Annotated in this window: 46 protein-coding genes and 1 pseudogene; 27 read left to right on the top strand and 20 right to left on the bottom strand. The window is 46.1% G+C overall.

Annotated elements, in window-relative coordinates; translation table 11 throughout:
- Positions 1-258 precede the first annotated feature (258 nt).
- Positions 259-873: an HD domain-containing protein gene (locus ACWIP2_RS05915; protein WP_448518985.1), complete on the bottom strand. Its 615-nt coding sequence runs from the start codon at positions 871-873 to the stop codon at positions 259-261.
- Positions 866-1,531 (bottom strand): lysoplasmalogenase, encoded by a 666-nt coding sequence (locus ACWIP2_RS05910; RefSeq protein WP_448518984.1) that lies wholly within the window; start codon positions 1,529-1,531, stop codon positions 866-868. The genes ACWIP2_RS05915 and ACWIP2_RS05910 overlap by 8 nt, the downstream gene beginning before the upstream one ends.
- A gap of 195 nt (positions 1,532-1,726) precedes the next feature.
- On the opposite strand from ACWIP2_RS05910, the gene ACWIP2_RS05905 reads away from it, so the two are divergent.
- Positions 1,727-2,479 carry an acyl-[acyl-carrier-protein] thioesterase gene (locus tag ACWIP2_RS05905; protein WP_448518983.1) on the top strand — a complete coding sequence of 251 codons (753 nt, stop codon included), beginning with the start codon at positions 1,727-1,729 and terminating at the stop codon, positions 2,477-2,479.
- On the opposite strand, the gene ACWIP2_RS05900 is transcribed toward ACWIP2_RS05905, so the two are convergent.
- A complete protein-coding gene (locus tag ACWIP2_RS05900) occupies positions 2,480-3,169 on the bottom strand; it encodes an ABC transporter ATP-binding protein (protein WP_448518982.1) in 690 nt (229 codons plus the stop codon). It abuts the gene before it with no gap.
- Positions 3,170-3,228: 59 nt separating this feature from the next.
- On the opposite strand from ACWIP2_RS05900, the gene ctlX reads away from it, so the two are divergent.
- Positions 3,229-4,152 (top strand): citrulline utilization hydrolase CtlX, encoded by a 924-nt coding sequence (ctlX, locus tag ACWIP2_RS05895; RefSeq protein WP_448518981.1) that lies wholly within the window; start codon positions 3,229-3,231, stop codon positions 4,150-4,152.
- A gap of 42 nt (positions 4,153-4,194) precedes the next feature.
- On the top strand, positions 4,195-5,163 hold the full coding sequence (locus tag ACWIP2_RS05890) for an AAA family ATPase (protein ID WP_448518980.1): 969 nt from the start codon (positions 4,195-4,197) through the stop codon (positions 5,161-5,163).
- A gap of 324 nt (positions 5,164-5,487) precedes the next feature.
- On the opposite strand, the gene ACWIP2_RS05885 is transcribed toward ACWIP2_RS05890, so the two are convergent.
- Entirely contained in the window at positions 5,488-6,249 is a 762-nt protein-coding gene (locus ACWIP2_RS05885) for a bacteriorhodopsin-like (RefSeq protein WP_448518979.1), read from the bottom strand.
- A 218-nt stretch (positions 6,250-6,467) separates the two neighbouring features.
- On the opposite strand from ACWIP2_RS05885, the gene ACWIP2_RS05880 reads away from it, so the two are divergent.
- Positions 6,468-7,382: a glycerophosphodiester phosphodiesterase gene (locus ACWIP2_RS05880; protein ID WP_448518978.1), complete on the top strand. Its 915-nt coding sequence runs from the start codon at positions 6,468-6,470 to the stop codon at positions 7,380-7,382.
- A 3-nt stretch (positions 7,383-7,385) separates the two neighbouring features.
- Here ACWIP2_RS05880 and ACWIP2_RS05875 read toward each other — a convergent pair whose 3' ends face one another.
- Positions 7,386-8,831 carry a tetratricopeptide repeat protein gene (locus ACWIP2_RS05875; RefSeq protein ID WP_448518977.1) on the bottom strand — a complete coding sequence of 482 codons (1,446 nt, stop codon included), beginning with the start codon at positions 8,829-8,831 and terminating at the stop codon, positions 7,386-7,388.
- Between the two features lie 60 nt (positions 8,832-8,891).
- Between ACWIP2_RS05875 and ACWIP2_RS05870 the strand changes: the two genes are divergently transcribed.
- From ACWIP2_RS05870 to ACWIP2_RS05855, 4 genes are all read left to right on the top strand, one after another.
- Positions 8,892-9,245 carry a MerR family transcriptional regulator gene (locus ACWIP2_RS05870; protein WP_448518976.1) on the top strand — a complete coding sequence of 118 codons (354 nt, stop codon included), beginning with the start codon at positions 8,892-8,894 and terminating at the stop codon, positions 9,243-9,245.
- 29 nt (positions 9,246-9,274) lie between these two features.
- Positions 9,275-11,308 (top strand): methionine--tRNA ligase, encoded by a 2,034-nt coding sequence (gene metG / locus ACWIP2_RS05865; protein WP_448518975.1) that lies wholly within the window; start codon positions 9,275-9,277, stop codon positions 11,306-11,308.
- A 128-nt stretch (positions 11,309-11,436) separates the two neighbouring features.
- Positions 11,437-11,637 carry a hypothetical protein gene (locus tag ACWIP2_RS05860; RefSeq protein ID WP_448518974.1) on the top strand — a complete coding sequence of 67 codons (201 nt, stop codon included), beginning with the start codon at positions 11,437-11,439 and terminating at the stop codon, positions 11,635-11,637.
- Between the two features lie 271 nt (positions 11,638-11,908).
- Positions 11,909-13,636, top strand: a complete 1,728-nt coding sequence (locus tag ACWIP2_RS05855) for a DEAD/DEAH box helicase (RefSeq protein ID WP_448518973.1) — start codon at positions 11,909-11,911, stop codon at positions 13,634-13,636.
- Positions 13,637-13,868: 232 nt separating this feature from the next.
- Here the strand turns inward: ACWIP2_RS05855 and pdxH are convergent, their stop codons facing one another.
- Positions 13,869-14,504: a pyridoxamine 5'-phosphate oxidase gene (gene pdxH / locus ACWIP2_RS05850; protein WP_448518972.1), complete on the bottom strand. Its 636-nt coding sequence runs from the start codon at positions 14,502-14,504 to the stop codon at positions 13,869-13,871.
- Between the two features lie 47 nt (positions 14,505-14,551).
- Between pdxH and aroQ the strand changes: the two genes are divergently transcribed.
- Together aroQ and ACWIP2_RS05840 are read left to right on the top strand one after the other, a co-directional pair.
- Positions 14,552-14,974, top strand: a complete 423-nt coding sequence (aroQ, locus tag ACWIP2_RS05845) for a type II 3-dehydroquinate dehydratase (protein WP_448518971.1) — start codon at positions 14,552-14,554, stop codon at positions 14,972-14,974.
- 72 nt (positions 14,975-15,046) lie between these two features.
- Entirely contained in the window at positions 15,047-15,616 is a 570-nt protein-coding gene (locus tag ACWIP2_RS05840) for a hypothetical protein (protein WP_448518970.1), read from the top strand.
- Between the two features lie 7 nt (positions 15,617-15,623).
- Here ACWIP2_RS05840 and ACWIP2_RS05835 read toward each other — a convergent pair whose 3' ends face one another.
- The gene (locus tag ACWIP2_RS05835) at positions 15,624-15,920 is read right to left on the bottom strand and encodes a HesB/IscA family protein (protein WP_448518969.1); all 297 of its coding nucleotides are present in this window, start codon (positions 15,918-15,920) and stop codon (positions 15,624-15,626) included.
- A gap of 68 nt (positions 15,921-15,988) precedes the next feature.
- Between ACWIP2_RS05835 and ACWIP2_RS05830 the strand changes: the two genes are divergently transcribed.
- The 7 genes from ACWIP2_RS05830 to ACWIP2_RS05800 all read left to right on the top strand — a co-directional run bounded on the left by ACWIP2_RS05830 (position 15,989) and on the right by ACWIP2_RS05800 (position 23,701).
- Positions 15,989-16,510, top strand: a complete 522-nt coding sequence (locus ACWIP2_RS05830) for a DUF7935 family protein (RefSeq protein ID WP_448518968.1) — start codon at positions 15,989-15,991, stop codon at positions 16,508-16,510.
- Between the two features lie 16 nt (positions 16,511-16,526).
- Complete coding sequence (locus tag ACWIP2_RS05825; protein WP_448518967.1) at positions 16,527-19,139, top strand: DUF2339 domain-containing protein; 2,613 nt, start codon at positions 16,527-16,529, stop codon at positions 19,137-19,139.
- Between the two features lie 84 nt (positions 19,140-19,223).
- The gene (locus ACWIP2_RS05820) at positions 19,224-20,381 is read left to right on the top strand and encodes a homogentisate 1,2-dioxygenase (protein WP_448518966.1); all 1,158 of its coding nucleotides are present in this window, start codon (positions 19,224-19,226) and stop codon (positions 20,379-20,381) included.
- A gap of 151 nt (positions 20,382-20,532) precedes the next feature.
- Positions 20,533-20,886 carry an STAS domain-containing protein gene (locus tag ACWIP2_RS05815; protein WP_448518965.1) on the top strand — a complete coding sequence of 118 codons (354 nt, stop codon included), beginning with the start codon at positions 20,533-20,535 and terminating at the stop codon, positions 20,884-20,886.
- Positions 20,846-21,280, top strand: coding sequence for an ATP-binding protein (locus ACWIP2_RS05810; RefSeq protein WP_448518964.1), 435 nt, complete (start codon positions 20,846-20,848; stop codon positions 21,278-21,280). The genes ACWIP2_RS05815 and ACWIP2_RS05810 overlap by 41 nt, the downstream gene beginning before the upstream one ends.
- A 108-nt stretch (positions 21,281-21,388) precedes the next feature.
- Positions 21,389-23,197, top strand: a complete 1,809-nt coding sequence (gene htpG, locus ACWIP2_RS05805) for a molecular chaperone HtpG (RefSeq protein WP_448518963.1) — start codon at positions 21,389-21,391, stop codon at positions 23,195-23,197.
- Between the two features lie 102 nt (positions 23,198-23,299).
- Positions 23,300-23,701 carry a hypothetical protein gene (locus ACWIP2_RS05800; protein WP_448518962.1) on the top strand — a complete coding sequence of 134 codons (402 nt, stop codon included), beginning with the start codon at positions 23,300-23,302 and terminating at the stop codon, positions 23,699-23,701.
- Positions 23,702-23,703: 2 nt separating this feature from the next.
- Here the strand turns inward: ACWIP2_RS05800 and ACWIP2_RS05795 are convergent, their stop codons facing one another.
- On the bottom strand, positions 23,704-26,229 hold the full coding sequence (locus tag ACWIP2_RS05795) for an ABC transporter permease (protein ID WP_448518961.1): 2,526 nt from the start codon (positions 26,227-26,229) through the stop codon (positions 23,704-23,706).
- An 84-nt stretch (positions 26,230-26,313) separates the two neighbouring features.
- On the opposite strand from ACWIP2_RS05795, the gene ACWIP2_RS05790 reads away from it, so the two are divergent.
- Entirely contained in the window at positions 26,314-26,889 is a 576-nt protein-coding gene (locus ACWIP2_RS05790; RefSeq protein WP_448518960.1) for a hypothetical protein, read from the top strand.
- 291 nt (positions 26,890-27,180) lie between these two features.
- On the opposite strand, the gene ACWIP2_RS05785 is transcribed toward ACWIP2_RS05790, so the two are convergent.
- The 4 genes from ACWIP2_RS05785 to ACWIP2_RS05770 all read right to left on the bottom strand — a co-directional run bounded on the left by ACWIP2_RS05785 (position 27,181) and on the right by ACWIP2_RS05770 (position 37,675).
- Complete coding sequence (locus tag ACWIP2_RS05785; protein WP_448518959.1) at positions 27,181-28,629, bottom strand: DUF4625 domain-containing protein; 1,449 nt, start codon at positions 28,627-28,629, stop codon at positions 27,181-27,183.
- A gap of 302 nt (positions 28,630-28,931) precedes the next feature.
- Entirely contained in the window at positions 28,932-34,367 is a 5,436-nt protein-coding gene (locus ACWIP2_RS05780) for an alpha-2-macroglobulin family protein (RefSeq protein WP_448518958.1), read from the bottom strand.
- Between the two features lie 82 nt (positions 34,368-34,449).
- A complete protein-coding gene (locus tag ACWIP2_RS05775; RefSeq protein ID WP_448518957.1) occupies positions 34,450-36,588 on the bottom strand; it encodes a tetratricopeptide repeat-containing sensor histidine kinase in 2,139 nt (712 codons plus the stop codon).
- Between the two features lie 97 nt (positions 36,589-36,685).
- Positions 36,686-37,675 (bottom strand): phosphatase PAP2 family protein, encoded by a 990-nt coding sequence (locus tag ACWIP2_RS05770; protein ID WP_448518956.1) that lies wholly within the window; start codon positions 37,673-37,675, stop codon positions 36,686-36,688.
- A gap of 86 nt (positions 37,676-37,761) precedes the next feature.
- On the opposite strand from ACWIP2_RS05770, the gene ACWIP2_RS05765 reads away from it, so the two are divergent.
- The 6 genes from ACWIP2_RS05765 to ACWIP2_RS05740 all read left to right on the top strand — a co-directional run bounded on the left by ACWIP2_RS05765 (position 37,762) and on the right by ACWIP2_RS05740 (position 42,202).
- Complete coding sequence (locus tag ACWIP2_RS05765) at positions 37,762-38,301, top strand: DinB family protein (protein WP_448518955.1); 540 nt, start codon at positions 37,762-37,764, stop codon at positions 38,299-38,301.
- A gap of 57 nt (positions 38,302-38,358) precedes the next feature.
- Positions 38,359-38,571, top strand: coding sequence for a hypothetical protein (locus ACWIP2_RS05760; RefSeq protein ID WP_448518954.1), 213 nt, complete (start codon positions 38,359-38,361; stop codon positions 38,569-38,571).
- Positions 38,572-38,595: 24 nt separating this feature from the next.
- On the top strand, positions 38,596-40,011 hold the full coding sequence (locus tag ACWIP2_RS05755) for a pyridoxal phosphate-dependent decarboxylase family protein (RefSeq protein WP_448518953.1): 1,416 nt from the start codon (positions 38,596-38,598) through the stop codon (positions 40,009-40,011).
- Positions 40,012-40,107: 96 nt separating this feature from the next.
- On the top strand, positions 40,108-40,989 hold the full coding sequence (locus tag ACWIP2_RS05750; protein ID WP_448518952.1) for an SDR family oxidoreductase: 882 nt from the start codon (positions 40,108-40,110) through the stop codon (positions 40,987-40,989).
- 11 nt (positions 40,990-41,000) lie between these two features.
- Positions 41,001-41,471, top strand: coding sequence for a CYTH domain-containing protein (locus ACWIP2_RS05745; protein ID WP_448518951.1), 471 nt, complete (start codon positions 41,001-41,003; stop codon positions 41,469-41,471).
- 74 nt (positions 41,472-41,545) lie between these two features.
- Positions 41,546-42,202, top strand: a complete 657-nt coding sequence (locus tag ACWIP2_RS05740; RefSeq protein ID WP_448518950.1) for a DUF2911 domain-containing protein — start codon at positions 41,546-41,548, stop codon at positions 42,200-42,202.
- Between the two features lie 154 nt (positions 42,203-42,356).
- On the opposite strand, the gene ACWIP2_RS05735 is transcribed toward ACWIP2_RS05740, so the two are convergent.
- The 3 genes from ACWIP2_RS05735 to ACWIP2_RS05725 all read right to left on the bottom strand — a co-directional run bounded on the left by ACWIP2_RS05735 (position 42,357) and on the right by ACWIP2_RS05725 (position 44,828).
- Positions 42,357-42,758 (bottom strand): hypothetical protein, encoded by a 402-nt coding sequence (locus ACWIP2_RS05735; RefSeq protein ID WP_448518949.1) that lies wholly within the window; start codon positions 42,756-42,758, stop codon positions 42,357-42,359.
- Between the two features lie 72 nt (positions 42,759-42,830).
- On the bottom strand, positions 42,831-43,877 hold the full coding sequence (locus ACWIP2_RS05730; protein WP_448518948.1) for a proline iminopeptidase-family hydrolase: 1,047 nt from the start codon (positions 43,875-43,877) through the stop codon (positions 42,831-42,833).
- Between the two features lie 171 nt (positions 43,878-44,048).
- Positions 44,049-44,828 carry a hypothetical protein gene (locus tag ACWIP2_RS05725; RefSeq protein ID WP_448518947.1) on the bottom strand — a complete coding sequence of 260 codons (780 nt, stop codon included), beginning with the start codon at positions 44,826-44,828 and terminating at the stop codon, positions 44,049-44,051.
- Between the two features lie 307 nt (positions 44,829-45,135).
- Between ACWIP2_RS05725 and ACWIP2_RS05720 the strand changes: the two genes are divergently transcribed.
- The gene (locus tag ACWIP2_RS05720) at positions 45,136-46,536 is read left to right on the top strand and encodes an arginine decarboxylase (protein ID WP_448518946.1); all 1,401 of its coding nucleotides are present in this window, start codon (positions 45,136-45,138) and stop codon (positions 46,534-46,536) included.
- A gap of 20 nt (positions 46,537-46,556) precedes the next feature.
- Entirely contained in the window at positions 46,557-47,609 is a 1,053-nt protein-coding gene (gene aroB, locus ACWIP2_RS05715) for a 3-dehydroquinate synthase (RefSeq protein WP_448518945.1), read from the top strand.
- Positions 47,610-47,794: 185 nt separating this feature from the next.
- On the opposite strand, the gene ACWIP2_RS05710 is transcribed toward aroB, so the two are convergent.
- The 3 genes from ACWIP2_RS05710 to ACWIP2_RS05700 form a co-directional block, all read right to left on the bottom strand.
- Complete coding sequence (locus tag ACWIP2_RS05710; RefSeq protein WP_448518944.1) at positions 47,795-48,838, bottom strand: glycosyltransferase family protein; 1,044 nt, start codon at positions 48,836-48,838, stop codon at positions 47,795-47,797.
- Positions 48,835-49,674, bottom strand: coding sequence for a UDP-2,3-diacylglucosamine diphosphatase (locus ACWIP2_RS05705; protein WP_448518943.1), 840 nt, complete (start codon positions 49,672-49,674; stop codon positions 48,835-48,837). The genes ACWIP2_RS05710 and ACWIP2_RS05705 overlap by 4 nt, the downstream gene beginning before the upstream one ends.
- A 127-nt stretch (positions 49,675-49,801) precedes the next feature.
- A complete protein-coding gene (locus tag ACWIP2_RS05700) occupies positions 49,802-51,058 on the bottom strand; it encodes an aspartate aminotransferase family protein (RefSeq protein WP_448518986.1) in 1,257 nt (418 codons plus the stop codon).
- A 179-nt stretch (positions 51,059-51,237) separates the two neighbouring features.
- On the opposite strand from ACWIP2_RS05700, the gene ACWIP2_RS05695 reads away from it, so the two are divergent.
- On the top strand, positions 51,238-52,107 hold the full coding sequence (locus tag ACWIP2_RS05695) for an N-acetylglucosamine kinase (protein ID WP_448518942.1): 870 nt from the start codon (positions 51,238-51,240) through the stop codon (positions 52,105-52,107).
- Here ACWIP2_RS05695 and ACWIP2_RS05690 read toward each other — a convergent pair.
- Positions 52,100-52,471 carry a hypothetical protein gene (locus ACWIP2_RS05690; RefSeq protein ID WP_448518941.1) on the bottom strand — a complete coding sequence of 124 codons (372 nt, stop codon included), beginning with the start codon at positions 52,469-52,471 and terminating at the stop codon, positions 52,100-52,102. The two genes, ACWIP2_RS05695 and ACWIP2_RS05690, sit on opposite strands and share 8 nt — an antisense overlap.
- Positions 52,471-52,650 (bottom strand): annotated as a pseudogene (locus ACWIP2_RS05685) (glycosyltransferase family 2 protein); the annotation flags it as partial. The gene ACWIP2_RS05690 and the pseudogene ACWIP2_RS05685, both read right to left, overlap by 1 nt.

Genomic DNA, 52,650 nt, shown 5'->3' with positions numbered 1-52,650 from the left:
GCGTGGACGACCAGTTCCTGCATAAGGTTGCTCAAAGACAACCGATACGCGCTCCCACTGCATATCTGTTAAATCCATAGATAATCAAATAAAGCTCACTTCTATAACATATATACGCAAAATTGAGTTTTGAGATAGCTTATAGTGTTAAATCTAATGTATTTGTACAATAAAAGATTGTAATAAGCGTAAAACTTTAACATACAGGCTTGTAAATGTTACTGCTCCCCCCTATGATGTATTTCTTATCACAGCCAACTATAACCTACTTATCTCCAGCGTAATATTCAGCCGTGCCTGCTGTTCGGCGCGGTCGCCGAGTTTGCCATAGATAGCAGGGCGCTCCAAAAATACCGACATGGCTTTTTTCCTACTGGGATTGTACAAAAAGTCGGGATACATGCAGTATTCCTGCCTAATTTGCTGTGTATAGGCTTCATAGACTTCGGGTGGGCTGCTCAAAATAGCCAGATCAAAGTCCAAAAACCATTGCAAATCGCTATCGTCCGAAGGCTGATGCTTTTTGGTAGCCAATATATAGCTGCTTATTTTATCTAAATCTGATTGATTTATCTGCAAAGGCTGTAGTTGTTTTTTGGCAAGCGCAGCGCTTGCCTCCTCGTTGTCTTTGCGCAGGGGCTGATAAATGGCATCGTGAAACCAGATACTCAAAAAAATCAGGCTAAAATTCTGTAAATCAGCGCGATGCTGATTGGCAAGATCTAACAGTGCCGCAATATGGTGCAGGTTGTGATAGGCGCGGTGCGGCTCCTGATAGAAGCCGCACAAACGTTCAAAGATATTTGTGAGTATAGCTTCATCAGCCAGACCCCGCAATTCGGTTAGCCACTGTTGCCGGAGCGCATCAATCATGGAAATATGTACTAACACCTTTGGCAATGCACCACTGCGCTGCTATATAAGTTCCCATCACCACAACCCCCGAAAGCGGCAGTACTGTGTGAAACTTGTTGAAAGCCAGATAGCCGTCGGAAAGCATGAACAGCGCTGCACCAATAAAAACAAGTGCGCTAATGCGCTGCGTGAGCAAATAAGCCGATACAGCCATTACGACAATGACAGCAACATACACGCCAACAGGAGTTCGCATAGCACCCAGATAAGGCGTTAAGGTGATGTACATAAGGATACCGACCACAAATAAAATCAATACGACCGGTTTGATGATAATACTACTGAGCGGCAGGTGAAAATTTTGCAGGTAGGTAAATACAAAAATATAGCTGACGTGTGCCAGCAGAAAAGCACCCAGCCCAATGGTAAAATATCCTTCTATCATCAGTGCAACATCGCCAATAAAGGAGAGTACCAACGCGGCAATCATTCCGTAAACTGCTGTTTCAGATGCTTTTTTACCCTTCACACTGAAATAGAAAAAGGCTGCCAGCAGCGGCATCAGCAGGGGTTTGGAAAATTGCACCAGCATTGGCTGCTCCAGCAAGTGCCCCAGTAAATTAATTGCACCTACAGCAAAAAATGAAGTTTGAAAAATATTAATTTTTTGTTTCATTGGGTTGCTTTTGGGTAAGATTTTCTTTGAGAGGAAAAATTTGAGTGATTGTTACCGCAAAACCGGGCATTCCTGTTTTGCTGTATGGTATGGCAGATAATTCCATCCTGTCTTTTCTAAAGATACCTTTGCAATATAAAGCATTTTTGCTGCACATGCAGAATGTCGTAATTTGACAGGCTTTTTCAGATGCTTATGCCCAATCGCATTACACCGCCGCATATTGAAAGATTTATCATTCGCGCTAACGAGGTTGACATGCTCAATCGCCTGACCGTTCCGGCTTTGGTCAATTTTTTACAGGAAGCTGCTCATTGGAACGCGCATAATCTTGGATTTTCTTCACAGGTCTTGCAAGAACGAGGGCTTTCTTGGGTGCTGGCGCGGATGCGGATCGAGTGCTTTGGCTGGCCGCAACTACGCGACGAAGTACAGGTACTTACTTTTCCTTCCGGAATAGACAAGTATTACTGCTACCGCGACTACCGCGTGCTGGATACCAATGGACGGCTAATAGCACAGGTAACATCCTCTTGGCCGGTGATAGATCTGGAAAAGCGACAGATGATCTCTGTACCCGACTTTATTCGCGAGTTTCCTGTTGCCCAAGAAACACCGCTGCCTCGCGCTTCAGGCAAAATCGGCAGCGTAGATCAGGCTGATTACACGGCAAATTTTCAAGCCGGCTGGCATCAGATGGATAACAACCGCCACACCAATAACATGTACTACATCCAATGGCTGATAGAAACGCTACCCGGCGATTTTCTTACACAGTATCAGCTCAAATCGCTGGACATCATGTTCAGGATGGAAAGCAACCTCGGCCATACTATCGAAGGGCGAGCAGTACGGGAGACCGAAAGCGAAAACCCGCAGTTTCGCCACAGCCTGCTACTCGCAGACACAGGCAAAGAACTGATTCAGGCACGAACGATCTGGAGTTGATCAGCCAAAAAACCGGCGCCAGTCCTCGCGGTGGTCTTGCTCGAAGGTGTGCCGAAGCAAGTGCTGCAACCGGAAAAAAGCAGCGCGATCGTAACTACCGTCAATCGAGCCATTATTCAAATAGTGTATGTGATCGCAAATCTCGGTCAGGCTTTCGAAGATATGCGAAGTTATCAGCAAAGTCTTTCCCTGCTGTGCCAGTAAGCGAATAGCCTGCTGAAAAGCCATCACTCCTTCGATGTCTACGCTGTTGAACGGCTCATCTAATACAAAAACAGGGCGATCAAGCGCCATCAGCGCCATAAAAGCCAACTTTTTGCGCATTCCGGCAGAATATTCATCTACTAGGCGATGAAGCGGCAACCTGAAAATGCGGTTCAATGCCTCAAAATCGGTACGCAAGGACTGGACGCGAAAAAGCGAAAGGTACTCATCGCCTGTAATATAGCTATACAAATAATTGTGTGTCGGTAAAAATGCAATGTCCCGCTGGGCAATCGGCTGCCCACCTAAACTTATTTCGCCTTGTTGCAGCCGCAGCAAACCACTGATCAACTGCAAAAGCGTCGTTTTGCCTGCTCCGTTCATCCCGACTAAGCCATGAATTTCGCCTGCAGCCATATCAAAGCTAACCCCTCGGAGTGCCTCTAAACTCCCGTAGCTGTAAAAGATGTTTTGCAACCGAAGCATAGCTTTTGTCAAATTAGCATTTGAAGTACTAACTTAGTCGCATTAATTGACAATGTAAAATGCAGACTTCCGATACAGTAATGATGGTGCGTCCCGCACACTTCGGATTCAACCCACAAACAGCAGAGTCTAACGCATTTCAAGATCCTGAGGCTGCCAAAAAGGCTACCGAAAGCGTGCATTTGCTCGCACTCTGTGAGTTTGATGGCTTTGTAGATATACTCAAACAAAACGGTGTTCATGTGATAGTTGTTTACGATACCCCCGAACCCGTTAAACCTGATGCTATCTTTCCCAATAACTGGATTACTTTCCACGAAGACGGCACAGTTATATTTTATCCCATGCAGGCAGAAAACCGCCGCTGGGAGCGCCGTAGAAGCATTTTAGCCCTACTCAGAGACGATTTTGAGATCCGCGAAGAAATAGATCTGTCGCACTACGAAGCCGACAACAAGTTTCTGGAAGGCACAGGCAGCATGATTTTCGACTACGACAACAAAATCTGCTATGCCTGCTTTTCGCCGCGTACCGATGCAGAAGTATTAGCCGATTTTGCAAGCAAGACCGGATTTCGCGTAGTGGCATTCCATGCCCGCGATTCGGAAGGCAAAGACATCTACCATACCAACGTAATGATGTGCGTAGGTACGCAATACGTAATCATTTGTCTGGAATCTATTCCTGCCGAGGAGCGCGAAATGGTTGTCCGAGAAATCATTGATTCGGGGAAAGAAATCATCGAAATTAGTTTCTCGCAGATGAACCAGTTTGCAGGTAATATGCTCGAGGTACACAACGATAAAGGTGAAAAATTATTAATCATGTCCGATCAGGCTTATCGCTCGCTTAACCAGCACCAGTTGGAGCAAATTCACCGATATGCCCGTCCGGTCTTTGCACCACTTTACACGATTGAGGCCAATGGTGGCGGTAGCGCCCGCTGTATGCTGGCGGCAGTACATTTACCTAAAAAACGCTAACTTGCACCTTAATATGAGATGTTTCATCAAACAACGCCGCTAATGACAAACGCTGACATGCAGGCCAAGATCAGGCAGGTTTATAACGAGGTCAATAAAGTTGTCGTAGGACAGCGCTACATGATCAATCGCCTGCTGATCGGACTTTTTACCAACGGACATATTCTGCTGGAAGGTGTTCCCGGGCTTGCCAAAACACTCACTGTCAATACCTTAGCAGAAGTGCTGCACCTCGACTTCCAACGCATTCAGTTTACGCCCGATCTGCTGCCCTCCGATCTGGTCGGCACAATGATCTATAACCAGCGCACCGGCGAGTTTGAAGTAAAAAAAGGACCCATTTTCGCTAATATGATTCTGGCAGATGAGGTTAACCGCTCGCCCGCTAAGGTGCAAGCTGCTCTACTGGAGGCTATGCAGGAAAAACAAGTTACAATCGGTGAAACAACGTATGCCTTAGATAAGCCTTTCCTAGTAATGGCTACCCAAAACCCTGTCGAACAAGAGGGAACATACCCCCTACCCGAAGCGCAGTTAGATCGCTTTATGTTGAAGATATTCGTTAATTACTTAGACAAGGAAGATGAACTCGAAGTCATGCGCAGGATGAGCAATATGTCCTTCCAGCCAAGTGTAAACACCGTTTTGAGTAAACAGGAAATTTTTCAGATTCGCGATGCCATCAACCGCGTAACGATCTCAGAATCGTTAGAGAAATATATCATTGAACTGATTTTTGCTACACGCAAGCCCAAGGATTATAATTTGGGCGATATGGCAAACTACGTCCAGTATGGGGTATCACCGCGCGCAAGCATCAACCTGAATCGGGCTGCCAAAGCCATCGCATTTTTTGAAGAACGCGATTTCGTATTGCCCGAAGATATCAAAGAAGTGGCCTTCGACGTACTCAACCACCGCATTATCCTTAACTACGAAGCGGAGGCTGAAGGAATTACAAGTCGAGAGATTATTGATACAATCCTTAAAAAAGTGCCGATTAATATTTAAGCAGCCAGATAAATTTGAACGTATAGCTTCGTTCAGGCTATGCCTTTAACTACTGACTATCAATCAGTTAGAAATCCTGAAGGATGTGCGACAAAGATAATACCATTGTGAATTGCATAATGGATAAATCGAGGATGCCCAAAAAGGACGAATGTAGCGCAGACTTCAATCCGTAGCTATTTGATTATCAAGTGATTAACAAATCACGGACTAAAGTTGTGTTACTTTTTGGACAGCCTCAAAAACTGCAAAAAAATGAACAATCGCAAAACGATTGCTCATTTTAAAATGCCATCAAAACAACTTGTTTTTAATTATTACGCATTAGGCACGTACCATTGCTTTTTCTTCAGCAGTTGCACCTTTAGCAATTGTATAGATTACCAAACCGAAGCCGATCTTATTAACAGCATCCGCAATGTTGTAAGCCAAATCTACAGGTGATGCTTTCGTAGGATCGTAACCTTCAACAAAGCCATGCAATAAGTTACCGGGAAGCATCATGTAACCAATTGGATAGATTGCCCAACCAACCAGCGTAAACCAACGAAGCACGCCGTAACCTCTTTGCACAATTGCATTGTTGCTTGCTGCTGCCAACTTCGCAGCTTCGCCTGCATAGATTTCATAGATGATCAGCGCCCAACCTGCTGTAGAAATAATACCCCATAACACGTTTTGCTCAACTGCTACTGCTTCGCCTATGTAACCTGCTACCAACATGATGATAGAGCCTATCAAGAGACGAACCAACATACCAGTTTTGGCACCGGCAGGCTTCAGAATCAGATAATACTCGATACACATCAGTGGTACAGTCAGCGTCCAGTCAATATAACGGAACTGTGTAGGTGAGGTTTGCGTCTCAACCCAGACACCCTTCATATAGAAGTAGTGTACGGCCGCAATAAAAGTAATTAACGCAGAAACGAGTAGGGAAGTTTTCCACTTTTCGGAAACCGATCCGCGTTCTACGATAAAGAAAATAGATGCGGCTATCATAGACATGTAGCCTGTAAAGAATGTGAATCCGATGTAATCTCCAGCTTGGAGAGTGCCATCGAGTAGTACTGGTGAGTTAAACATAGCAATAAACAGTTAATGGTTGTTTTTTTGTACATGATATAAAGCGCTTTTGTCTAAAAATTGTTTAAAACAACCTCGATTTTCTTTAACATTTTTTTGGATATGTACTCAATTCCCTTCCTTGCTGAACAGCCTTAATATTAATTCCCTGCTAAATCTGTTGCAGAGAAGTTCTGGATAAATGCTAAGAGGGTATTTTTACCAAAAATTAAAAAGCCATGATACGCTATTTATCTTACATTGTTGTACTTCCACTCGTACTTTTCTTCACACAATGCCAATCGCAGGATATGCAAAAAAGCCGCGAACAATTCGATCTGCAGGGGCATCGAGGTGCCCGTGGGTTGCTTCCCGAAAATACGATTCCTTCTATGCTTAAGGCGCTGGACTATGGTGTCAACACGCTGGAACTGGACGTAGTAATCAGCAAAGACAAAAAAGTGGTAGTCTCGCACGAGCCTTTTCTCAACTATAAGATCTGCAAAAATCCTGTAGGCGAAACCATTGCAACAGAAAAAGAGGGTAAGCAGTATAATCTGTATCAAATGACTTATGACAGTATTGCCCGCTGCGACTGCGGCAGCATGGGCAATCCCGACTATCCGGAACAACAAAAAATGGCCGTTTTCAAACCACTCCTCGCCGATCTGATTGATGCAACTGAACAATATGCACGCGAAAAAGGGTTATCGCCCCCGCGCTATAATATAGAAACCAAAATAGAGCCTGCAACAGATAACATCTATCATCCCGAGCCGCAGGAGTTTATGGAGCTTGTTTACCGGATCATCAAAGAGAAAGGTATATTGGAGCGCACTTGCGTGCAGTCCTTCGATGTTCGCACACTGCAAGCCCTGAGAAAGATGGATGATCAAATTACGATCGCACTATTGGTAGCACAGAATCCATTCTACGAAAATGCCATTAAGGAGCTTGGCTTCAAGCCGGACGTTTACAGTCCTTATCACCTGCTTGTAACTTCGTCTATGATCGAATACGGACAAAAAGAAGGCATCAAGATAATCCCATGGACGGTTAACGATTTTGCAACGATGCAAAAACTTGCCAGAATGGGCGTTGACGGCTTAATCACCGACTACCCCGACCGTGCGCAGGGTCTGTTTAGCAAATAGCACTTAGTCTGCCAGCATCTTTAAGGCTGCTTTTGCCTTCCGATCAATACTTTTTTTGTAAGGATGCTGGCGGTATTCTATCGCACGGGTCAGGTAATAGCGGGCTTTTTTGTTATCCTTTGTGTAGTCGCGGCAAAGTAAACCTGCCTGTAGCGCCGCTTTGGGCAAAAAATACCAGACTGCTCCCCCTGCCAGTTGCATACATGCTTCGTAGTACACAAGCGCCTGCCGGTATTGCCCAAGTTGTTGTGCATTTCGCGCTTTGCGATAGTAAAACTCGCTGCGATCATTACTGTCAAGTATTTGAAAATCAATATTTTGAAGCACTTTTTCCGAATCTTCGACATAACCTCCGTCTGCCAGCAACCTCGCTTGCACCAGTCGCTTATCGGGCAGCGGTTGCTGTGCAGCAAAATAAGCTGCATTTCTGTCTGCCTCTGTTTGTGTGCGCCCTGTAGTAGCTATCTTGCGATAAGCTGCTCTTGCCTGCTCTTGCCTATTCAGCAGCCAGAGACACCAAAAGCGCTTCAGTTGTGCGTCTTTGCGCAGGTCAGCGCCACGATGCTGCTTGTCAAATAGATCTAACCAATGCAGCGCTGCTTCATAGTTGCCGCTGTTGAGCAGTGCTGTAGCTTTTTCCCAACAAATCAGCGAAGGTGCATGTGCGGGCAAATCTGCCAGCAGTTGCAGCGCCTTTGCACTATTGCCCGACCTTCGAAAAGCCGCTGCCGCCAGCCATTTACCATGACTAAGACTATTCAAACAGCAGATGCCCGCAAATTGATTATCTAATTGGCTGCTCAACAAAGTGAGCCATAAAGCTGCCTCAGGCGCATAGACAGATGCACCTGAAGCAACTTCTTGCAAGATCGTCAATCCCCTTTCGATGCTGCCGGAAAGCCCCCAGAGCGATAGCATCCACTCGTATTGCGAAGGCACTGCACCAAACAGCACCTGCAAAACACCCAGCGACTTGCGATTGCCCTCAAAGTCGGGATAGTACCTACTGTTTTCCTCCAATAAGTGGAAAGCCTTGCGGATATTCCATGCCGCAGCTAACGGCTCTTCAAATACCACCTGTGCCAGCGCCCACTGTAAACGAATTTCAGCCTGTAAAAAAAGGAAATAAGGCGATTTGCGATTGCTTCGCATAATACTTTGCAGTCTTTGTTCGCGCAGGTGCAAGCGCTCGCTGTAGAGGATCTGATCCTGATTGCTCAGCATTTGCAGTACGTCTGCCCAATTTTCCAGATAAATCCGCACCAGATTATTGGTAGGAATACGCTCAATAGCTGCGCGGGCCGGTGCAAAGTGGAGATCTAACAAGTGTAAATATGCCTGCCGTTCATTTTCCTCGAAGCTAAAATAAGGTTGCAGCGGCGGGCAGGAAATAGCTGATAATGATGCTGATAAGCAAAAAAATAAAAGTACTACTTGAATACTTCGCATAAAAAGGTTTACCTTTAACCTCATATTGAGCAACTTACTCGCAAAAACTGTGCACCGCCCATGAAAAACAAGTCGGACGAAATAGAAAAGCGATACTACAGCATTGGCGAAGTGGCGCAGATGCTTGGAGTAGCGCCTTCTAAAATTCGCTTCTGGGAAACACAGTTTGACATCATCAGACCCCGTAAGACCCGCAATGGTATTCGCCAGTACACCAAAGTAGAGATCGAAGCTATTCAAAAGATATATCATCTGGTCACAGTAGATGGCTACACGCTGCAAGGTGCTAAAGATGCGCTGCAAAACAACAAAGTTCGACAGCGCCCTGTGCCAATTACCCAGCTCACCGACATTATTGAAGAACTACGGCAAGTGCGCGATTTCCTTGTAGCTTTGAAAGAACGTCTCGATTAAGTTCCTTTGTAATTATTTTTTCTCTGGATATGACTCAATTTAAAAGATATACAGTTACTGCTGCTTTGCCCTATGCAAACGGGCCGCTCCATATCGGACATATTGCAGGTGCGTATCTGCCGGCAGATACCTACGTGCGGTACCTCCGCCTGAAGCGCGAAGATGTGGTATTTGTTTGCGGTAGCGACGAGTATGGCGCTGCAATCACCATCCGTGCTAAAAAAGAAGGCATCACACCACGCCAAATTATTGACAAGTACCATAACATTAATAAAAGTACCTTTGAACGCTTCGGCATCAGTTTCGATATCTATCACCGTACTTCCGAACCGATACACACCCAAACTTCTCAAGATTTTTTTCTCAAACTACACGAACAGGGATTGTTTGAGGTGCAGGAAAGTGAGCAATACTACGATGAGGAGGCAAAGCAGTTCCTCGCAGACCGCTACATTGTAGGCACCTGCCCTAAGTGCGGTAATCCAAATGCTTATGGCGATCAGTGCGAAAAATGCGGTAGCAGTCTTAGTCCGTTAGAATTGATCAATCCTCGCTCCATACTAACAGGAACCACTCCTGTTTTACGTGCAACCAAACACTGGTATTTGCCTATGCACCAGTTTGAACCTTGGTTGCGCGAGTGGATAGTGAACGAAAAGCAAAATTTGTGGAAGCCCAACGTGTACGGGCAGTGCAAATCATGGATTGAGCAAGGGCTACAATCGCGCTCCATGACCCGCGATCTGGACTGGGGCGTGCCGGTTCCCCTGCCCGAAGCTGCGGGCAAAGTACTCTATGTATGGCTCGATGCGCCAATTGGCTATATATCAGCTACTAAAGACTGGGCTGCTGCCAACGGCAAAAACTGGGAAGACTACTGGAAAAGTCCCGACACCAAGTTGGTACATTTCATCGGCAAGGATAACATTGTATTCCACTGCATCATTTTCCCGATCCTCCTGAAAGCACATAGAGAGTTTATCTTGCCAACGGATGTACCCGCCAATGAATTTCTCAATCTGGAAGGCGATAAAATCAGCACTTCGCGCAACTGGGCCGTGTGGTTAGACGAGTACATGGATAATTTCCCCAACAGAATAGACGAATTGCGCTATGTACTTACTTCTATCAGTCCCGAAAGCGGTGACAGCGAGTTCACATGGCGCGATTATCAGGCACGTGTAAACAACGAACTGGTCGCAATTCTGGGCAACTTCGTCAATCGCGTGTGGGTACTGATGCATAAATATTTTCAAGGCCAGCTACAAGGCAGCGGTATCATTGACTTTACCGATGAAGCGTTGCGACAAGTCACCGCAACAACTTACAACAACCTGCAACAAAACATAGAAGCCTATAAATTTAAGAATGGGCTTAATGCAGTAATGGACTTGGCCCGTGCAGGCAACAAATACCTCACCGACAGCGAACCATGGAAAAAATTTGGCACTGAACCCCACAAAACGGCAGAAATACTAAATAATTGCGTCGTGCTTACGGCACATTTGGCGGTTTATATGCAGCCCTATTTGCCCACAACTGCTGCCAAGCTATTCCAAATGTTGCAATTGCCTAAAACAACTTATCATTGGGATGAACCGCTTACGTTTGTGGCAGGTCATCAGTTGGCACAACCGCAGTTGCTCTTCAGAAAAATAGAGGATGCAGAAATTGAGCAACAGATCCAAAAATTAGAAAAAACTAAACTCATACAAGCGCCCGCCGAGCCGCTCAAAGAACAAATCACCTACGATGATTTTGCTAAGTTGGACATTCGCGTAGCTACGGTACTTGCTTGCGAAAAAGTGCCAAAAGCCAAAAAACTCCTGCAACTGACTTTGGATACAGGCATAGACCATCGCACGGTAGTCAGTGGCATTGCCGAATATTTCGAGCCTGAGTCGCTGGTAGGTAAGCAAGTGCTGCTGTTGGCCAACCTTGCCCCTCGCCAAATGCGAGGCATCGTTAGCGAAGGTATGATCCTCAGCGCACAGGATAGAGACGGCAGACTGGTACTCGTAGGCCCTAACGACACCGTTATCAGCGGATCGCAAGTAAGCTAACTATCTGATAACCAGATCATCAGAAAAAATTTTAAAACTTTTTAAGAAATATGGGTTACCTTTCGCGCGCTTCTTGTATTAAGCGTCAGAATTGAAACTTTTCAGAACCCAAAAACGAATTTGTTACTATGAAAACTCTAAAATTATTGATCTTGGTATCTGTATTTGGCTTCTTTACCGCTTGCGGTGGCGCTAAAACTGAAGAAACTCAAACTGAAACTCCTGCTGTAGAGGCGCCTGCTACAGAAGAAGCTCCTGCTGTAGAAGAAGCTCCTGCTGCCGGTGACTCTACTCAAACTGAAGCTCCTGCTGAGACTCCTGCTCAGTAATCTACATCAGTAGCACACAAACCTATTAAAACTTTTGCCTGTTTGCTTTTTTAGCAAGCAGGCTTTTTTATTTGCAAAATACTTCCTATCTTTGCAGCGTCAAAATCGTTCCTTTATTTGATAATGTTTCGCGCTTTGCTTGTGTGCAATGGTTTATCCATTTTTTCACCCAACATCCCTTTATCCGAATATTCGTGTGTCGGCAAAGCCTATGATATTATCTCTGAGGCGGGGTTTTGTTTGAATTAATTTTTGGAATTATTAACCATTCATGGAACAAGTAACATTCGATTCACTTCCGCTGTCAAGCGGAACATTGCAAGCTATTGCCGACATGGGCTTCACGCTTGCCACTCCTATCCAATCCCAAGCTATTCCTTTCGCGCTCGAAGGACAAGATGTCTTAGGACAGGCACAAACCGGCACCGGCAAAACAGCAGCTTTTGGTATTCCCATCGTAGAAAGTATTGACGCTGACAGCCGCGATACGCAGGCTTTGGTGCTTTGCCCTACCCGCGAACTGGCTGCGCAAATTGCAGAAGAAATCAAAAAAATCGCCAAATACGAACCTAATCTGAATGTAGTCGCTATTTATGGCGGCGACAGCTACGACCGTCAGTTGCGCGAACTGAAGCGCGGCGCACAAATCGTTATCGGCACTCCCGGTCGTGTGATGGATCACCTAGAAAGAGGTACGCTCAAAACTCACGCCATCCGCATTGCCGTACTGGACGAGGCTGATGAGATGCTCAACATGGGTTTTTTAGACGATATGGAAAAAATTCTTGGCAATCTTCCCGAAGATCGTCAAACTATGTTGTTTTCTGCAACCATGCCCAAGCCAATTCTGGAACTGACTAAGAAGTTCCTCAACGACCCTGAGCATGTGAAAATTGAGCGTACAACTCTAACAGCCGCTTCTATTGCGCAATATTACTTTACGGTTAGAAGCAATCAAAAAGTAGAGTTGATGGCGCGGCTGGTTGAAAAATACGATATTAAGCTAGCTATTACTTTCTGCAATACTAAACGCATGGTGGACGAACTGGTCGCAGAACTGCACGTTAGAGGCGTTCAGGCTGAAGGTTTGCACGGCGATATGAGCCAAAGCCAGCGCACAAGTGTTATGTCTCGCTTCCGCAATGGTATTACACAGATGCTGGTAGCTACTGACGTGGCTGCACGCGGCATAGATGTAAACGATGTAGATGCTGTATTCAACTACGACATTCCAAACGATATTGAGCAATATGTACACCGCATCGGTCGTACAGGTCGCGCCGGCAAAACAGGTATGTCTTTTAGCTTCATCACCAATCGCGAGATGGGCAAGTTGCGTGAAATTGAGCGTTTTACCAAATCCCGTATAGAAAAAGGCGAAATTCCAAAGCCGCAGGAACTCTTGCAATTGCGCCGCGAGCGCTTTGCAGGCAAGGTAAAAGCAACTGTAGCTGAAGGAAACTTACAGGATTTCACAACACTGATTGGTCAACTGATGGCAGAAGGCTACACAGCCGAAGATCTGGCAGCAGCACTTGCCAAAATGGCAGCAGGTGAAATCAACCGCCCATTCGGCGAACTGGAAATCCTCAACGATCGCTCTTCTACACAGCCACAGCCGCGTTTTGGCAGCAGAGGCGAAGGCTTCTCTGATAACAACCGCAGAGGCGAACGCAGCGGCAGATCAGATCGCAACGGCGAACGCAGTAGTTTCAACCGCCGCGAAGAAAACAGCCGCAGTGGCTACCAGCGTTCTACAAACGAAAAAATGATCCGCCTGTTTGTAGGTTTAGGACGCAATGAAAAAATCAGCAAAGGCGATATCCTTGGTGCTATTGCGAACGAAACCGGTATCAATGGAAAAAATATTGGCAGTATCGAAGTGTTTGATAAGTTCTCTTTTGTAGAAATTCGCGAACAAGATGTACAAATGGTCATGCGCATCATGGGCAAACGCAAAATTAAGGGCAAAAGCCCGCAAATAGAGATAGCAGACTAAGTGCTGCAAGCCTCTGGGCAAATAAAAGAGGGTGTCTGAAAAGTAACACAAACTTTGGTCTGTGATTTATTAATCACTTGATAATCAAATATTTACACACTAAAGTCTGTGCTACATTCAGCCTTTTTAGACAGTCTCTTTTATGCCATTTGCGGCAAAAAATATATGCTAACCACAAGATCGGCAGTCAATGTAGCGTTTGCACCGACATGAATTCAGCCTCTCAGTAAACCTACGGCGCAAGCCTGTAAATTTTCCATGTGTTATCTTCCATAAGTTCATAGACAATGCGGTCGTGCAGACGACTACGGCGCCCTTGCCAAAACTCAAAATAGTCGGGGATCAGCCGATAACCGCCCCAGTTTTCCGGACGGGGAGGATCTTGCTGTGCATATTGCACTTCTAATGCGCGCATCCTGTTTTCCAACTCCTCTCGGTGCGGCAACGGTTTGCTCTGGTCGGAAACTATTGCACCAATACGGCTCAGCAGCGGGCGGCTATTGAAGTATTCATCTGATAATGAGGCTTCTACTTTGTCCACTTTGCCTTCTATGCGCACCTGACGCTCCAACTCGACCCAGTGGAAAGTAAGCGCAGCAAACGGATTTTGCTGCAAATGCTGCCCTTTGCGGCTGCCGTAGTTGGTAAAAAATACAAAACCTGTATCTATGTGTTTGAGCAAAACGATCCGCCCTGTAGGTCTGCCATCGCTGCCAACGGTTGCCAAATTCATTGCTGTAGGTTCTGTCAGTCCGCTGTTCAGTGCTTCCTCAAACCATTTATTGAACTGATCAAAAGGCGAATTTGCCACGTCGCCCTCGCTGAGGGTGTGGCGGGTATACTCTTTGCGAATATCAGAGATTTGCATAAGATTCGTATTTTGAGCGAAATTACTACAGCCAATCCACATGTGCGATGACTGAGATTATTATTATCAACGGCCCAAACCTGAATCTTTTGGGCAAACGCGAACCAGAGATCTATGGCAGCAATACTTTTGAAGATTTTTTTAATCGTTTGCAAAAAGAGTTTTGCAATAGTGTTCGATTGAATTATTTTCAATCGAATCACGAAGGGGCTATCATTGACAAACTGCATGAAGTTGGTTTCAGCGGCACAGGTATTGTCCTGAATGCAGGCGGGCTTACGCACACTTCGGTAGTACTTGGCGATGCGGTAGCGGCTATTTCTTCACCTGTTGTAGAGGTGCATATTTCCAATATTCACGCCCGCGAACCTTTCCGACACCACAGCTACATCAGCAAATATGCTAAAGGAGTGATTGTTGGTTGTGGACTGAACGGCTATCGGCTGGCAATTATGCAGTTGCTGGCATGATAAAAACTGTCAGATTCTTAGTATCTTTGAACAAAGAGGCTTACACTGCTGATGCCTGAAAAATCCTAAACAATGGAAAATATTGCACAGGCAATCAATCCCAGACTAATCCGCGAAACTTTCGGCAATCGCATATACTACCGAAAAGGCGCTTTCCTGGTTGCGCTGGGGCTAAAAACAGAAAGCGATATTATGGGCAGCAGCATTTTTCAGGCGCTGATCGTACAGGCACTTGTATTCTATCTGAAAACTGTTTTACCTGCAAAAAAGTATTGGCTGCCTACCAATGAGGCAGGTTTGCATCTTGCGCCCAATGAAAATTTTGCAAATGATATAGCGGTCGTTGAGAAAGCAAAGTTAAAAAATCCGATCTCCGAACACTACAACGATCAGCCACCCAAAGCAATCATAGAAGTTGATGTCAAAGTAGATACAGACAATGCGGAGACGGATTACTTGCTTGAAAAGTCTTTGCGCCTGTTAAACTTTGGGGTAGAAACTGTCTGCTGGATTTTGACACAAAGCCGCAAAATCATTGTGATGCGATCGCCAAAGCAAATGGAAATTTATCAATGGCACGAAACTGTTAACCTTTTTTCAGGCTGTAGTTTTTGCCTGCAAAAAATCTTGACAGATGAATAAATCCTGCCTATTTCCGATTAAAAACAAATCCACGCTCAGTTGCGCGGTCTTCGAAGTCTATCTCCAGACCCAGCAAGAACATCATCTGGCGCTTTTCGTAGATCACCGGAATATCCAACACATTATACTGCTGATCGCCTTCGCGAGCTTTGTCAAAACCAAGCCTGTAGCGCACCCCACCGCAGCCCGACGTTCCCTCTGCAATCACGCGGAGTGCATATCCCTGCGGAATGCCTTTATTTTGCATAATGTAGCGGATTTCGTTGGCTGCTGCATTGGTAATACTTATCGGTTGGAGTTCCATGTTTTTTTAACTCAAATTTGCAGCAAAGGTAGGCAGATTGCCTAAATTTGGCTTGCAAAAATATTGCTATGGAAATTTTGACTGAAATACTGCAAATTGTTTTACCCGCAGGGCTTGCGATTTATGCTATGTACCTGACCTTGCGCACTTTTTTAAACAGAGACTTTGAGCGGCGACTAATAGAACTAAAAGCCAAATATACAGACATCACTTTGCCGCTGCGCTTGCAGGCATACGAGCGGATGGCACTTTTTTTGGAAAGGATTTCTGCACCGCATCTGCTGACGCGCCTCAGCGATAGCGAACTGACCGCCATCCAGTTGCAAACTATTATGCTCGAGGAAATACGCAACGAATTTGCACACAACCTCTCGCAACAGATCTACATGAGCGACGAGGCATGGGAAAAAATTCGCGCTGCTATGGATAACATGGTGGCGATGGTTAATGACTCTGCCTCTGAAGTGCCGCCCGATGCGCCTGCTATTCAGCTTTCTAAAACCATTGTTAGCAATATTATCGCGCAAAACGACGATATTACGGGTAATGCGCTGAAATTTCTCAAAGCAGAAGTCCGTAATTTTCTATAAGTCAAACCATTAGCTTGTGCCTGATACGCCCGAAAATATACCCCCACAGGATGCGCCTCAAACGCCATCAAACGACGGCAAGCCGCTTGCCGAGCAGATCAATCGCTTTGTGTCTGAAGTTTTGGCTAACCGCGAAGCAATACAAAAGGCAGAAGGCATCTATAACCCTATCACGCAGGATGAGGAGTACAAGTTATTGTATGAAAAAGGACTGCACGAAGCCATCAAAGACTACGATATCAGCCACTATCCATTCTATGTTCCCCCACGCCGACGCTTGCAGAACGAAAAGCGCGAAGAGGCTGATAGCCAGTCTATTGACTGGAAAAAAATAGAACAAAAAGTTTACCTGAAAGCCTTTACAGAGCCGGAAGACGATTTGGAAGAGCAAATTCATACCATTTCGCAAAAAAGTTCCATTCCCTACGAGAAAACCCGTCAGTTGATCTTAGAGCGACTTGCCAAAGGAAAAAATGATTTCGAGCGCTTTATCTATGAGGACGTTTTCAGCAAAATAGCCGTACTGATCTTTACTATTGGCATCGGGATGTTAATTCGCTACGGCATCGCAGAAGGCGTACTCCCCGAGTGGGCGCGTATCAGCATCGGGATGCTAATTTCGGGGATTTTGTTTGCCATTGCCAAGCGGATGGAAAACAGCAACCAAACATTCAGTCTGCTGTTTGCTACCTCTGCGCTGTGCTTGATGTTTTATACCAACTATCTGGCTTTCAGAGAATACAACTTTCTAAACCAGTTTGCTGCCTTTGCGCTGATGCTTTGCATTATCTCAATTTCGCTGGGTCTTTCGCTGTACTATAATCGGCGCTACTTCGCAGTGCTAGCAATCGTTGGCGCCTATCTTACGCCCTTTGTAATTGTCGGCGAACAAATTAATTACAATTACTTTTTCAGCTACCTATTCGTTATTACCCTCAGCACCATCGTGATCGCTTACCGAAGGCGCTGGATTCTGCTCAATTACCTCACCTTTATTACAACAATGGTCATCCTGACGGGCTGGATGTGGCGCGTTAATCTGGGCAGCCTGCAGATGCTTTACACAGGAATGACATTTAGCACATTGTTCTACTTAGTTTACTTTGGAATGCACCTGCTACACAGCCTGCGCCAACTTCGCGACGAAACCGAAGTAGCCATGAGCGAGCGAGATCTGTTCTTTTTCGCGCTTAATATGGGCTTTTTCATCCTATCGGTTTACCGCTTGTTGGGGGCACATTTTTTAGTAGGCGAGTATTTTGGCTGGTGGCTCGTAGGTACGGGTATTTTCAATGGTGCTTTTGGCTGGTGGCTTTACAACAAACCCGATAGCAACTATAACATCAGAAAATACATGCAGGCCTTTGCCTTAGGTGGGGTCAGCATAGGGATGCTGTTTATCTGCCAAACACGCCATACACTGCATCTGGCATGGCTGGCAGAGACTTTTGCGCTGTTGCTCATCGCTCGCTACTGGCGCGTGCCTATTTTCCGCGATGCAGCAGTGCTTACCTTTCTGGCTTCTTTAATAACACTGTTCAGTATTTGGTACAGCACCTACAATGGCAGTGCTAAGCCTGATTTCCTGTTCAATAGCGCCGTTTTTGCGACAATTGCATCTGTTTGTATCTACATCGGGGGGCTATTCCTAGTGCAGATGCAGGCACAGGCTACCGAAGGGCGGCTCATGTTCCTGACTTATGAAGCAAAAGCCCTCCAAGGACTGCTGGCAGGTGTCAGTATCGGACTGATTTATCTATCGGGCAACATAGAACTGACCTACCACCGCTTTTCGCATCCCGATCTGGAACGCTTAGTGATTGGCATCTATAATACTATTTTTGCCATCCTCTTCTGGGTAGGTGCTACGCGTACGGCCAACAAACGCCTGCAATTAGCTGCCAATTATATCCTCATGGCAGCTGTGATTTCTTACATCGTTTTTGCACATCCGAAGGTTATTAACCTGCGCAACGAATTTCTGATTGGCACAGCAAAACCAACTTGGTTTTTTGTGCATTATATTAACCTGATATTGGATTTGTTGGCTATTTACCTGCTGCTTTCCTACCAATACGGCATTTTCAGTCCGCTGACAAAACAAGCAGGCAACAATGACGCAGAGGAAGATTCGACTACTTTGCGGATTGATTATGTAGTGTGGTTAGCTTGCGGCTCGCTGGTATTCCACCTTACTGCCGAACTGGATCATTTGTACGTAGTCTTTTTTTATGATGCCGACAAAAGTTTTGCCAAAAATATTAGCTACCTGTTAGAACAAACAAGACTCTTCTTCTATCCGATTCTCTGGTCATTGATCGCTTTTGGAATAATGCTGCTTGGTGTTCAGTATCGCATCAGAGATTTTCGCATTATTGCATCCGCCCTGCTTGGTGCAATGTTGCTCAAACTACTTGCCTACGACATCTGGAAGGTTTCGCGCTTTACTCAGATCCTACTGCTGATCATCATCGGAGGTTTGCTTTTTATTGTCTCCTATCTGAACACACAGCTGCGGAGTTTTCTGGCAGAAGGTACGCTGGACATAGACGAAATTTACCAAAAACTCACCGGTAAAAAATCTGCTCCGCCGCCTCAACAACCTCCATCTGATCAACAGAAACCCTGATAACAGATGTGCGCGTTGTGTTTATCGGCAAAAAGCACTATACTTGTTACACTAATTAATGTTATGTCAATAAATTATTAGCCTATGCCTATCTATCATAAACTCGGTAAAATTCCGCACAAGCGACACATTACTTTTGAAAAACCTCAGGGTGGCTATTATTATGAGCAACTGTTTGGTACAGAAGGCTTTACTGGCATGTCGGCGCTGATGTACCACGTGCATCGCCCCACGATGGTCAAAGAAATCATCAACTCGTACAGCGTTGAGCCGAAAATCGCAATTGCCAAAAATATCAAAGCGCGCAAATTACGCGGGTTTCAAGCCCCGCCGGCAGACGACTACTTGGCAAGCCGGATACCATTGTTTGTTAATAATGACTGCACGATTGGCGTAGCAGCTCCGCGCCAAAGTATCACTGACTATTTCTACAAAAACGGCGAACACGATGAAATGCTATTTATCCACAAAGGCAGCGGCAAGTTGCGTACACAAATGGGCACTATTCCCTTTGAATACGGCGACTACCTCATCATTCCACGCGGCGTGATCTACCAATTGGAATTTGATAGCCCGGACAACCGCATCCTCTGGATGGAATCCCGCGCGCCCATTTACACACCCAAACGCTACAGAAACGGGTTTGGGCAGATGCTGGAGCACTCCCCTTACTGCGAGCGCGACTATAAACTGCCCGTTGATCTGGAAACTTATGACCAGAAAGGCGACTTTATGATCAAAGTCAAAAAACAAAACATGATTCACGAAATTGTATATGGTTCACATCCTTTCGATGTTGTAGGCTGGGATGGCTACAATTTCCCTTACGGTTTCAGCATTCACAATTTTGAACCCATTACAGGACGCATTCATCAGCCGCCCCCTGTGCATCAGACTTTTGAATCCGAAGCATTAGTTGTCTGCTCATTTTGCCCGCGCCTATACGACTACCACCCTCAGGCTGTTCCCGCACCCTACAATCATAGCAACATAGACTCTGAAGAAATTCTCTACTACGTAGATGGAGACTTTATGAGCCGCAACGATGTAGAAATAGGCATGTTTACACTTCATCCGGGCGGAATTCCGCATGGACCGCATCCGGGCGCAATGGAGCGCAGCATAGGTAAAAAAGAAACAAAAGAACTGGCTGTGATGATAGACACCTTCCGCCCCTTAGCGCTAACCGAACAGGCAATGCTGCTCGACGACGGGGTTTACTACAAATCGTGGATGGAATAGTCCACTGACAATCAGGCTATCAAACCCGATAGATCGTTTCGGTCTGTCGGGTTTTGTGCATGAATGCTGAACCATTCCATAGAAAATTAGATAGCTTTGCAAGGAAAAATTACAAGCAGCAGTACAACCCAAGCCTTAAAAAAACGTTAAAATGGTAGATGTAACAACAGAAGTAACCGGCGGCATTGCCGTAGTATCAGTAAAAGGCGAGCTTGACGCAAGTTCGGCATTGGTTTTTGACAGTGCATTAGAGGAAGTCTTGGCCGCACAACCTCAGTCTATTGTAGTGAATTGTGCCGCTTTGGAATACACCTCCTCGCCAGGTATCGGTGTTTTCATATCGAGACATGGCGAATGCGAAGAAAAAAATATTCGATTTGCACTTAGCAATGTTAGCCCGAAGATCGCCAACGTACTCAAAATACTCGGACTTGATCAGGTTATTAGAATTTACACCACTACTGATGAAGCAACAGCAGCAATGGGAGCATCAAATCAGCATTAAGTGCAAGCGAGAGTCGTTAAATACGCTTCGAAAGTTTGCAGGCGACGTGCTGAGCGGGTGGTCTATAACAGACGAACAACAATACTTACTTGTGTTAGCTTTAGACGAAGTTTGCGCAAATATCATCATCCATGCACACCGCTGCAACGATAATGATGAAATCGGTATCAAAATCATTCGCGAAACTAACAACGTTTACTTCGAGGTAAGCGACACCAAACCGGACAATTTTAACATCAATCTGTACGAAGTACCTACCATCAGCCAGATCATCTGTGAAAAAAAGCGCAGTGGAATGGGGCTTTTTCTGGTCAAACAGATCATGGATGAGATCACAATTGAGCAATCAGAGGGGCTAAAGATCTGCCGCATGAAAAAACTCATCAGTACTTGAGTCTCCTACGGTCTGACTTTTTGTCAGGTACGTCTGTAGGTGCGATACTTCCAAAATGGCTGGCATGAAATTAGACAATTAGCTTTACGGTCTAAAGTCTAATTTATTATGCAAGAGAAAGGTTCTATCTCCATCCATACCGAGAATATCTTCCCAATTATCAAGAAGTTTTTATATTCCGATCACGAAATTTTTCTTCGCGAGCTGGTTTCTAATGCAGTAGATGCTACGCAAAAACTCAAAAGTCTTGCAGCGTTGGGCGAGTTCAATGGTGAAATTGGCGATACCCGCATCAATATCAGCTTAAATCGGGAAGCAAAAACAATCACAGTCAGCGATAGAGGTATCGGCATGACAGCCGATGAAATCAAAAAATATATCAATCAGATCGCATTTTCAGGTGCAAAAGAATTCATCGAAAAATACAAAGACAAAGATCAAAGTCAGCAACTGATCGGACAATTTGGCTTAGGCTTTTACTCTGCCTTTATGGTTGCCGAAAAAGTGCGCATCGTTACCAAATCATGGCAGGAAGGCACAGCAGCTGCGCAATGGATCTGCGACGGCAGCACCGAGTTCGAAATCACACCTGCCGACAAAACAGATCGCGGTACAGACATCATCTTGCACATTGCGGCAGATTCTGAGGAGTTTCTACAAACCTTCCGCTTGCGCCAAATTTTGCTCAAGTATTGTAAATTTTTACCTATCGAAATAGCACTTGACGGAGATGTTATTAACAATACACAACCACTTTGGACAAAAACCCCTACAGATCTGAAAGACGAAGACTACCTGAACTTCTACCGCGAGCTATACCCCATGGCAGAAGATCCACTCTTCTGGATTCATCTCAACGTAGATTATCCATTCAACCTGACAGGGATTTTGTTTTTCCCAAAAGTGAAAAACGAACTCGTCAATCGCAACAAAATACAACTCTACCAGAAGCAAGTCTTTGTTACCGATGAGGTAAAAGACATCGTTCCTGAATTCCTGACGCTGTTACATGGCGTAATTGACTCGCCCGATATTCCACTGAACGTATCGCGCAGTTTCCTGCAAGCTGACAGCAACGTCAAAAAAATCAATAATTATATCACCCGCAAAGTTGCCGACAAACTGCAAGAGCTATTCAAAACAGACCGCGAAGCCTATCAGCAAAAATGGGATGGTATAGATGTATTTGTTAAGTTTGGTATGATCAGCGACGACAAGTTTGCCGAAAAAGCTCCCGGATTTGCACTCCTGAAAAATACCAAAGGCAAATACTTTACTTTCGATGAGTACAAAGCGCATATTCAAGCAAATCAAACTGATAAAAACGGCAATCTGGTATTGCTTTACACCAACCATCCCGAAAAGCAGGATGTTTACATCCAAGCGGCTGAAAAACGCAGCTACGATGTGCTGTTGCTCAACGGCATCATAGACAGCCACTTCACCGGATTTTTAGAACGCAAATTTGAAAAATCGCAGGTGAAGCGCGTAGATGCCGATACTGTTGATAAGTTAATCGAAAAAACCGACCGACAAGATGTTATATTGTCTGAAGATGAAAAAAATCAAGTCATTGAGCTGTTCAAAAAAATCAGCGGTAAGGAAACGGTAACTGTAGAAGCTATCTCCACAGACGAACTGCCGGTGAGTATCGTCGTCCCCGAGTTTTTCCGCCGTATGAAAGAAATGGCGATGTTGAGCGGAGGCATAGATTATATGAGCAATCTTCCCGACCAGTTGAACATAGTAGTTAATGGCAACCATCCGCTGATCAGCCGACTGCTCAAGGAACAGAACGCCGACGAGCGCGAAAAAATAGCCCGACACACCTACGATCTGGCACTACTGGCACAAAACATGCTCAACGGCAAAGACTTGACAGCCTTCCTGAACAGAAGTTTGGAGTGGCTCAATTAACCCGCTGAATTTTTAGCTAAAACGCCTCAAAGTCAAGTGCTTCTGGGGCGTTTTTTATTTGATTTATTGATTAGATTCGTACACATTTAAACACCTGAACATATGCTGATCTACGAGGATCAATTCGGATATTTTAAGTATGATGCCGCACAAGGCTTATTTGAAATTGTTACAACCATGACGGCGGCAAACACGCCCGAAGAGTTCAAAGCCTTTATGCAAACTTATGCAGCGCAGATGATACCAACCAAAGCACCTAAACTATTGCTGGATACTTCGCAAAGTAGTTTTATTATTACGCCCGATCTTCAGGAATGGGTTGCAACTGAAATAGCTCCACAGACAATCGGTGCAGGGCAGCGCTTCGTTGCTACGATCCTCCCACCAGATCTTTTTTCAGCTATTGCTATGGAACAACTCATGGATGAGGGAATCATCACAACTGTGCAAAACCGTTATTTTGATAGTCGCCCAAAGGCTTTGGAATGGTTACAAAGCGTTTAGATCTATGTCTCAGAGCGAAGTACCTCCAGCGGCGGACGATTGATGATTGATCGGCTGTTCCATAGCCCAATGCCCAAAGTCAGCAGGGTGATGCCTGTGATAGTAGCAAAAGGCAACAATAAATCAGGTGCAAAGACTATTTCAAAACTGAAATAAGACAGCGCCCAGGCTGCCATCAGTGCTAATACAACGCCTGTCAGCGAGGCAATCAAACCAACGGCAAGGTATTCTACTGCATTGATCTGTAAAATCTGGCTACGAACTGCCCCAATGGTGCGCAGCAGAACACTTTCGCGCATCCGCTGGTAGCGGCTGATAATTACCGAACCTGCTAAAATGAGCAATCCTGTCAAAATACTAAACATTGCCATAAAGCGAATAGCAAAGGAAACCTGATCCAGTACCTCGTCCACCGTCTTTAAGATCAAACCCAAATCTACCACAGAAACTGTTGGAAACTGCTGTACAAGTGCCTGTTGGAAACGCGCCGACACCTGCTCGTCGGGAACGCGGGTAACCAATACATGAAACTGTGGTGCGTTCTCTAATACGCCTCGCGGAAACAGCACTACAAAATTGGTCTGCACGCGCGAAAAATCTACCTTCCGCAAATGCCCGATGATGGTTTCGATATTTTTTCCTTGTACATCGAACGTAATGCGATCGCCCAGCCCAACTCCCATCCGATTGGCATAAGATTCATCGAAAGATACAAAGATTGTGTCCCCTGCCCTGCCACGCCATTTGCCTCCTGCATTGCGTTCCGACTCAATCAGGGAGTCGCGATAGGTTACGCGGTACTCGCGATCTAACGACCAAGATGCAATCTGAGAAGTAGTATCTGCTTTAATTTCGCGTACCGATCTGCCATTAACAGCCGCTACGCGCATTGTTACAATAGGAACTTGCTGCAAAAGTGGCAAATTAAATTTACTGGCTAAGCGATTTACATCATCGCGCTGGCTGTTTTGAATGTCGAACAATACCATATTTGGCTGATTTTCGCGCCCTGCAAACTGTACTTGGCTAAGCAACAAATCCTGTATAAAAAACAGCATAGCCACCAACGCCGTACCCAAGCCGATAGATAGAACCAACACAAGGGTTTGATTATTAGGGCGATACAAATTAGCAAAACCCTGTCTCCACACATAAGGCAGCGATAGAGCAGCTAAGTTGCGCAGCAGCCACATCAGGGCAAAGGCTGTAAGCGCCAAAAGTCCGATAGCAACAGCTACGCCCAGTATAAAGACACCCGCTTCTATCCATGAGCGCACCTGCAAGCGGGCAAAGCCTGCAATAAATAGCACGGTGAGCAGATAAACCAAAATAATTGCGCCGTCCCACTTTTTTTGATCACCCTCGTAGGAGCTTCGCAAAGTACGTAGCGGCGATACGTTGCGCACACGCAACAGCGGCGGCAGTGCAAACAAAAGCGCTACCAACACACCTGCCGCAACTCCACCCAACAGCACAGAAGGAATCAGCCTCGTGCTTACCTCAACGGGCAGGAAATTTTGGAATACAACAGGCAGCAGCGATTGCATAGCAGCCCCCAGTGCCGTCCCGATCAGAGCGCCTACAAAGCCCATCAGTACAATCTGCAAGAGGTAAATCAAGAACGCCTGCCGTCCGGTAGCGCCCATGCAACGCAGCACAGCTATCAATGGAATCTTTTCGGCAACATACACATGCACCGCACTGGCTACCCCCACACAACCCAATAGGAGTGCAACAAAAGCCACGAGGTTCAAGAAGCGATTCAGGTTTTCAAAGGCGCGTCCTAAACTGCGCTTGCGCCCTTCGACAGTTTCTGTATTAAAACCTGCGCGGTCAATAACAGGCATCCATTCCTTTAAGAGGCTTTCTATATCTGTGTTTGCTGCAAATTTAAAATAATGACGATAAATCAAACGACTGCCTTTTTGTACCAATCCTGTAGAATCCAGTAAATCGAAAGGGATATACACAGGAGCAGCTACTGTTCCCACAATTCCCGACTGTCCGGGAATCTGTTGCAAACTACCTGCAATTTGAAAATTTAATTTACCGATAGTAACAGAATCGCCGACCGTAGCATCAAACTGTAGCATGAGCGTATTGTCCACCAATGCGGCCGATTGTTGCTGAAATGCCCGTGCAGCTTGTGGGGGTAATGTTTCTATTTGGCCGTAAAACGGAAAATCGCCCTTAAGCGCTCGCACTTGGACTAATCGCGTTCCCTGCGTTTTAGGAAAGTACACCATCGAAGCAAAGGTACACTCCTGTGCCTCTATACTACCGGGTACTGTCCGAGTCAATTGCAATAAAGAGTCGGGCAGGGGGCGGCTTCCCGAGATTACGAGATCTGCCCCCAGTAGTTCTTTTGCCTGATTATCAATATCTTGTCGCAGATTCTGATTAAAGGAGTTAATTGCTACAAGCGCTGCAATCCCCAATACAATAGAGGAGAGGAATAAAAGTAGTTTACCCCTACTGCGGCGACTGTCGCGCCATGCCATGCGACAAAGCCATGAAAAGAGTTGCATCTGTGCTATTTTTATAGCGCAAATTACAGTTTTAAGTGCAAATATTCGCTTAATTTTGATTGGTAAAGTAGTGAAGATGCACCTATGCACATTATAGAACCTTTTTATCGCTGGGAAAATTTTTACACCGCCGATTCGGACGAGCGCTCGCCGTTCTATGGCAGGGAGTACGACCTGAACGTATGTCGCAACGACGTGTACGGCTACTACATCCACCCTTCATGGGATGAGTTTGGCTCGGAAACACTCTATTTGAAAATTATTTATACCGACTACCACCATCGCTTTACTGTGATTGAATTTATTGGCGAGTGGAACGACGCTATCCACAACGATGTAAGCTATCTAAAACGCAACCTAATAGACTACATTAATCGCGAAGGTATTATTTACTACATTCTGATTGGGGAAAATATTCTCAACTTTCACGGTTCAGACGATTGCTATTACGAGGAATGGTACGAAGATATAGAAGACGAGGGCGGCTGGATTTGTGCGCTGGGCTTCCGCGAGCACGTCATCGAAGAATGGAAGAAATTCAACGTAGACAGCTACATCAACTACGGCGGCAGCCTTGAACTCACCAACTGGCGCACCATGCACCCGCTGAAAGTTTTCCAAATCTTGCAAGCTAATTTGCAACGCCGACTGGGGGCGTAAAAAGCTCGTTATCAAATTGGTATAAAGCCATTTACAGATGTCATGCCTACGGCATTTGCAAATAAAATTGATATGTCTTTGCTACAAAGATGACAAGCCTATCGGCTTTGTGCCAGGAAAAGCCCGTAGGGCTGCTACCTTTGTAGATAACCATGCCATTTTAGGATTAAAACGCCGTAGGCATGGCACCTCACAGCATATGAATAATGCTGTAAACTGCCTAACTTCTAAAAAATCCGCGCGAACCTGCGTCATCTGCCAAAAATCAGCGTTCTGAAAATCTGCAAAAATCTATGGCACAACAAATCGGAAGGTCTGTACTACTTCGGGATTGCGCGTGTCTTTAATGCGGAATTGCAAGACAAAATTGCGACTTGCAGCAGCTGCCCGTTCCGTAATCACAAAACGATTGACCGAATTAGGGTCTGCTAGGTCAAAAGGCAGGGGCGTGAGTTGCTGCGCGGTCAGGTTGACTACGCGCTCGGGGCGCTGTTCGGGTCCCCAGAAAATCTGTACATACTCCAAAGCTCTGTCTTCCACTATCTTACCAAAGATCAGCAATTCTGCACCAACGGGCAGCGGCGTCGGCGTTGTGGACGAAAGCGTGGTTAGCTCGCCTCTGATGCGGGCTTCTGTGAGCAGGAGCTGCGGCGGCTCGTCTTTGGTGATATTCAGCACGAGGCGGAAAGGTTGCGCCTTGTTGCCTGCGCTGTCGGTCGCAAACAGGTTGATTTCGTAGCTGCTGCCTGCTACTGCATCGGCAGGAGGCTGAAAGCGCTGGTTTGCCAGCAGATTCCCCAACTGCGCTGTTGTTCCACTCAGGTTAGCGCGGAAAACCGTATCGCGCCGCGCATTGATAGCGTTAAAAGTAATTACCAAACGCCCCAAACGGCGGTTATCGGTAACAGTACCGGACAAAATGCGGAAATCGTCGCCTTCAATCACAGTGGCTTCGCGCTTCTCGTTGATTTGCGGTGCGGTTGTCTGCACGCGGATTTGCGGCGCTTCATCATCGCAACTAAGCAACAAATTGAAACTTCGATTAACCGTATTATTGCCTTGATCGGTGACAGAAATAACCAATAAAAGCCGCGTATTATCAGCAATATTGGCTGGAATGCGCAAATTTTGATCAAAAAGATTGTCAAAATTAACAATATCGCTATTGACAAGACGCGTTAGGTTGAAGATGCCTGCAATCTCAGCACGGACTTCGCGGATGCGGAGGTTGTCTGTTGCCCGCCCTGTCAGGTTGAGCAGCGTTTGGCGGCAGATGAGGTAATTGCCTGCTGCATCGCGTTGCAGCCCCACCAAATCAAGATTGATGATGACAGGAGGACGCTGATCGCCAAGTACATTAAACGTCAGTTGCTGCGCGGTCTGGTTTCCGCTGAAATCAAACAAGCGAATACTCATTTCATACGCTCCCGGTTGCGCCGTTGCAGGAATGGGAATGCGCAGCGTATCTTCAAACCTTCTGCCGCGCAGCTTGCGATTGAAAGTCGGGTTCCAGATTTGCCCGCTGCCGCTAACATCGCCTGTTTTGCGGATGCTTACCACTGCAGAGTCCAACCGGTCGTTATCGCCAAAGCTGAAAACAACCTTGATGGTATCCTGAATAAAGTAAGATTGCGCTAATGGTGTAAGCACTTCAATTTCAGGGGCAAACCGGTCAATAACGGGGATGCAGGCTGCAATCGTCCCCAGTAGTAAGCACCCTAAAACAACTACTTTTTTCATCTATACAAAATATTAATCGGAGTCCATGAGTCATCATCAAGCCCGCCTCAAATTTTGGAACGCTGATAGTGGCTGATGACGCAGATTTTCACGGATTCTTATATTCTTTGCGGGCTTTGCGAAAATCATTGCGCCCTTTGCGGTTAAACCATCCCAGCGCTTCTATAAACTGGGTACGTTTCTAAGCGAAAATTGTTGCGCCCTTTGCGGTTAAACCTCTTTTACCGTAAAGAACGCCAAGTTTTACGCTAAGAACGCAGAGGTTAAATGGATTAAAATCTGCCTAAATCCTTGTACGATCCCTACCGAACGATAATTTCCCCGCCTCCGTTGTAGGAATGGTAATTGCCGTCGTACATCGCATCAGCGCTGACAGGCCCCATGCGGAACGTGCCCTTGGTTACGGCGCGTACCACGTAATAAAACTCCGATACGTTAGGTCCAGCCGTTGCAAACAAGTGGATGCGGTCGTCGCGGATGTCGGTATGGTCAGGGGTGCGTCCTTTTTCCGTCCAAGCCATGCCGGGCAGCGAATTGATGCGCGGATTTTCAATCTCAAAACCTGCGGGAATCACATCGGAAACAACTACGTTTGGCACCAAGCCGCCGTTGGTTGTGTTAAGTGTAATTTTAACCACAATCAGGTCGTTTTGATTGAACGTATTGGTATTCAGGCGATTACCGCTGCGGTCGTAGAACTCGCGGCGCACGCGCAAATCGCTGTCCGCTTCGGGGTAGATACCGCTGCTGTTCAAGCCTTCCATCTCCCAGAAATAGAACAAATCGCCGCCCTGCGCCTGAATTTGTATTTTTTTGCCTGCCACATCTTTTGCGCTCAAGGTCATTGGCGCACCTTTGAAATCTGCAATTTTTTTACCGTCGGCGGTAATGGTTGCCGTTGCGTTGGATTCGCCTGCCTTGCGGGCTAATTTGCCTAAAGCTAGCAATGAGAAAGCCGCCTCCTGCGTATTGACGTATTTTGCCTGCTTCAACTGCTGCGAAAGTTGCCGCGCCATGATGCCAATTTGCGCATTTTGCGGATCGGTTTCAATCAGCGCATTGAGTGCAATCGCCTGATCGCGGAGGTAGGATTGGAAACTTCCTTCCAATGCCGTCACCGAACGCTCGCCACTGAATTGCGTCGGCAAGAGTTTGCGATAAGATGCCACATCGCCCGCCAGCATATAGGCAGTTGCCAACAGGTAGCGGCTGTCTAAGGAAAGCGTATTGATGCGGTTTTTGTAATAATTCATCGTGGAAATATCCGCCTTTCCCGTCAGCGCCAGCACATAGAGCGAATATGACACCTCGCGCGGCGTAATTTTTACCTTTTTGCGTTGGTTGGCAGCATCAAAATATTCATAGTCCACTGTGCTTTTCTTTTTGGCTTTGCCGCTGACGTAGTTAGTCAGGTTGGTGAGCAGCTTGGCATCCACCTCATAGCCGGCTTTCCGGGCTTCGGTCAGGAAGTGCAGGGCGTAGATGCTGCCCCACCAGTTCTCCTCCGAGCCTCCCGGCCAATAGGAAAGTCCGCCTGAATAGAGTTGCATGGTTTGCAGGCGGCGAATGGCTTCCTGCACGTTAAGCGCACTTTTGCCGACAGACATCAGGTTGCTGCTTTTTTGTGTAGGCAGCAATTCGGCAAGGTACAACTGCGGGAATGCCGTAGAAATGGTCTGCTCCACGCAGCCGTAAGGATATTGCAGCAAGAAATTCAACTCTTTGCCAAATTCTATGACAGGCGAACGGCTAACAGTCAGGCGGGCATCTACCGAGCCTGTCAGGTAGTCGCGCAAAAGGTCAATCTGCTGCGATTTGCCGCTTTCCACGCGTCCCGAGCCGCTGGTTTTCAGCAGCGAAACAGCAGGGCGCACTCCCAAATCAATGGTTTGGGTAAATTTTTCGCCCAGTGCATTCACCTCCACTTTCACCTGACTTGCACCAATTTGCGGGCGGGCTTTCAGGCGGAATACCACCTGATTTTCACTATTGGCGGCAACGGTCGCGCTTTGCAAAGCCTCTCCTACAATTTCCACTGCACCTGTAACAGTCAGTTTTGCCTGTGCCTGTGCGTTTTTGGCGGTGGTATTTGCCAGCATCACAGGCACTTCTATCTCATCGTTCGGGCTGAGGAAACGCGGCAACGCGGCGCTGATAACCATCGGGTCGGCGACGGTCATGGCTGCACTTGCCGAGCCGAAAGCATTGTCTTTCACGGCAACGGCCATGATGCGCAATTCGCCGCTAAATTGCGGAATATCAACGGTATAGCGAGCTTCACCGCTGCCGTTGGTGCGCAGCGTACCGCTCCAAAACGAAACGGGTTTGACGCGTTTGTTTGCCAGCGGGTTCAGGCGTTTGCCCAAGTCGTAGTAGTCTGCGCCGTAGTTGCGCTGCATGGCTTTCAGTTCGGGGAACAGCTTCGGATAGAGGTTGTGGCTGCTCACTTCCAATGCGCGTTTCTGGAAAAAGAAAGCGTAAGGGTCGGGCGACTGGTAGTTTTTGAGCAACAAAATGCCCTCGTCCACCACTGCCAGCGTTACTTCAATATCGGACTGTTTGCGGTTGGTCTGTACCACGATTTCCTGTTTGGTATTGGAGCGCGATTTGGCTGCTGCCGAAATTTTGACCTCCAATTTTGTGTTGCTGTCCTCTACCATTAGATTGCGGTAGCCATGCGCCACTGTCAGTGGAATGGAACTGTCATCTGCCGGCTTGATGAGCGTTACAGCAATGTAGGCATTGGGCAAATACTCCCTTTTAATTGGCAGCGTGAGCGAACCTGTGCGCCCGTCGGTATCTACAAAAAACTGGTCTAAAACCTCGTTGCGCTCAATTGTAACCCACATGCGCCCTTTGAACGGCGTTTTGAACAGCAATTTTGCCTGCTCCCCTACCTGATAAGAATTTTTGTCGGTTTCTATCTGTACCAAGCCCTCGCGGTTGATTTCAAAGGAGGTTGCGGTTGCCATGCCGAACGAATAGGCATAAAACTCCTGTGCGGCGTAGGTTGCCATGTCGTCGCCGACGGGCGCTACGCGAATCTGGTACTCTCCCGATTCCATCGGCACGAAAGAATAAGTCGTAGAAGTACCTGACAGTGAGATAGTTTCATCTTTTACCACGATTTCCTTTTTGCGGGAAACATAGCGGTAGTACGATGAGTACTCCTCGCGCTCCAATGCGTTCTGCCACTGGTACTGCACGACTACGACGCGGGCTTTGGCGCTGTTTTGCACTTCGCCTTTGTGATTGACGGCTACCAGCGGAATATTGACAGGCTGGCGCACATCTGTATAGCGCGTAAAGTTTTTAATCCCGAACATCAGCGGCTGGGTCAATACCTCAAACTTCGCCTGGCGATTAACCGCTCTGCCTGTTTCGTCAAATACGGTGGAGTAAATTTTTCCTTCCAGTATGCCCAGATTTTTGTAGTAGGGTGAAATGCGAAAGTTAGCAAAAAATTTACCCTCTTCGTTGGTTGTGCCTTCGGCTCGCGACTGTTCAAAATAGACATCCGTGCGTCCGCTCAAGGTAAAGTCATAATCAGGTAATTGTTTGACGCTGAATGATTTGCGCGTCAGCGACATTTCTGCCTCGTATTTGCGGTTGCGGGCAGGCGGACCGAAAAGGTTCAGCGCCTGCGCACTGAAATTGACGGTTTCACCCGTCCGAACTACCGACTTATCTACGTTTACATTGACTTTGATGCGGTCGGGAATGAACTCTTCCACATTGACGTTGCGCGATTGCAGCAGCACATCGTTGCCACTGAGCAATTCTACAGAATACGTACCCGTTATCGTTCCTGCGGGAAGTTGGACAGAGGTTTCATAAGTACCTTGTGCGTTCAGCATTCCGCGCCTATTGACGAACTCCTTGCCGTTGGGTAGCATGATGCGCAGTTTGATGGGGATATTTTTTGCCGCATTCCATTGCCCGTCGCGGACGATAGCTTTGAGGTGCATCGTCTCATCGGGGCGATAAAGGTCGCGGTCGCCGTAGAGAAACGCCTGCAAGCCGGCGCTGTTTTCGCGCATCCCCCCTACCTCATAGCGCGAAGTGGCTATTTGCGTCTGCTTGAAGTGCATGTAGGTAAAATCTTCGCCCATGTTGGCAAAAACCATTGCCGTAGTAAATCCGGCGGCTTTGGTTTTCATGCCCGAAAAGCGTGCGATACCCGAAGCGTCCGTTTTCAGCGTTGCAATTTCCTGATTGTTCGTGCTGACAAGCGTAATGTCCACTCCCGACAGCGGCTGCGCGGTCATGATGGAATTTGCCATGACAACTACCTCGTTGCTGGTGGCTTTGGCAACCAGCCCGATGTCGGACAGGGACACCATTTTATTGGCGCGCAGCCACTGGTCTTCTGTGGACTGCACCTGTACCACATAAACGCCTCTGAAAGGCTTATCGTCGCGAATGTCTAAGTTGATGAGTTGCTCGCTGCCTATTTTAGGCAGTTCGCGGGTTTCATAGGTTTGTTCAAAAATCAAGTCGCCATAGTTGGAAAAATCGCCGTAGAAATAGCTGTCGTAGTCGTCGTAATCGTCGTAATAATCGTACTGATACAAAGATCCTGACTCGCGGAGGTAGCCCAGCAGGTTGTTTTTATAGACTTTGAAAATTTTGACAGACACCTGCGGAATATTGCTGATGCGCACACCTATATTTTTATTGCCTTTATTGGTCAAATAAATTGCCTTTTTGGCTGAAAAACGAATACCCGGCTGTACCTGTCCAAATACAATTTGCTGCTCGACATTGGATTTAAGCGTACCGCCAAAAATGCCTTTCAGGGCTTTGCTGAGGCTCAGCTTGTAACTTTGGTCGGTTGAAAAATTGCCTGTAATCAGAAAACCGTTGTCGAGTAATTCAACCGTATGGCTCACCTGCGGACTGATGGTAAGCGCTCGTTTCAGGTCGTCGGCGGTCATGCCTACCATCTGGTTGGTATAGACATAAACGTATGCCTGCTCGCCGTCGTATTCGGTTTCAGTTTGCAGGATGCGGAAGTCGCTGCGGTCGGGCACTAACTCGCCAAAAGTCATCTGTTCGGCTTTGTAGTCGCTGCCATCCGTTGTGAGTCCTGCCTCAATTTTAACACTAATTGGCTTATTATCAGGCTGTTGAGTACTTGTAACAGTCAGAATAACCGTAGTTGCTGCCGGCTCGTTGGTTTGCAGTTTGTGGCTTACTTCCGAACTTTCTATTTGCACCTTCGTATTGTTGCTCACGCGCTCCGGACTGACGGGGTAATTGAAATTCATCCGCACGCGCAATTCGGGCTGATTCTGGGTATTCATCGCCCAAAAAATTTCGTGGTTGCGCAGTTTCAGGTAAGGCGTATGAAATTTGAAAATATGTTCATCAGTCAGTTTGAAACTTTCCTTGACATGCGCCGAAATTTTATCGGTAATGGCTGCGGTGTAGTCTGTGCTGGGCTTAAACCCCGATTCGGGCGAAAAGACAAGCTCGCTGCGGGAGTTCCACTTGTACTTGCCTTTGACTTCGGGCGAAATTTTCAGGTAGGGTGTTTCTATCCAGTTGCCCACTAATGAATCGGGGGCGATGTCTTCGCCAAACTGAATGAGCAAATTTTGCTGCAAGGCGATTTCTTCGCCAAAATTTTTACCTGCCACAGTAAGCGTATTCTTGCCGAATTTGCCACAGGCAAAAGTGAGGATCAGCAGCGGAGCAATCACCCGGATTGCGTACCGAAGCACAGAGGTTTTCATAATTATTTGTCGTTTAGCAAAACAGAGCGGTTGGCATTTGCAAACCGATGTCAATTACGAAAAAAAATGGAGCAAAATCAATTTATGCGGCAGCTATTGGAAATTTGAGGTAGAAAATACTTCCGCCTTCGGGGTTAGGTGTTGCCCAGATGCGTCCCTGATGCTTTTCCATGAATTCGGCGCAAATACTCAGGGCGATACCTGCACCGCGCTCGCCTTTGGTGCCTAATTTGGAAGTGGGTAGATTAAAGATCCGTTCTGCTTCTTCCTCATTTAAGCCAATACCGTTGTCTTTAAAGCGAATACAAATAAAATCATCCGATTTTTCACACTCAATAAAGATACTTTTGTCGGGAAAAGTAAACTTAATGGCGTTGGATAGCAGGTTTCTCAAGATAAACTCGAGCATATTCTTGTCGGCAAAAACGACAACATCTTCCTCGACGGTATTGACTACCCGCAACTTCTTGGCTGCCAGCTGTGGCTCAAACAAATGAATGATTTTCCGTAGGACAGGCATTAGCGGGATTTCGGATGGTTCGCAGGTAAAGTTACCGGTTTGCAGGCGTGCCCAGTCCAGCAAATTGTTTAAGAGTTGGTAAACATTGGCGAGGGACTTACTGATTTGCTGCAAAACTTCTTGCGTCTCCTCTTCGTTGAGGCTAATTTGCCTTTGGCCGAGCAGATCAACCATTGTTGACAGACCCGCCAAAGGGCTGCGAATATCGTGTGCAACAACAGAGAACAGTTTATCCTTAGCAGCTATAAGCTCCTGTAGTTCGTTTTTCTTTTCTTCCAAGATACGATTTTGGGCAGAAATAATTTCATTTTGTTCTTGGAGGCGCTTCTGGTCGCTTTGTCGCATCTTGAGGAAATAACCGAAGGTAAACACCAAAATAAGCACGGGGATAAAAATAGCAACCATTATCTTGAATTTTTGCTCTATTTTTTCCTGCTGTTTGCGGCGTTCCTCCTCTTTATTTCTGATTTCTAAAGCCCGCTGCTCCTGCTTTTCGCGGTCTAACTCATCTTGTGTGAGTATAAAATCCATTGATTTTAACTCTTTATCTATCGAATCTTTGCCGGCTTTGTAAAGCCGGTAGTATTTCATAAAATTCTTAGCGTCCTCCATCTGCAAGTAGGTTTGTGCAATTGCCTCATAGGCATCAATCACTAAGGGTGGCTGCGCGGTTTCTTCTGCTACATCTATAGCCTGTTGGTGCGCTTGAATAGCATCTTTGAAACGCCCTGCCGCTGCGAGGTATTTTGCCTGTTCGCTGTAAGCCTTGCTGATGTGAAGTTTGTCGCCGGCAAGTTTAAATGATTGCAGCGCTTCGTTGATATAGTAGCCTGCTTTATCAAACTCTCGTTTTGCCAAATGCACCTTACCAATCAACAATTGTGTGATTGCCACCTCGCGCGGCTGTGCCTGCATTTGGCGTTTTATTCCCAGTGCAATTGTCAGGTTATTGAGTGCTTTTTGGTAGTTACCTTCTTGGAAGTACACGTTTCCGATATTGGTCAGCATGATAGCAGTACCACGCATATTTTTATTCTTGCGATTAATTTTGAGCGAACTGTCAAAGTATTCCATCGCTTTGCGCAGGTTGCCCTGCAAGAGATAAAACTCACCCAGTGTATTGAGCGAGCGAGCTGTCATTTCATCTGAAGGATCTATTCGGCGGCGAATTTCGAGCGCTTCCTTAGCGAATTTGATCGCCTCTGTATATCTTCCTTTATTGTTGAAATTATAGCTAAGTGTGTTTAGCAAATTAGCACGCTCAGACTCTGCCTCTTTGAATTTGAGCAAAATATTGATCGCGTCTTTGAGATACATCTCGGCTGCCTCGTTCTTTAGATCCATATACAAGGCTATCCCCATTTTGCCTTTGGCGATGCCTATGTAGAGAGAATCTTGTAAATTATTAGCAATAACATAAGCGTACTGAAAGATCGGATAGGCTTCCTGTGGCTTCCGCTGCGTAAGCGAATACTCCCCCATTTGAATGATAGCCGCTACTTGCCCTCTTTTGTCGCCTTGTTTTTCGGCGAGGTTGTAGGCGCGTATAGCATATTGGTATGATAACTCAGGGTTGATGCCTCGGTACAAGGCTGAAAGTTGATTATAGATAGCAAAATTTTCAGACATTTCGGGTGTCTGCAACAATTGTTTGAGACTGTCTATCTGCGCATGGGGGGTTTGCGCAGCCACCGCGGACACAAAGCAGCAGTATCCGAATAGCAAAGAGCAGACATATCTGACAATCAATAAATTGCGACAAGAAAATGACTGCTTTTTAAACATATCGTCCGCAGGTTCAGATAATTGATTTGCGTTCAGAACGCATTAGCCGAATGCTTTTATTGACATAGAGAGCTATAACCAAGGCCAGCGAAAATTCAACAAGGCGCACAATGATTTGTTGAATGTTTTCATCATTAACATTCAACAAACGCAGAATATTGTTTGATAACAAACTAAATCCGATAAAACTTGCAAAAGCTATGGCAATAGACGATGCACGACGCAAAAAGTTGCCGTTGGGCATTGGATTGCCTAATAAAACAAATACTGCATAAAAAATATTGCAAGCCAGTAAGATGGTGAGTAATTCGAAATTTATATGCGGCACAAAAAATAAGGCTATAGGCAATGCGAACCACCAAACCAGATCTGCTACAGAGACGCTCGCCTGACGCGTTTTAGCGCTTCCGTAGAAACGTATCCACACCTGTAAGATCATCAGGCCAAGCCCGCCAATCAAAAAGCCGCCGACAACATCTGCCAGAAAATGTACGCCCAAATACAAGCGGGAAAGAGGCATTAGAAAGCAGATAACAAGCGCAACAATCCGAATAGCAGCTACGGGAAACACCAGTGCCAGCCCTCCAAAAAAAGCCATTGCACCGCTCACATGCCCCGAAGGAAAACCAAAAGAATTGAGTCTATTCTCCTGATAGTAGGCAATCACATCAGATGGCAGCATTGACCAGAAACTGACTGCACCGCGCTTAGAAAAAATGGTGTTGCTTTGGTTGTAGTTAGTTCCCAAAAACAACAGCGTATTATCTACATCCAGCGGGCGCGGCAGTGCGATCCGTTCTTTTAGAAAAGAAGTTGCCAGACCCACCCACAATAATACCTGCAAGACCCACAGCCCGCGCTTGGCATTAACACCAAAAATAACAATGAGCAATACCGCAATGTAAAACGACTGATAACCCGTCTGACTTACCAGTTGCATCAATAAAGTGAGCCATTCGGACGCAAAAGATTGAAAAAAATGATTGACTTCCGTTTGAAACATGACAACAAGGCGATGAAATGCAATTTATCATTGCGCTACACCAAAGATTCAAACCTTTGCTGTATTTTGCAAACTAAATTGAACTTATGCAACCTGCGATAGAACAAGCATTTCAAAAAATGGAACGCTGGCGGCTGACAATGCAAGCATTAGTAGCTGATTATTCTGCACAAGACCAGCGCTTTCAGCCCAATGCAGGTAGTTGGTCTATGCTACAGGTGATGAAACACCTGATTATTGCCGAAACAAGCATTCTGAATGCTATCAAAAAAAACCTGCAACGGCAGGAGCTGGCAGATAATAACCTCTCGCAAAAACTGGGGTACTGGCTTACAAAAACCATTCTCCGCCTGCCTGTGAAAATCAAAGCGCCCGTTGAGGCGCTAATACCCGAAGTAGCAACTGACTATGAAAAAGTGGTGGCCGAGTGGGGGTCGCTGCGTGCCAAATGGCGCGACCTGCTGGAAAACTTTCCTCCTGAATTGATCCATAAAAATGTCTTTAGACATCCGGTAGCAGGCTTTTTTACTATCGGCCAGACTATTGATTTTTGCTGTTACCATATCAAGCATCACCTGCAACAAATTGACCGCATTGGTCAAGTAATTAAGCAAAAGGCATCTTAAAAAAGACCGCTCCCAATACTTGACTTTTTATCCTGATTTTATGAGCAGCGTTTGTTTATGTTAGCAACCCTGTGCCAACTTATTTACAGCCTCATCGGCTGGAAGGCTTTTAACAATTCACAAAGACGGGCAAACTACCTGCCACCTGTTACCAAATTGCTGATGATTATTGCGCCGCATACAAGTAACCGGGATCTTGTGGCGGCACGCCTGTTAAAAAGCTATTATCGCAAAAATATAGCGCTGCATCCGCAACATTATGCGGGATAAAACAACCCAAAAAACTACGACTATATGACTACGAGCGAATTCAGAGCCTATGCCCACGAGTTAGTGGACTGGATGGCAGACTATCTGGCAAATATTGAACAGTACCCTGTCAAGCCCGACTTGCAACCGGGCGCAATCATAGCACAACTACCTGCCAGCGCCCCCGTAGCAGGTGAAAGTTTTGAGCGAATTTTTGCTGATTTTCAGCAGCTTATTATGCCCGGCATGACACATTGGCAGCATCCGGGTTTTATGGCTTACTTTCCTGCCAACAGCAGCCCGCCTTCGGTGCTGGCTGAAATGCTGACCGCCACGCTTGCGGCTCAGTGCATGATCTGGCAGACTTCCCCTGCCGCTGCCGAGCTTGAGGAGCGCATGATGCAATGGCTTGCACAACTTTGCGGGCTGCCTGCCGAGTGGCATGGGGTGATTCAGGATACTGCCTCTACGGCTACGCTCTGTGCCATCCTGACCGCCCGCGAAAATTACGACCCCGCACAACTGACAGCAATCAATCGCAAAGGCTTTCAGGGGCAGCCCGTTTTTCGCGTCTACTGCTCTTCAGAAACGCACAGCTCGATCGAAAAAGCTGTCCGAATTGCAGGCATTGGCAGCGACAACCTAATCAAAATTCCGACAGATGCGCATTTTGCCATGCAGCCGCAAGCACTCGCCGCGCAGATTGCTGAAGACCGCGCCGCAGGGTATGTGCCGCTGTGCGTCATAGCCAGCATCGGCACGACAAGTTCGACTGCCGTAGATCCTGTTAAGGAAATTGGCAATATTTGTCAGCAAAATCGCATATGGCTACACGTAGATGCGGCATACGCCGGTACAGCGCTCATTCTGCCCGAATACAGCTATCTGGCAGATGGTCTGCACTTGGCAGACAGCTACGTTTTCAACCCGCACAAGTGGATGCTTACCAATTTCGACTGCACGGCATACTATGTCAGGGATAAGGCAGCGCTGCTGCGCACCTTTGAAATCATGCCTGAATACCTAAAAACGCCACTTGATAAAATAGTGAATAATTACCGCGATTGGGGCATACCGCTGGGACGGCGTTTCAGGGCGCTGAAGCTGTGGTTTGTGCTTCGCAGCTATGGCTCATCGGGTATTCAGGCAATTTTGAGGCATCACATGGCGCTGGCGCAGCAGTTCCAACAGTGGTTGCTTGCCGATGGCAGATTTGAGATCATGGCGCCTGTCAATCTCAATTTAGTTTGCTTTCGTCTCAAACCTGCATGGGGAGAAAGTGAGGAGGCTACTAACCAACGCAACAGCAACCTACTGGCAAGCATCAACCAAACGGGGCGCTATTTCCTGACCCATACCAAACTCAACGGACACTACACACTCCGCGCTGTTTTCGGGCAGGTCAATATCGAAGAAAGGCACGTAGCAGGGCTTTGGGAGTTGATCCGATCGCTTGTGTAACGGTTTCAACGGCCAATTTTTTATTTCACCGCAGGGTTTGGCAATAAGAAAAGTATTACATTGATTTGTGAACTAACTTATATTCACCGAATTGATATGAAATACACCGAACCAATGCTCAAAGAAGGCGCTATGCAGGGCAAGACTATTCTTGTTACCGGAGGCGGTACAGGTTTGGGGCGTTCAATGAGCAAATATTTCCTCGAACTGGGCGCTAACGTAGTGATTGCCAGCCGAAAATTAGATGTTTTGCAGGCAGCAGCCGATGAGTTGCAGGCAGAAACGGGCGGACAGGTACTTGCCGTAGCGTGCGATGTTCGCAACTACAGCGACGTAGAAAAAACACTTGCCGCTACTTTAGAGCGTTTTGGCAGCATCAATGGTCTTTTGAACAACGCAGCGGGCAACTTCATTAGCCCTACCGAACGACTTTCCCACAAGGCTTTTGATACCATCATTGGTATTGTATTGCAAGGTACATACAACTGCACGCTGGCTATCGGCAAGCACTGGATTGCTCAGCAGCAGCCCGGTACGATCCTCAATATTGTTACAACCTACGCATGGACAGGCTCGGGCTATGTAGTGCCTTCTGCCGCAGCGAAAGCGGGCGTATTGGCAATGACGCGCTCGCTGGCTGTAGAATGGGCAAAGTACCAGATCCGCAGCAATGCTATTGCCCCCGGCCCGTTCCCTACCAAAGGAGCATGGGATCGCCTATTCCCGCCGGCTTTGCAGGAAATAATGGATGTATCTAAAAAAGTACCACTCAAACGCGTTGGCGATCATCAAGAACTAGCCAATCTGGCAGCCTACCTCATGTCGGACTATAGCGCCTATGTGAACGGCGAAGTTATCACCATAGATGGCGGCGAATGGCTCAACGGCGCAGGTGAGTTCAACTTCCTCGAGCAACTGCCCAGCGAAATGTGGGATCAAATCGAGCGCATGGTACGCGGCGCAGGTAAAAGCAAATAATTTTTTCTACTATGCCGGTTGAAATAGAACGCAAATTTTTAGTCAAAAATCAGGACTGGAAGAAAAATGCTGAAGCAAAAGTCTTCAGGCAAGGCTACCTGTGCAACGACAGCAAAAAAACAGTGCGTGTGCGGGTAGCCGGCGACACTGCCTTTATCACTATTAAAGGCAGCGCGCAATATATTTCCAGAGCCGAATTTGAGTACCCCGTACCGGTAGAAGACGCGCTATACATGCTCAATGCACTTTGCGATGGCCCGCTGATCGAAAAAACGCGCTACTACGTACCCTACAAAGGGCTGATCTGGGAGGTAGATGAGTTTGAAGGCGATAACAGCGGGCTGATCATTGCCGAAGTAGAACTGACCCACGAGGATCAGGAAATACCTCTCCCACCATGGGCAGGGCAAGAAGTTACAGGCGATGAACGCTACTACAACGCTAATCTAGTGCATAATCCCTACAAAAACTGGAGAGAATAGCAGCGCTGCAACAAACCACAATTCATTATTTTGATTGCTATTTTTGTAATGCAAACCAACACCGGAAGTATATAATGAAAAAAGATCTCCTTCAAACGGCTGCTGTAATGCTAATTGCAGCCGCAACCATTACAGCTTGTTCGCCTGCTTCCAAACAAGAAGAACAAGCGCAAAACGAGAAAGCCGCTCCACAAAAAACACAGTACGTTTCTGAAATAGAACTGGAGTATGCCGACTATGCAGAAGATGTGAATGCAGGAAAAATTGATCCGGATACACTCAAAACTTCTGCCCGCCGCGAAGCATCGGGCACTATAGGAGGTGCGGATATCTATGTTAATTACGGATCGCCGGGGGTGCGCGGTCGCATCATCTGGAACGGATTGGTAGGCTACGATCAAGTATGGGTTACAGGTGCGCATACAGCTACTAGGGTTAGCTTCAGCAAGGATTTCGTGGTAGGCGAAACTACCATTCCCGCAGGAACTTATGCTTTTTTTAGCATCCCTTCTGCCAACGAGTGGACGCTAATCCTAAACCGCAACTATGATCAACATCTTGTAGATCAGTACAGTGAGGCGGAAGACGTGGTGCGTATCAAGGTAAAGCCAGAAGAGCACCCAATGACACCGCGTCTAACTTACTCAATTGAGCCAATAGCAGAAAATCAAGGTGCTATTGTTGTTTGTTGGGAAAAAATCAAAGTAGCTATGCCGTTTACAATTAAGTAAACCTACAGTACTTCTTCGCAAAGATGTTAAAATAGAGGCCGCCCAAAAAGTAACGTAGACTTTAGTCTATTATTTATTAATCACTTGATAATCAAACAGTTACAGACTAAAGTCTGTGTTACATTTAGCCTTTTTGGACAGCCTCTTGTTGTTTTTACATCCACTTAGCAGCAAAATCGAGCAGTTCTGCCTTCATTTCGCCAAACAGTTGTTGGTAAGTCATTAACTTTTCGCGCTCCTCGGCATGATCGCCAAACAGCCTGCGGTGAATAGTCTCGGTCTGCTTTTGGGCTTGGGCAACCAAAAAATCTTCATGTACGCGAATATCGTGTTTGAGAATATCTAATTGCTCCTTTTGAATAATCAACTGATTTTGAAAGTGGCTGAGTCTTTTGCGAAAATCATCGCTGTTATTGCGCTTGGCAAGATCATCTAACATGGCTTGTAGGTAGCTGATTTCCTGCGCGTAGTGTGCAAGGTGTTGCATCCATTCGGTATGCTCTGCGTGGAGTTCATTTATATGAACTTTATCGCTTGATGTGTTGTTGGTAGTCATTTTTTAAAGTTTGTTTAACAACTCAAACATACAGCACTATTCTCGCCGAAAAGATGACTTTGATCACCACACCTACTTAATTTTTACTCCTGCATTTACGTCTTTCATAAAAGCAATTAGTCCGGGGAAGTAATGCTCTTGATCGTCCCACATAGCACAATGGCTACCGTTGGGGCAGATCAGCGAACGCCCCTGTGGCATCATGTCTGCCATTTTTTTCATAAACTCAGGATCCATCGTGTCGTGCTGTGCGCCAATAACTAAGGTTGGTACTTGGATAGATGGCAGGTCGGCAGTCCGCTCCCACTTGGCAAGCCTGCCCGAGATGCCAAACTCGCTTGGCCCTTGCATAATTACATAAACGTCAGGATTGATATTATCCAAAGCACGACTCAGGGAAAACGGCCACTCTTCCAGTCGGCATACATGCTTCTTATAGAAATTTGGCATCAGCAATTCCATATATTTTGGATTATCAAAATCGCCTTTTGCCTCAATTTCTCTGATTTGTGAAAGTACATCGGGTGGTAACTGTTTGGCTAAAACCTCATTTGCATACTTGCCATATTCGATACAACTGCTCATCATATTACTGATAATCAGCCCTTTGAGGTTTTGTTGATACTTCAGTGCGTATTCCATTGCCAAAATCCCTCCCCAACTATGCCCGAGTATGTAAAAGTTATCCTTGTTGAGTCCAAGCGCCTTGCGTACCTGCTCAACTTCCTCTACAAAGCGTTCGGTAGTCCATAAACTGGAGTCTGTGGGCTTGTCTGAAAGATACGAACCTAATTGGTCATAGTAGTAAAACTCTATTTCGTGTTCCGGTAGAAAACTCTCAAAAGACTCAAAGAACAGGTGGTTGCCCCCTGGGCCGCCGTGTAGCAGCAAAAGTTTCATCTTCGGATTATTGCCAATGCGCTTTGTATACACATTGTACTTCCCGATTGGGGTTTCGACCTCAATTATACGAACTCCCCCTGTTCGCACACCCGTTTCGGGGCTTTGTAGGTAAGTTGCTCCTGCGTTGGGCTGCTGCCCTGTAGGTTGGCAGGAATTGAACAGCAATACGGCTGTACACAACAGTACAACCGATAGAAAATTGTTGATCTCTTTCATGTTCTGAACATTTTTGGTGTTCCATAAAAGTAAAAGAAGTTGTCCAAAAAGTAACACAGACTTTAGTTTGTGATTTGTTAATCACTCGATAATCAAATAGATACAAACTGAAGTCTATGCTACACTCATCCTTTTTGTACAGCCTCGCAGGTGTATTTAGCGATAGTTAATTTATTTTTTCGACAAATACTCAATATGGTTATCAAAAACAAGATGATATTCGCCTTTTTTCAGGTTGTTAATATCAATGATACTTCCTTTGCCCTTAAGCACGATGTTGTATTCATTGTCAAGTAGCTGGTAGTCAATCTCATTGCTGAATTCTATTTTATTAGCTGCTACTTCGCACTTAGTCACTTTACGCGCCGCAGAAATAAATTCCATTTGATTAGAATATTGGGACTCACCGGTAACAGCGTTGTAATATTTGATGCGGTATTTGCAAATATTACCGGTATGATTAACCTGAACGCTGTATTTATTATTGCCGGTTTGTGCTATGCACTGCTTTGTGCTGATTGTGTACCAGGTGTTATTGCGATACACTTCTACAAAGTAGCGGCTGTCTTTGTTCTCACCTCTGCCTACCCATTCAATCGTGCGGTCAGTAACCTCGCTGAAAGCAAACTGAAAATCAGGCTTCTCTGCCAGTGCATTAGGGTTGATCACCTTTGGGCGGCAATTGTCAGCATGAACAATTCTAATTTCTACTCTGTCTTTAGGCTTCAAATGCGAAAGGTCAATATCTATCGCAGAGGACTTGGGGGCAGGTAATTCCCTGCCATTCAGATAGATACCACTGATACATGTATTGCTTCCACTGACTGGATTTTGCAGATACACATTCTTACCATTGTAGAGTCCGCTGACTACGATTTCGCCGGCACTGGCGCTCAAGGCTACCAGCAATAACAAGCAAGACAGAAAAAGGCTGAAAAATAGATTTTTCACGATCGTAGATTGACGAAAAGTAGAACAATTCAAAGAAAAAGAATGAGTTTTCATAGGGTTGTTTGTTTTTTTACTACTGCAAAGTAGGGTAAAAAGTAGTAACAAAGCAATATTTTCATCGCTTTTTTTTGATTTTATTACATCAAAATCATTTTGTAGCATATACCCGTATTTTTTAAAAATAGTACTCTTCTAATAATTGAATAGGCTAAAAAAATGAAATTGCAGATCAACGTATTTTAACAATAAGGCAACCGTATTCTATGAAAAGCTGATTAACTTGCACCTCTTTTAATAACCATTTAAAATGCAATATATTGATCTAATCAGCCAGACCTTTCACTTCCCGACTGACAACTTTCGCGTAGAGAACGACGAGCTTTATTTCAACAACATCCCACTTATGGATGTCATCCGCCAATATGGTACTCCACTTAAAATCACCTATTTACCTAAGATTGGACAACAAATTCAGCGCGCACGCGAGTATTTTTCAGCCGCTATGGAAAAGTGCGGCTACAAAGGGTCGTACACCTACTGCTATTGCACCAAATCATCCCACTTTAAGTTTGTACTGGAGGAGATACTCAAGCACAAGGCACACCTTGAAACTTCATCGGCATACGATATGTCAATCATACAAAAACTGTATCAGGAAGGTTTGATTGATAAAGATATTCTGATCATTTCCAACGGTTTCAAGAGAAAAACTTACACTGATGGCATCAAGGTATTAATCCGCGAAGGATTTCATAATCTGATTCCTGTATTAGATAATATGGATGAAATCCATGCGTATAGCGATCTGACTGATCCTTTCAACATCGGTATAAGGGTTGCCTCAGATGAGAAACCTGATTTTGTGTTCTACACCTCACGGCTTGGCATCCGCTACAACGACGTGCTAGATTTCTATAAAAACCAGATCTCCAATCATCCCAAGGCCAAACTCAAACTGCTGCATTTCTTCATCAACTCAGGCATTCGCGATGTGGCTTACTATTGGGCAGAACTGAATCGCTTTGTTTACAAATACTGCGAATTGAAGAAGGTTTGTCCCGATTTGGATACGATTGATATTGGTGGCGGGCTGCCGATCCAAACTTCACTGCACCACGACTACCCCTACGAGCAAATCATTACCGAAATCGTGCGTACGATTAAATACGTATGCGATAAAAACTTCGTCCCTACACCCAATATTGTAACAGAATTCGGCAGTTTTACTGTTGGTGAGAGCGGTGCAATCTTCTTCTCTGTACTGGGGGAAAAACTGCAAAACGAGCGCGAGCGCTGGTACATGATTGACGGCTCCTTCATCACGCACCTGCCCGATACATGGGGAACAGGTCAGCGTTTCATCATGTTGCCTATCAACAATTGGAGCCACGAGTATCAGCAAGTTAACCTCGGCGGAATGACCTGCGACAGCGACGATTATTACAACTCAGACACAGTTACGATCAATATTTATCTGCCCAAGATAGAAGACCAGAACAACAACCCGACGACGCAATATATCGGATTTTTCCACACAGGTGCTTATCAGGATACGATTGGCGGCTACGGCGGCTTGCAACACTGCCTGATTCCGAGTGCTAAACACGTACTGATAGACATGGACGAGCAGGGCAATTTGCACACGCGCCTGTTTAGCGACGAACAAAGCAGCGAGTCCATGCTCCGCCTGCTCGGCTATAAGTCATAATTTTAACCGCTTTCTTAGACATGCAATTACCTGACTACGTGCGCATTGGAGCTGTTCAGGAGAGTCTTGCCGAAGTACTGAGAGCCAACCGATGGTCGGCAATTTTTGTGTTGGCAGATACCAACACGCATTTCTGCTGCTATCCACTGATTGCCCCTGTGCTGCCTGCTGAACATGAATTGATTGTCATTCAGGCAGGGGAAGCACATAAGACGCTGCGTACTTGCGAAACCATCTGGCAACACCTGACCGATGCGCAGGCAGATCGCAATGCACTGTTGATTAATCTGGGCGGCGGTGTCATTGGCGATATGGGCGGATTTTGCGCTGCCACCTACAAGCGAGGCATTTCTTTTATTCAGATCCCAACTACGCTCCTTGCGCAGGTAGATGCGAGCGTCGGCGGAAAGTTAGGCATTGATTTTCAGGGCTTTAAAAATCACATTGGCATTTTTCAGGAACCTGCCTATGTGCTGATAGACACGCATTTTCTACACACACTACCTGTGCGTGAACTGCGCTCCGGCTTTGCGGAACTACTCAAGCACGGGCTGATCGCCGATGCAACCGCATGGCAGGAACTTTCCGCACCCGAAGACTTCCTAACCATTGACTGGCAGCAGGTTGTACCTCACTCAATAGCCTTGAAACAATCTGTTGTTGCGCAAGATCCTTCTGAAAAAGGCTTGCGCAAAATCCTGAATTTCGGGCATACAATCGGGCATGCTATCGAGAGCTATTTCCTTGAAAATCAACCTGCTGAAAAAATATTGCTGCATGGCGAGGCAATTGCAGCGGGTATGATGGCAGAGGCTTGGCTTGCCGTACACAAAACGCTGCTGCCTCAGGAAAGCTACGAGGAAATTTGTCGCTATCTGTTGCAACTCTATGGCAAAGTTGCTATTACGCAGGAAATAATACCCGCCATCGCACAGCTGGCACTTCAAGATAAGAAAAACGAAAACGGTGTTATTTTTCTAAGTCTGATTGATCGGATAGGCTCGTGTCGGTTCAATATACCTTCTACACAGGCGGAAATAGAAGAAGCCCTCTGGACTTACAGCGAATTGTAAAAATTTTCACGGCTGCAACGATTCACCACAACAGGAATCCGCTGCTGTTCGCTTAAAGAGATCAGGTAGAGTAACAACGCCATCTGGAGGCTGTCCGGAAAGGCTACATGTAGCACAGACTTTAGTCTGTAGCTATTTGATTATCAATTGATTAACAAATCACGGACTAAAGTCTGTGTTACTTTTTAGACAGCTTTCATTAAAAATGGCAAAGAAAGTACGCGGGCAGCACGGGGAGTGGCTGATAATTTTTTACTCAAAATATTTTCAAGCAACTCGCGGGTTATATCGGGATAGTTAACTGCAACAGGCTGCCCTGTTTCTATCCATGCCCGCAGTTTTTCAGGGAAACGGCGACCGATTTTTTTAGCTACCGTTACGCCCATCATCTTTAAGGCTTTGGCATTGCACTTTTGCTCATATTGGCCTTTAATTGGCAATACAAATACTTTTTTACCCAAAAACATCGCTTCAGCGGGCGACTCGAAGCCTGCTCCTGTCAACAGACCATTGCTATTTGCCAAACTCTGAGTAAAATTTTTACTGTCTATTGGCAGAAATGTAATGTTTTTATGCGTTTTGATCGTTTTAGCCTGTCTGGAGAATAAGTGCCAATAACAATCTTTTTGGGCGGTTAGTACGCTTGCTAGCAATTGGTCGTCGTAATGCGGCAAATAAACAGTAATATGGCGCTCTGTCTTGGGCACAAGCGAGCGGATTTCACTGCGAATCACCGGCGTATGGATCTCAGGCGCATAGCGATCAAAATGCAGCCCAACGATAGCACCGGCAGGTGCATAATGCTTCAGAATCAGCTCGCCAAGCAGATCGCGGCGCTGCGGGCGTGGCACTGCAGTTGAAAAAAAGGCAGCCTGATGCCCAAATCCCACACAAGGAATACCTTTCAGCAAAGCTGCATGTGCTGCTATAAACTCAAAATCGTTGATAATCAGGTCGTATTTTTCAACAGGCAGCTCTCTGATTTCGCGCAGCAACTCTCTGGGACGCACCGCCCCCAGCGTTTTGCTGAGGCTTACACCGCCGGATTTATCATAAAAAATGCTTAGTCCCTTGCTCCTGAATTTGACTTCGTGAGGTAATTGCACTTGCGAATTACTGCCGCTGACAAACAGATCGAGGTCGCACATGCGGCTCAAAATAGGCACGATTTCGCGGGCGCGTGCAATATGCCCGTTGCCTGTACCCTGAATAGCATAGAGGACTTTCATGCAATTTCGGGTTGGAATGTTGTTGCTACCAAAGTTGAAGCCTCAGATACCGTTTTTCTTGCGCTGTTTTTTTCGCTTACAGCCTCAGACTTATGGTGATAAATTCGCCACTGGTTATTTTCAAACTCAAGAGCGGTCAAATTTTCTACCCAATCGCCGCTATTGAGGTAGTGTACCTGCCCGTTGGCTGTAACTATGCGCTTATTAGCGGGCTGGTGGATATGCCCGCAAATGAAATAATCATAGCCTTTTTCGATTGCCAGATCGGCAGCCAGCGTTTCGAATTGTCCGATATGCTCGACTGCCTTTTTCACGCTGTTTTTCACTTTTTTGGAAAACGAGACCTTTTCGTAGCCCATTAGCTCGGCGCAAAAATTAACGCCACGGTTCATCAGGATAAGCAAATCATAGCCTACCGAACCCAGCTTAGCGAGCCATTTGGCGTGCCGGATAGAAACATCGAAAATATCGCCATGGAAAATCCATGCTTTTTTATCGCCGCAGGGCAATACTAAGCGATTCGCCAAAGTGAACTTATTGGTGCTGATGCGTGGAAAGCGACGCAACAGTTCATCGTGGTTGCCTGTGAGGTAATACACCTTAGTGCCGCGCTCCATCATACGCAAGATACGGCGCAGTACCTGCAGATGAGACTTGGGAAAATAGCGTTTGCTAAAGCGCCAAATGTCTATAATATCACCGTTGAGTACTAGAATTTCGGGGCGAATACTTTTCAAATAAGCATTCAACTCTTTTGCATGGCAGCCATAAGTGCCCAAATGAACATCGGAAATGACAACGATTTGAGGGCGGCGTTTGCGGACTTTTTCTTCCATCATAACACAGGCAGTATTTGTCTGCAAAGGTCAGTTTTACAGGTAAATACATGATGAAAAAGCCATTAAATCCGTGTTGATTCGGGACTCATTTATGTGAATTTTTAGCAAAAAAACAGCCTTTTACTTACGGGCGCATCGGCTCTATGTCCTCGCGCATGAGCACATCAGGGTTCGTGCTGGTTGCCTTGTTGATAGCTTTGAGGATAATGCCGCAAACCTCGCGGATTTCGTCTTTGCTGATCGTTAGCGGCGGCGCAATGCGCATCGCATTGTCGCAATACAGAAACCAGTCGGTAATGACCCCGTAGGAAATAGCCTTATCAATGACAGCCTTTAGCACCTCAAAAGACTCAAATTCGACAGCCATCATCAGTCCTGCACTTCGGATGCCCTTGATACGTGGGTGAATAAGCAACTTTTTGAAAAGTTCAGCTTTTTGTGCGGCTTTTTCATGCAATTTATTGCGGAGAATAACCCCGACAGTAGCATAAGCCGCTACGCAGGATACGGGATGTCCTCCAAAAGTAGTGATATGCCCAAGGATAGGGTTATTTTTTAGCGCATCCATGATATGCTTAGGCGCTATGAACGCACCGATTGGCATACCGCCGCCCATGCCTTTGGCACTTACAAGAATATCAGGCACAATATCAAAATGCTCAAAAGCCCAGAATTTGCCTGTTCTGCCAAAACCGCACTGAATTTCGTCCAGAACGAGTAGTGTTCCGGTTTCGGTACAACGTTGGCGCAGCGCCTGCATATACGATTTGTCAGGTATGCGTACCCCTGCTTCGCCCTGCACGGTTTCTATGATAACTGCGGCAGTATCTTGGGTAATAAACTGTAAATCGTCGGGTTCATTAAAGCGGATATGCCGCACATCGGGCAGCAATGGGCGGTAGGCAGTTTTAAACTTTTCGCTGCCGCTGATACTAAGTGAACCCTGCGTGGAACCATGATAGGCATTCAGGCAACTGACAAAACCGGTGCGCCCTGTATAGCGCTTGGCAAGTTTCATAGCGCCTTCTATTGCCTCGCTGCCGGAATTGACAAAATAAAAATTATCCAATCCCTGCGGCAAGGTGAGCAGCAACCTTTGGGCAAGCGCTACTTGTGGTGCTTGTACATATTCACCATAGACCATCAAGTGCAAATATTTGCGCAGTTGTTTTTTGATGGCTTTGATAACTGCCGGATGTCTGTGTCCAATATTGCTGACACCGATGCCAGAAATTAGGTCGAAGTAGCGTCGCCCTTGTTCATCAATCAAAAAAACGCCTTCTGCTTCTTTAATCTCGAGCAGCAATGGAAAATCTGTTGTTTGTGCTAAGTGGTTGAGAAACAGTTGTCTGGTACTTACAGTTTGTGTTGCTGGCGGCATAGCGGCGGTTGTATTTTTATGCTTGTTTGGCGAAGGTGCAAGGAGTGAAAAAAGAGGTTGCATCATCGGGTTCAACGAATGTTGTGTAGTTTATTCACACAAATTTAACATCGTACTTGTACTAACCGGCTAACTTGTGCATTTTCGTCCAAAATTTAACACTGAACCGAGCCCTAACCATGATTCTCATAGCAGACAGCGGCGCTACGAAAGCAGCTTGGAGATTAGTCCGTGCCGACGGTAGCACCCTACAGGCTCGCACACAGGGTATTAACCCTTATTTTACCGATAAAGTTTCTATCACAAACGAATTGCGCGAGGTACTGCTGCCCCAGTTGGGCAACTCCGCAGCGGCAATTGCAAACACTGTACAGCAGATTTTTTTCTATGGAACGGGCTGTGGTACGGCTGCCAATCAGGAGTTTGTGCGGCAGATCCTGCAAGGGCTTTTTCCTTCGGCAGCTATCGCCGTAGATACTGATATGCTGGGTGCTGCGCGGGCGCTTTGTGGCAAACAGCCCGGTATTGCCTGCATTTTGGGTACAGGTTCGCACGCTGCACTGTTCAACGGCGAACAGATTGTGCAATATGCTGTCAATCTTGGCTTTTGGCTCGGCGATGAGGGCAGCGGCGGACATCTGGGGCGGCGATTGGTTACAGATTATCTCAACAATGACCTGCCTGAAGATTTGCACCAACTTTTTGCTAAACGCTATGCGCTCACCCGCGATGAAGTTTTGGAAAACGCCTATCAAAAGCCAATGCCAAGCCGCTACATGGCCAGTTTTTCCAAATTCCTATTTGACCATCTGACACATCCCTACGCTTATCGGACGGTTTACGATAGTTTCAGCGATTTTTTTGATAAGCGGGTATTGAAGTTTGCAGATGCGCGTAATTTACCTGTACATTTTACAGGCTCGGTTGCATTTTACTATGCTAATGTTCTCCGCCGCGTTGCTGCCGACAAGGGGCTGCACGTGCAGCACATTTTAGAGGAACCTGTGGCAGGGCTGGCGCTCTACCACACAAACGCAGGTACTATTTAGCAAAGGGAAAAGCCTTGAGCAGGTACAAGCCCGACTTTCTACAGCTGTACCTTAGCGAAGGAGTTGGATTATTTTTCAGCACTGTAGTAGATGAGGCTATCTCGTTCATATCCCCGTCGTAGAGTTTCAAGACGATGCGCTGCGCTTTACTTTCTTCGGGAAGCGTCAACTCGAAAAGATAGGTAGCATCTTGGCTGAGAAAGCAAGTCATCTGCTGATCGCTGTCCTGGCGCAGGTTAAATACGATGATTCTTTCTTTGCCTGCATTTACCTCAGCGCCTGCAGCAGGCTTTTGTTGCGCCTTGGCAGCGATTGTGCCTAAGAAAAAAAACAGGATGGTAAAGATTCTTTTCAAGTAACTCATCAGATCAATTTATAGTTTTTATACTCAAACAGCCGTCTGCCTGTCCACTGCTCTACTGTTGCAAGTATGCGATTTTTCAGGCTCAACTTTTTAATGCTCGGATTGAGGTTTACATCCCAGTCAGCATTGTTAATACGGTTTTGCATGACCAAAGGATGTGTTTCGTCGAATAATACAAC

This window comes from Rhodoflexus sp., from assembly GCF_053489755.1.
Note: the sequence above shows the minus strand (reverse complement) of the source record. Positions and strands in the feature narration are given on the sequence as shown.

What these genes read in the sequence shown, in the direction of transcription:
- ACWIP2_RS05795 (WP_448518961.1), bottom strand. Translation starts at nt 26,229, where the DNA reads ATGCAACTCTTTTCATGGCTTTGTCGCATGGCATGGCGCGACAGTCGC.
- ACWIP2_RS05755 (WP_448518953.1), top strand. Translation starts at nt 38,596, where the DNA reads ATGACTACGAGCGAATTCAGAGCCTATGCCCACGAGTTAGTGGACTGG.
- ACWIP2_RS05855 (WP_448518973.1), top strand. Translation starts at nt 11,909, where the DNA reads ATGGAACAAGTAACATTCGATTCACTTCCGCTGTCAAGCGGAACATTG.
- ACWIP2_RS05900 (WP_448518982.1), bottom strand. Translation starts at nt 3,169, where the DNA reads ATGCTTCGGTTGCAAAACATCTTTTACAGCTACGGGAGTTTAGAGGCA.
- ACWIP2_RS05840 (WP_448518970.1), top strand. Translation starts at nt 15,047, where the DNA reads ATGGAAAATATTGCACAGGCAATCAATCCCAGACTAATCCGCGAAACT.
- ACWIP2_RS05910 (WP_448518984.1), bottom strand. Translation starts at nt 1,531, where the DNA reads ATGAAACAAAAAATTAATATTTTTCAAACTTCATTTTTTGCTGTAGGT.
- pdxH (WP_448518972.1), bottom strand. Translation starts at nt 14,504, where the DNA reads ATGCAAATCTCTGATATTCGCAAAGAGTATACCCGCCACACCCTCAGC.
- ACWIP2_RS05815 (WP_448518965.1), top strand. Translation starts at nt 20,533, where the DNA reads ATGGTAGATGTAACAACAGAAGTAACCGGCGGCATTGCCGTAGTATCA.
- ACWIP2_RS05710 (WP_448518944.1), bottom strand. Translation starts at nt 48,838, where the DNA reads ATGAAAGTCCTCTATGCTATTCAGGGTACAGGCAACGGGCATATTGCA.
- aroB (WP_448518945.1), top strand. Translation starts at nt 46,557, where the DNA reads ATGCAATTACCTGACTACGTGCGCATTGGAGCTGTTCAGGAGAGTCTT.
- ACWIP2_RS05860 (WP_448518974.1), top strand. Translation starts at nt 11,437, where the DNA reads ATGAAAACTCTAAAATTATTGATCTTGGTATCTGTATTTGGCTTCTTT.
- ACWIP2_RS05720 (WP_448518946.1), top strand. Translation starts at nt 45,136, where the DNA reads ATGCAATATATTGATCTAATCAGCCAGACCTTTCACTTCCCGACTGAC.
- ACWIP2_RS05870 (WP_448518976.1), top strand. Translation starts at nt 8,892, where the DNA reads ATGAAAAACAAGTCGGACGAAATAGAAAAGCGATACTACAGCATTGGC.
- ACWIP2_RS05780 (WP_448518958.1), bottom strand. Translation starts at nt 34,367, where the DNA reads ATGAAAACCTCTGTGCTTCGGTACGCAATCCGGGTGATTGCTCCGCTG.
- ACWIP2_RS05835 (WP_448518969.1), bottom strand. Translation starts at nt 15,920, where the DNA reads ATGGAACTCCAACCGATAAGTATTACCAATGCAGCAGCCAACGAAATC.
- ACWIP2_RS05800 (WP_448518962.1), top strand. Translation starts at nt 23,300, where the DNA reads ATGCTGATCTACGAGGATCAATTCGGATATTTTAAGTATGATGCCGCA.
- ACWIP2_RS05690 (WP_448518941.1), bottom strand. Translation starts at nt 52,471, where the DNA reads ATGAGTTACTTGAAAAGAATCTTTACCATCCTGTTTTTTTTCTTAGGC.
- ACWIP2_RS05890 (WP_448518980.1), top strand. Translation starts at nt 4,195, where the DNA reads ATGACAAACGCTGACATGCAGGCCAAGATCAGGCAGGTTTATAACGAG.
- ACWIP2_RS05745 (WP_448518951.1), top strand. Translation starts at nt 41,001, where the DNA reads ATGCCGGTTGAAATAGAACGCAAATTTTTAGTCAAAAATCAGGACTGG.
- ACWIP2_RS05740 (WP_448518950.1), top strand. Translation starts at nt 41,546, where the DNA reads ATGAAAAAAGATCTCCTTCAAACGGCTGCTGTAATGCTAATTGCAGCC.
- ACWIP2_RS05730 (WP_448518948.1), bottom strand. Translation starts at nt 43,877, where the DNA reads ATGAAAGAGATCAACAATTTTCTATCGGTTGTACTGTTGTGTACAGCC.
- ACWIP2_RS05765 (WP_448518955.1), top strand. Translation starts at nt 37,762, where the DNA reads ATGCAACCTGCGATAGAACAAGCATTTCAAAAAATGGAACGCTGGCGG.
- ACWIP2_RS05830 (WP_448518968.1), top strand. Translation starts at nt 15,989, where the DNA reads ATGGAAATTTTGACTGAAATACTGCAAATTGTTTTACCCGCAGGGCTT.
- ACWIP2_RS05820 (WP_448518966.1), top strand. Translation starts at nt 19,224, where the DNA reads ATGCCTATCTATCATAAACTCGGTAAAATTCCGCACAAGCGACACATT.
- aroQ (WP_448518971.1), top strand. Translation starts at nt 14,552, where the DNA reads ATGACTGAGATTATTATTATCAACGGCCCAAACCTGAATCTTTTGGGC.
- ACWIP2_RS05885 (WP_448518979.1), bottom strand. Translation starts at nt 6,249, where the DNA reads ATGTTTAACTCACCAGTACTACTCGATGGCACTCTCCAAGCTGGAGAT.
- ctlX (WP_448518981.1), top strand. Translation starts at nt 3,229, where the DNA reads ATGCAGACTTCCGATACAGTAATGATGGTGCGTCCCGCACACTTCGGA.
- ACWIP2_RS05810 (WP_448518964.1), top strand. Translation starts at nt 20,846, where the DNA reads ATGAAGCAACAGCAGCAATGGGAGCATCAAATCAGCATTAAGTGCAAG.
- ACWIP2_RS05735 (WP_448518949.1), bottom strand. Translation starts at nt 42,758, where the DNA reads ATGACTACCAACAACACATCAAGCGATAAAGTTCATATAAATGAACTC.
- ACWIP2_RS05770 (WP_448518956.1), bottom strand. Translation starts at nt 37,675, where the DNA reads ATGTTTCAAACGGAAGTCAATCATTTTTTTCAATCTTTTGCGTCCGAA.
- ACWIP2_RS05880 (WP_448518978.1), top strand. Translation starts at nt 6,468, where the DNA reads ATGATACGCTATTTATCTTACATTGTTGTACTTCCACTCGTACTTTTC.
- ACWIP2_RS05760 (WP_448518954.1), top strand. Translation starts at nt 38,359, where the DNA reads ATGTTAGCAACCCTGTGCCAACTTATTTACAGCCTCATCGGCTGGAAG.
- ACWIP2_RS05705 (WP_448518943.1), bottom strand. Translation starts at nt 49,674, where the DNA reads ATGGAAGAAAAAGTCCGCAAACGCCGCCCTCAAATCGTTGTCATTTCC.
- ACWIP2_RS05905 (WP_448518983.1), top strand. Translation starts at nt 1,727, where the DNA reads ATGCCCAATCGCATTACACCGCCGCATATTGAAAGATTTATCATTCGC.
- ACWIP2_RS05875 (WP_448518977.1), bottom strand. Translation starts at nt 8,831, where the DNA reads ATGCGAAGTATTCAAGTAGTACTTTTATTTTTTTGCTTATCAGCATCA.
- ACWIP2_RS05700 (WP_448518986.1), bottom strand. Translation starts at nt 51,058, where the DNA reads ATGCCGCCAGCAACACAAACTGTAAGTACCAGACAACTGTTTCTCAAC.
- ACWIP2_RS05695 (WP_448518942.1), top strand. Translation starts at nt 51,238, where the DNA reads ATGATTCTCATAGCAGACAGCGGCGCTACGAAAGCAGCTTGGAGATTA.
- ACWIP2_RS05915 (WP_448518985.1), bottom strand. Translation starts at nt 873, where the DNA reads ATGATTGATGCGCTCCGGCAACAGTGGCTAACCGAATTGCGGGGTCTG.
- htpG (WP_448518963.1), top strand. Translation starts at nt 21,389, where the DNA reads ATGCAAGAGAAAGGTTCTATCTCCATCCATACCGAGAATATCTTCCCA.
- ACWIP2_RS05785 (WP_448518959.1), bottom strand. Translation starts at nt 28,629, where the DNA reads ATGAAAAAAGTAGTTGTTTTAGGGTGCTTACTACTGGGGACGATTGCA.
- metG (WP_448518975.1), top strand. Translation starts at nt 9,275, where the DNA reads ATGACTCAATTTAAAAGATATACAGTTACTGCTGCTTTGCCCTATGCA.
- ACWIP2_RS05790 (WP_448518960.1), top strand. Translation starts at nt 26,314, where the DNA reads ATGCACATTATAGAACCTTTTTATCGCTGGGAAAATTTTTACACCGCC.
- ACWIP2_RS05750 (WP_448518952.1), top strand. Translation starts at nt 40,108, where the DNA reads ATGAAATACACCGAACCAATGCTCAAAGAAGGCGCTATGCAGGGCAAG.